Source organism: Desulfitibacter sp. BRH_c19 (assembly GCA_001515945.1).
Classification (GTDB): Bacteria; Bacillota; DSM-16504; order Desulfitibacterales; family Desulfitibacteraceae; genus Desulfitibacter.
In genome coordinates this window covers 1-57,671 of sequence record LOER01000016.1, presented here as the reverse complement: position 1 = coordinate 57,671, position 57,671 = coordinate 1, and the positions used below count along the sequence as shown (strand labels likewise).

Sequence of the window (57,671 nt, the reverse complement as noted above, 5' to 3'; positions counted from 1 at the left end):
AAAGGATCAAAAATCTTACTGCGATATTCTTCCTTGATTCCAGGCCCATTATCGCTTATTTCCAGGAACACTTTGTTTGCTGACCAGGTTTTACAAGTAATAGTCATTCGGTCTCTATCAGCTGTCTCTAAAGCTTGAAGTGAATTAATAAGGAGATTCATTATTATTTCTTCCAGACGCACCTGATCCCCTTGGATGGGAGGCAAATTTTCTTCAAGTGACTTTTTAATCTCAATACCATGTGTAGAGATTTGCCTACCTACAAGGCTTAATGCCCCCTCAACTGCCAGGTTTAAATCACAAGGAACTAGTTTACCAGGATACTCATCTTTAATAAATTGGCGCATATTTTTTATAATATACTCAATTCGCCTAGCCTGAATAGACACTTTTTCTAAATTATCCATTGTTTTAACTGGATCGGGAGTATTACCCTTTTTGTAAAAATAGAGCATACCATCTACAGTTACTTTTAAAGAGTTTAGGGGCTGATTTATTTCATGGAGCATGGATAATGGTTTAATAATTATATTCTTTAAGAATATGTAACCAATAAGGATAACAATAATAACAGCTAGTGCAGCAATTGCTACAGCCTGTAAAGCTGCTTGCATGGACAGGTCAATATATGGGTCTTCAGGCACGCCTGTGTACCAAATTCCAATAATTTCACCTTCAGCATTATGGATTGGATCATATCCAGTTTGGTTCCAACTTCCTACAACATTAGCTCTTCCGACAAAGCGTTCATTTTTCTTAAGTACTATTTCTGCCACGTGATCTGAAACTTTTGTATTAATAGCTCTTTCGCCATCCTCGGTTCGAACATTTGTTGCAACTCTAGTATCAAGCTGAAATATAGTTACAGTATTACCACCTGTTAAATCCCCAATTTCATCTACAATTTCATAATTACCATTCATCATAACGGAACCTTTATAAAGATAGCCATCTCTTAAGCTCCAATCGCCAGGAATTTTTATATCTAAATAACTGTAACCTAGTTGGATATCAGAAATTAGTTTTTGCTGGGCACTACTAATTAAATTATTTTTTGTTGTGGTGTAACTAGCGATTGTTAAAAGGGTGGCCATAGATAATACCACTATAATTAAACCAATAATCATTTTTTGACTTATAGTCCATCTCATTACTATTCCTCCAGGCCTTTGTTATTCAATGAACTTAATATACTATATTCAAAACTAAATATATTCTTGGATTTATTGTAATTCTGTTTTGTAGTGCTTTTTTTCTGTGTTTTATAATATTTTAAAAATTGATTATATATCTTCCTCAAAAAATTGTAATTGATTATCTATAGCTAAATCAGGTGTCTTCTCAAAAGTTAGGCTTTTTATTGTTCCTAGCTGCCTTAACTTCTTTTTCGCATCTTTCATGTTTTTAGCTTGGACAGTTTTTCTTATGGTCCTTTCAGCTTTGTTTTTGTCAAAGTAATTAATAATAGCAGTATAAAGGTACAATATTTAAAACCTCCTTGCCATAATTTACATCATATCTATTATAACAAAAAATTATGATGTTCAACGAAGTAATAAATAGTTAATACTAGTATTTTCTTTATACATTGATAGATAAGGTAATACTATAGAAATACGACAACCCCTCATTTTGGGAGTTGTCGTATTTCTAAACCTTTATTATTAGTAGTTACCTAAATATTTTTTGATTTCCCAATCATGAACTTGATCTGTATAATCCGACCATTCTTTATACTTAGCTTCCAAAAAACGATCATAAATATGACAACCAAGTGATTTTTTTATAAGAGGGTCAGCCTCCATAGACCTTAAAGCAGCATATAAGTCTCTAGGTAGATGTTGTAAATCAAGCTGGGCTCTCTTTTTAGGAGATAAATTATATAAATCCTCTTCTATAGAAGCAGGAGGTTCGATTTTGTTTTTAATTCCATCAAGACCTGCTTTTAACATGACAGCAAACATTAGATATGGATTTGCTGTTGGATCCGGAGACCTTAATTCTACCCTAGTCGCTGATTTTCGGCTAGCTGGAACTCTGATTAATGTACTTCTGTTAGATTTTGACCAACCGATTTGGATAGGTGCTTCATACCCAGGTTTTAACCGCTTATAGCTGTTTACTATTGGGTTACCAATAGCTGTCATACCGTTAGCATGCCTTAAGATGCCACCTATATAATAATGAGCCATTTTACTTAATCCGCTTTCTGTAGTACTATCATAAAAAATATTTTCTCCATTTTTAAATAAGGACTGGTTGCAATGCATCGCTGATCCATTCTCATTAAAAAAAGGTTTAGGCATAAACGTAGCGTATAAATTGTGCTGTTTAGCAATATTTTTTACTACATCTTTAAATGTAACCCATTTATCAGCAGTTTTTAATGCTTCATCATATTTAAAGTCGATTTCATGTTGACCAGGTGCAACTTCGTGATGAGAAGCTTCAATTCTAAAACCCATTTTTTTCATAGTTAGAACTATATCTCGTCTCGCATCTTCACCCCTATCTACAGGAGCTAGATCAAAATAACCTGCATGATCATGAATGTGAAAAACAGGAGAACCATTTTCATCAGTATGAAATAAGAAAAACTCTCCTTCAGGTCCTACATTCAATTCTAGTCCTAATTCTTTGACTTCATTTAATGCTCTTTTTAAAGTATTTCTTGGGCATCCTTCAAAAGGTTCACCGTCAGGGGTATGAACATCGCATATCATGCGAGCTACACCCATTTCCTTGGGTCTCCAGGGCATTACTTGGAATGTATCTGGATCTGGTATTAGACATTGATCTGATTCATTGACTCTGGCAAAACCATCTATAGATGATCCGTCAAACATTAAATTACCTTCAAAAGCATTTTCTAATTCATCAGGTGTTATATTGACACTCTTTAATATTCCAAAAATATCAACAAATTGTAATCTAATAAATTCTATTCCATTTTCCTCAATCTTCTTAATTACTTGTTGCTTTTCTACCTCCGTGGAATTAATAGTAATCCTCCTCATGAATTTGCGTTATAATAAAAGAAAAGCTACCTATTTGAAAACAACAGGCAAGCTATTTACCTTAATATACTATCATTCTTTGTTTACTAGGTCTAATCTACTGAGCGATATAGAGGTGTACTAATTAGGCCTAACAGATACTTCAGAAAGTATACCTCCCCCACATACAAACTATTGCTAGTTCATTAGCATATACTCTTAAATACTCTCTACAAGACTATATGAATACAACGGGGTTAAAAAGATGCCTAGTTAATGGTTAGCTAAAGAGGTCGTTAAGGAAATATTTGTTATTGCATTTCTAGGTATATTCCTGTATAGTTGCATTGTTTGGGTATTTTTATAATTGAAGGAGGTTGCGCTATGAAAAAATTTGATGTTATAGTTGTTGGAGCAGGACCTGCCGGTATTTTTACGTGTTATGAATTGGTAGAAAAAAAGCCAGATTTAAAAGTACTTTTAATAGACAAAGGTCATGATATATATAAACGTAGTTGTCCTATCCTCCAAAAAAAAATTACCAAATGCCCACCACCTAATAAGAATAAGGTTTTTACAGGATGTCTACCTGCTTGTTCAATTACTAATGGTTTTGGTGGTGCAGGTGCATATTCAGATGGGAAATTTAATATTACAACAGAGTTTGGTGGCTGGATGACAGAATATATGTTATCTTCAGAAGTGTTGGATCTGATAAAATATGTGGATAATATAAATATTAAACATGGGGCTACCGCAATAGCATCAGACCCAACAACACAAGCTGTAAAGAATATTGAGAAAAGAGGTTTAGCTACAGGATTAAAGCTATTAAGAGCTGAAGTTAAGCATCTTGGTACAGAGCAAAATTTGCAGATTCTAAAAAGCATTTATGAGTATCTTAAAACTAAAGTAGATATGATGTTTCAAAATGAAATTACGGATCTAATAATCAATAATAACGATGGTCTGTTGTCAGTTGAAGGGGTTCGTACTTCATCCAATGAAGAATTATTTGCGGATAAGGTGGTTGTTGTTCCTGGAAGAGATGGCTCACAGTGGTTAACTAAAGTTTTACAATCACATGATCTTGAAATGAGTAGTAATCAGGTTGATGTTGGTGTAAGAGTAGAAACTTTAGATACTATTATGGAAGAAATAAACGAAAATCTTTATGAAGGTAAATTTATATTCAGAACTTCTGTTGGAACAACTGTAAGGAGTTTTTGTAGCAATCCTTCAGGTCATGTAGTTATTGAAAACCATAGTGGGATTATGCTTGCAAATGGTCACGCATATAAGGCCAAGAATCTTGGAAGCAATAACACTAATTTTGCTTTACTGGTATCACACAAATTTTCATATCCATTTAATAAACCAACAGAGTACGCCAAAGCAATTTCCAAACTTGCTAATGATTTGTCTGGTGGTAGTGTTCTATTACAGAGTTTTGGAGATGTTATTAAGGGCAGACGCTCTACTGAAAAACGAATTAAAGAAGGTTTTGTAGAGCCTACTCTAAAAGAAGCTGCAGCAGGCAATTTAAGCTTGGTTCTTCCTTATAATACGATGAAAAGTATTATTGAGATGATACAGGCTTTAGATAATGTTACACCAGGAATTGCATCTGAACATACATTGCTTTATGGAGTTGAAGCAAAGTTTTACTCTTCACGACCTAAATTAACTAATAGCTTTGAGACAGAAATTGCAGGATTATATGCTGGAGGAGACGGTGCAGGTTTAACAAGGGGTCTAGCTCAAGCAGGTGCTTGTGGAATAGCAATAGCAAGAGATATTGTAAAAAACAGATAGCTTAAATGCGAAAAACCTCTTTATTTAAAAGAGGTTTTTCGTTATTTTTGAAATACTTCTGGATTTAGGCAGTTAGGAGGTTTTTTGTTTTCCATTACTGCCAGTATATTTTTGACAGCAACTAATCCCATATTGGTTCGAGCTTCAAAGGTTGCACTTGCTACATGAGGAAGAATTACTACATTATTTAAATCAGCAAGACCTGGTGCAAGCGCAGGCTCATTTTCAAAAACATCAAGACCCGCTCCCCAGATTTCGTTATTAATCAATGCTTCAACAAGAGCTTTTTCGTCAACAACAGGACCCCGAGAAGTATTAATTAAAATAGCAGTATTCTTCATGATTTTTAATTCTCTTGAACCAATAAGATGTTGAGTGCTTGAGGTTAAAGGTACGTGTAATGAAACATAATCAGAATTGGCAAGTAACTGATCAAGGTTAACAAAAGTCGCGGCAGTTTCTTTTTCAAATTCTAGATTAGGTTTATTATCATAGTATAGTATTTTCATTTCAAACCCCTTTGACATTTTTGCAAATACTTGACCTATTCTTCCAGCCCCTATGATGCCTAATGTCTTACCCTTGACGCTATGGCCTAATAAAAGCTGTGGTCCCCATCCTTTAAACTTCCCACCCCTTAAGTAATTATCTGCTTCTACTACTCTTCTTGCAGTACAAAGTAGTATGGCCCACGCTAGCTCTGCAGTTGCATCTGTTAAGACTTCGGGTGTATTAGTAATATAAATTCCTCTTGCAGTTGCAGATTTAATATTAATGTTATTAAATCCTACTGCATAGTTAGCGATAATCTTTACACCTTTAGCTGCATCCATTACTTCACTATCTATTATGTCAGTTAATAAGGAAATAATAGCATCCGTTCCTCTAACGTTTTGTAAAAGCTCTTGCCTTGTCAATACCCTGTCTTCTGGATTAACTTCTACATTACAATTTTCTTTCAATAAATCCATGGCAGGTTTTGGAAGCAATCTTGTCACATACACGTTCCATTTGGACATATTTATCCCCCTTTTATATACTGTGTAGTAAATAATCTGACCAAGTTTTTATCACATCTTTTATTGATCTGGACAGGTGTATTCTTTTTGCCGTAGCTATCTCAGGAGAAAATGATGCCTCAATCTACTTTCCTTTTAAATTGGAGAAGAATAAACATCATAACTGTAGCTAACCCAATTCCAAACACCAGTATCCCGTATTCCGAAAATAGCCAAATTAGGAACCAATCCATTATTTGCACCTCTTTACGGCGTTTTTAATAGTCTGTACATAGTGCAGATAATGATACTATTGATTTTAGAAAACACCTGGAAAATTCCCAGGTGTTTATCTTATACTATCAGAATGTATAAGTTCAAACAAGGTAGATAGTATTTACAAAGACTAAGGCTTCCGCCTGCGTCTATGGACTTGGCGGAAGCCAAGTTTTGTTTTAGCCGCACTTGCTAAAGCCACAATCGCATTTTAGACATCCTTCAGCAAATGTTAACTTTTCTTTACAATCAGGGCAAATAGCTAAAGATATTAACTCGTCCTCTGACATGGTTTCATATTTGGTTGGCAATTCTTCAGAAGTAGCACTTAACTCGGAGACTGTATTATTAAAGATACTTTTAACATTCTTATTATCCTTTACAAATTGTAGTTCTTGTGTCAGTATTCTACCAATAATATCTGGGCATGATTTACCAACTAGTGCGTCGTTATTAGCTCTTCTCCTAAGGAATGTAGGACAGCTTACTGATGTGAGTTGATCTATTATTGCATCAGGTGATATATTTGCCCTTAAAGCAAGGGATATTAATCGACTTACACCTTCGGTAAAGCCACTACAACCACCCGATGAACCAGTAGTAATAAATGTTTCTATCAGGCCTTCCTGGTCATAATTAACGGTAATATACATTCTACCACAACCAGTACTAACCTGTTCTGTAATACCGACTGTCCTTTTGGGTCTTGGTCGCGGATATAGCTTGTCTATGTTCATAGATGGTTCTAATTTTCCTTTGCTACCCTTAATTAATACTTCTTCTTCTCTACTACCTGTTCTGTATACAGTAACGCCTTTACACTCTAGTGTATAGGCCAGCATATAAGCCCTCATTACATCTTCTTTAGTCGCATAATTTGGGAAATTAACTGTTTTAGATACAGCATTATCACAGTACTTTTGAAAGGCTGCCTGCATTTTTAAATGCCATTCAGGTTCAATTTCTAGAGCAGTAATAAATACATTACGAATGGTTTCTGGGAGCTCAGTAATCTCTTCTACACTACCAGCAATAGCAGTCTTTTCTATAATTACCTTAGCCTCGTCAGGTGAGTAATTACTAGTAACATATTCTTCGAAAATGGGATTAACTTCAACTAAGTTAGCGCCATCCAAGACATTCTTAGTATATGCTATTGAAAAGGAAGGTTCTATTCCCGAGGAAGTTCCTGATATCATACTAATGGTTCCTGTAGGAGCAATAGTAGTACAGGTAGCATTTCTCACTGGTTTACCAATAAAGATACTTTGATTTATATTGGGGAAATTTCCCCTTTCTTCAGCTAACGAAGCAGATGTTTCGTGGGCTTTACTATTTATAAAAGCCATAACCTTTTCAGCCAATGCAATGGCTTCTGTAGAGTTATATGGTATTCGAAGCTTAAAAAGTAAATTAGACCATCCCATGACTCCTAGCCCAACTTTTCTATTACCTTGGACCATGTCTTGAATTTTTTCCAAGGGGAACTTATTTGCTTCAATTACATTATCTAAAAATCGCATTGACCAGATAACAGTATCTTCTAGCTTGTCCCAGTTAATACTATCATTCTCATACATATTTTCTAAATTAATAGATCCTAAATTGCACGCCTCATAACCAAGTAAGGGCTGTTCTCCACAAGGATTAGTAGCTTCTATACTACCAAGCTGTGGTGTAGGATTATCTGCATTTAGTCTATCCAAAAATACAATTCCTGGTTCACCATTGGACCAAGCTTTTTCAACTATTAAATCAAAAACTTTCTTAGCCTTATATCTGTCATAGACGGTTCCTTTAAATTTAAGGTCATAATAGTCATCACTATCGAGGGCATCCATAAATTCCTTGGTAATACCAACGGAAATATTAAAATTAGTCAAGTCATTATTATTTTGTTTACATGTAATAAACTCCATGATATCAGGGTGATCAACACTTAATATACCCATATTGGCTCCCCTGCGAGTTCCACCCTGTTTTATTGCTTCTGTAGCGGAATTAAAAACCTTCATAAATGATATAGGCCCTGATGCGACTCCACCAGTTGTATTTACAGGACTATTTTTGGGTCTGATTCTTGAAAAAGAAAAGCCAGTACCTCCACCACTTTTGTGAATCAAAGCTGCATCTTTAACAGCTGTGAAAATTCCTTCCATGCTATCCTCTATAGGTAATACAAAGCAAGCAGATAACTGCCCTAAATCTCTTCCTGCATTCATTAAGGTTGGACTGTTAGGCATAAAGTCAAGTTCTGTCATAAGAGAATAAAATTTATCTTCAATGGCTTTAATCTTACTTTTTGAAAGTTTAGGATTAAAATTAATCTCAATACCTGCGACAAAGTTAGCTACCCTTCGGAACATGTCTTCAGGTTTTTCTACTGGTATACCATCCTTTTTGATTAAATATCTTTTTTCCAAAATTTTAACTGCATTCTCTGTTAAGTTCATGGATATTCCCCCTAATCCTGGTTTTCATTTTCATTTATGTTTGAAAGTCTGTTTAAAACATCTTCAAGTTCCTCTAATGCATTGCCGTAGCCATTCCAATCTCCAGCTTTCTGTCTTTCGATAGCTTCATTGAATAATTGATTTGCCCTACTTATTAATTGACTGGCTGTTTCCCCGACAATTATTTGTTCATCAGTATTTTCATCTTCAACATCTCCAACATCTCCAACATCTCCAACATCTTCAACATCTATGGGAATGCGTTCTCCAAATATGGCTTGAAGAGATAGTTCTAATGTTTCCTCCATTACAATCTGGTCTCCATAAGCTACTATAACTCTTCTTAACTCCGGGATCTTGCTTTGTTCAGCTTGAAGAAATATGGGTTCTACATAAAGTATGGAGTTTTCGATGGGGATTACCAAAAGATTACCTCTCAAAACCTGTGATCCTCTTTGATCCCACAGGGTTAACTGTTCGGATATCTCAGAATCCTGATCAATTCTACCTTCAATCTGCATAGGGCCAAAAAGATGTTCTTCCTTAGTAAACTGATATAACATAAGCGTACCATAATTGTCACCATCACTCCGAGCTGCAAGCCATGACACCATATTTGCTCTATTTAATGGAGTAAATGGGAGCATTAAAACATATTCAGGATCAGTTTCATCTGGAAGCTGCATTATTGTATAATAAGGCTCCATCGGTTGACTTTCACCTTGGAATATTTCCTGGGGAATGGTCCATGCGTCTTCTCTGTTATAGAATACTTGAGGGTTTTGCATATGATATAGTGATAAAAGATTGGACTGCACACCAAAATAATATGCAGGGTATCGAATATGTTGCTTTAAGTCTTGTGACATATCCTCCATGGATTTAAATAAATCAGGGAATATATCACTATATGCGTTTATTATAGGGTCGGTTTCATCGCTAATATAAAAATGGGTAGTTCCGTTGTATGCATCAGTAACAACTTTTACTGAATTTCTAATATAATTGAAGTCATTTCCATATCTTTCTGAATATGGATACATATTGCTGGTAGTATAGGCATCTCTAATCCAGTAAAGCTTTCCCGAACTAATTACTATATATGGATCTGGATCGAAGAATAAAAATGGAGCTATTTTCTGAACCATAGTATTAATATCACGGTTATATAAAATCTTACTGTTATCTGATAGTTCACTTGTAAGAATTAATCTAAAATCCCCATGATAAATAGCAAAAAATAGTCTTTTAAAAAATGAATCAATTGGCACACCGCCAGTACCAGCATAATTAGTTTCCACATTTTCATCACCAGATGGATAATGGAACTCCGTTGTATTAGAATCTACAATAACATTATTTGTTGTTAACTCACCAAAATAGATTGCCGGTTCACTTAATTCTAAGTCAGTTGATATTGGTTGGGGTGGGAAGTCTTTAATAAGAAAATATGGCAGCCCCTCAGTAGTAGTTTCATTAACAGCTGACATTACAACTCCATAGCCATGGGTATAACGGAATCTCTGGTTAATCCAGGTTTGAGCTTGAGGTTGGAGTTGTCTTTGATCTAATTCTCTTGCAGATAGCATAACCTGACGATAATCACCATCAATCCAATAACGATCAATATCTACATCTTGAAAATCATAGTATAACCTAAGTGTTTGTAGTTGTTCAAAAGTTTGTCTTAATGGTCTAGGATCCCATAGCCTGATATTATCGATAGTACTTCTATTATTTTCAATGGATTCCCCCGTTAATTCCTGATCAACTGGAAACGCTCTTGCCTCAATATCAGTTAAATTATAAGCTTTTCTTGTAAAGGAGATACTGTTTTCAATATAAGGGGCTTCTCTAACAAATTCATTGGGTTCTACCCTAAACCTTTGCACAGCTACAGGAAATACCGATCCCAGTACAATGGAACCTATTACTAATAATACTACAGATCCCAGTATTATTTTATATATTTTTAAGAATATACTAATGACTATTAAAACAGCCAAAACCACAGCTAAAATAGCTAGAATATTAAATGCTGGTATTTGAGCAACTATATCTGTATAGCCTGCTCCTGATACAACACCTCTTTGAGAATTAAGCAGCTCAAAAGCACTAAGTTTATAACTCCAAGCCTTTAATAGAAAAAATAGAGCAACAATAACTGACAAATGTATCTGAGGGAGTTTGAAATTTTTAGACTTAAGATTAAATTGATTTCGTGGTGTAAATAAAAAGTAAGCCAAACCCACTAAAATACCACTTCCTACTACAGCTGAAACTAGTATAGCATATAGTAGTCTATAGAATGGAAGTGTGAAAACATAGAAACTGATATCTTTATTAAATACCGGATCTAATATCCCAAATTCATTTAAATTAAGGAAAGCTTGTACTGTTAACCACTGATTAGCAGTTATTGCACTAAACAAAAATGCAAAAAATATACTGATTAGTATGTAAATCAATAATAATTTTTTAGGATTAAAGAATTTTTTCAAAAAATACTCTCTAATAGGTATTACATCCTGGTCATTATACTCGACAAAAACCTTTTCAAATTTTATGACTCTCAATGTTATGAGCAAGTTTATTATGAAAAATAAAAATAAAAAGATAAACGAGACGAATCTTAAACCTATGTTTGAGATAACAATGGTATATAAAACCGAAACATATTCCATTGCCGTAAACCATAAAATATCTGCGTATAGATTCATTGAAAAGTTAAAAAAATATCCTACTGCGAAAACTATAGCAAGTATAATTAGCAATCCCTGACGTAAAATAAATTGCATTATTTAACCTCCATTTAATAGTTGAATAGGATGCCATCGACTTATGCATAACTATAAATATTCGACTTCGAGTAGTTGTTTTCCTTTTAAGACAATTAATTTAATACTCAAGACATCCTGCTTCTGAAAATTATACCAGATATCTTTATTATAAGCCAATATATGGTTTTTGATGATTAGTATCATATAAATAATTAAAACCGGTATTTAACCGGTTTTAAGCTAAGTATTTATTTTATTTATTAATATTTGCTACCAATCCTGGACCTTCGTCAGTATCAGAGGTGAGTTTATACTCAATATCTTTAATTCCATATGTTTTAATATGAATATACCTTTTACAATGTCTACATTTGATTACTATAGTATCATCTTCGATTTGACAGATGATCTTTTTGCACTGACAACGAAAAAACTCCATAAAATGTTCTCCTCCCCTTTAACTACTTCGTGGCCCCAAAGAATAGGTTTTTATATAGATTTGATTATCTTATGGTTATTATAAAATAAATACATCTGAATTTCAATGTTTAATAATTAATATAATTGTATTTTTAAAAGCCGAAGTTATTCAAAGCCGTATTTAACAAACCTATTTATTAACTCTTCAAAGGAGATCCCAGCGCTATGTGCTGCGTCTGGAAAAAGGCTTGTTTCAGTCATACCAGGTATAGTGTTTATTTCTAAAACATAAGGTTTTGCATCATCTTCAACGATAAAATCTACCCTTGCAAATCCCCTACAACCTAAATATGTATAGGTTTTTTCTGCTAAGTCTATTACTTTTTTACTAACATTTTCCTTTAGACGTGCTGGTATAATATGGTCGCTAAGGCCTTTAGTATACTTAGCTTGAAAATCATAGACACCAGTATGGGATACAATTTCTATAATCGGTAAAACTTCAATCTCTTCATTTCCCATAATTGCTACTGTGACTTCTCTGCCCTCAACAAACTGTTCAATAAGTATTTCTTTTTCAAATAAAAATGCATCTAATATCATATCGTGGAGATCTTTTTCCTGTTTAGCAAAGTAAATACCTATGGTTGAACCCTGACTTGGGGCTTTTATTACTATAGGAAAATTGAACTCACTAAGGAGCATTGATTGTATTTGCAAAGAATTACTTAAATATTCATTTTCTCGAACAGCTATAAATTTCGGAGTAGGAATTCCTGCATCATTCAAAAGTCTTTTAGTATAAATTTTGTTCATTGTAAGGGAGCTGGTAAGCACACCACATCCAGTATAAGGATAACCTAAAATTTCTAACAAGCCTTGCATTGTACCATCTTCTCCAAAAGGACCATGTAAAGCAATAAATACAAGGTCAGGATGAAATTCCTTTAGTTTCTCAATAAAACTATTGCCAGTATCAATACTTTTAACGTTGTAACCCAACCTGATTAAGGCATTGGCTACTGCAGTACCGGTTTTTAATGATATTTCTCTTTCGGCTGATTTACCGCCTAATAAAACAGCAATTTTTTTCAATATACAAACCTCCCTGGTTCCATATCTTATTGGCTCAATATATTCATAGCGATTAAAAGTGTACCAGTTTTATTATATTATAATTTTTCGTTTTTTAGCCTTAGATTGGGCAAATACCAGCTAGGATAATGAAATCTTTTAAAATGGAGTCTTAGACTATTGTCCAAGACTCCATATATTTTACTCCTCTGCCGTCTTTCGAGCTGCTATTACTTTTTCAGCTAAGTGATCAGGTACCGGATCGTAATTATTAAACTCCATGGTAAATGTACCCCTGCCTTGGCTAATAGATTTAAGATCAATTGCATATCTATACATTTCTGATAATGGCGCTAGAGCCTTAATTACCTGGCTTTTGCCCTTAGCTTCCATTCCAAGTATTCTTCCCCTTTTACTGTTCATATCACCCATGATGTCACCCATAAACTGTTCTGGAACAGTAACTTCAACCTTCATAATAGGTTCGAGTAGAATGGGATCTGCTTTTTCCATGGCTTTTTTAAAGGCAAGGCTTCCTGCAATTTTAAATGCCATTTCATTTGAATCAACAGGATGGTAAGATCCATCTGTTAAGGTCACCTTAATGTTTGAAACTGGATATTTTGCCAGAACCCCTTGTTGCATAGCTTCTTGTACACCTTTTTCGACGGCTGGTATATAGTTCCTAGGAACTGAACCACCAAAAATTGTCTGTTCAAAAAGAAAATCATCGTCTCTATGCGGTGCCATGTCAATATATACATGACCAAATTGACCAGCTCCACCTGATTGCTTCTTATGTTTGCCTTCTATTTTGGTTACTGCAGAGCGAATGGTTTCTCTATAAGGAACTGAAGGTGTATCTTTTTCCACACCAACTCCATATTTATTCTGAAGTCTTTCTATAACTATATCTAAGTGTTGGTCACCCATTCCACTTAAAATTGTTTCTTTTGTTTCAATATTTTTTTCTAGAGTTAGAGTTTTGTCTTCTTCTAAAATTCTTGAAATTGCATTACCTAACTTGTCTTCATCACCTTTACTTTTAGGACTAATTGCATAGGATAGAGTAGGGTTAGGAAACTCTATTCCATCTAGTGGTTCATTAATTCCTTTAACCGAAAGAGTATCAGATGTTTCAGTTTTGGCAAGCTTAGTTAAAGCACCAATATCTCCAGGCATCATTTTTTCAACCTGTTCCTGCTGCTTACCTCTCATAACAAACACGCTATTAACTTTTTCATCGGTTTCTTTATTTATATTGTGATATGAGTTGCCTGGAATAAATACTCCACTATAAATTCTAAAATAACTAACTTTTCCTACGTAAGGATCGGCAATTGTCTTAAAGACTATAGCTTTAAAGGGTTCTTTTGCTAATTCTTCTTCTGATTTATTTAAAGCTTCTTCTGCGGATGGCATACATTCCACAGTATAGTCTAAAAGATTTGTAATTCCCATATTATTTAATGTTGAACCACATGCTACCGGAATAAATTGTGCATTTTTGACACCAGAGTTAAGGGCAGCTGCGAATTCTTCTGGTGTTAGGTCTTCACCTTCTAAATATTTCATCAAAAGTTCGTCATCACTTTCCGCGACAACTTCAACTAACTCTTCTCTATAGGTTTCAGCTTGTTCTTTTAGATCTTCAGGAATATCAATTTCAATAGGTTTTCCATCATCATATTTATATGCTTTCATTGTAACCAAATCTACGATTCCGGAAAAACTTTCCGCACTTCCAATAGGTAGTTGTAGTGGAACTATTCTGTTTTCAAAAGAATCTTTTAATTCATCAAGAACTCTATAAAAATCTGCATTCTCTCTATCCATTTTATTGATAAAGCAAATCCGTGGCATGTTTCGCTCATTTGCGAACTCCCAGACTGCTTCGGTTCTAACCTCTACCCCTGCTACAGCACATACGGTAACAATCATACTATCTATTACTCTTAAAGCACTATTTACATCACCAACAAAATCGATGAATCCTGGTGTATCAATTAAATTAACTTTGGTATTCTTCCACTCACAAGGTGCTAATGCTAAAGTAATAGTAACTTTCCTTTCGATTTCTTCAGGTAAGTAATCGGTAGTAGTATTACCTTCGTCTACCTTTCCTAGTCTTTTAACAGCTCCGGAATTATATAGCATTGCTTCTGCTAGAGAAGTCTTTCCGGCACCACCGTGAGCCATTATCCCTATATTGCGAATTTTGTTTGCAGAATATACTTTCATATGCCTCCTCCTTAAACTTGTACTTTGACTAATAAAATCGAAAAATGGACATTAGTATTAATATTTTCGATTTATTAGTAAAATCCTTTATATTTTTTAAAAAATGTTACAATTATTTTTTTATGAGTCATTCTCAATAAGTTTTTCCTAAAATTAAACAATTATGCTAAATAAAACATACTGTTTTTACTTCTAAAATAATATATATATAGATATTACTACTTCTTGGAGGATAAAATTTGAAAAAAAGATATACTTCTTTGGCATTTGGAGCTCTAATCCTTACAGCTTCTGGTTTTATTAATAGAATGCTAGGTTTTGTTTATCGTGTCTGGACCATACGTCTAATTGGTTCTGAGGGAATAGGATTATTTCAAATGGTCCTTCCCCCTTTTACATTTCTACTTTTGCTTACCACGGCAGGAATACCCTTAACACTATCAAAGCTAATATCTCAACATATAGCTTTGAAACAACATAGTGAAGCAAAAAAAATATTTACGGTTGCATTGAGAGTTTTACTTATCTCCTCTATGACTATTTCCATCATTAGTTGGTTAGGGGCGCCATATTTTATTAAAATGTTTTTTTCAGATACAAGAGTATATTGGGCTTACATGGCACTTATACCTGCATTAATTGTTGTTGCTTTCAGTTCGGCATATAGAGGTTATTTTTTAGGACTAAAAATGATGTTTCCATCTGCCCTATCTACTGTTATAGAGCAAATAATACGATTTATTTTTGGTGTTGGCACAATAATGGCATTATTACCCTATGGCCTAGAATACGCAATAGTTGGGCTTGCAGTAGGAACAGTAATGGGAGAAATTGCAGGTCTAATAATTCTGATAATTTATTATAAAAAAACTGAGCAGATTTCTATCGGAAATAAATACGAGGGTAGTACTTGGGAAATAATAAAAAATATTTACAACTTGTCTATTCCATTAACCTTAAATAGAGCAGTAATTGGTTTACTATTTACTGCTCAAGCTATAATTATACCCAACAGACTACAGGTTGCTGGTTTTTCAGTAAGAGAAGCAACTGATTTGTTTGGACAGTTTACAGGGATAGCTATGACTCTATTGGGTTTACCAACAATAATAACTGTATCCTTAGCTATAACAATGGTTCCAGCAATATCAGAAGCTATGGCTGCAAACAACCTGAAGCTTGTAAAAAAAAGAGCAATGACAGCATTAAAAATAACAGTATTAGCTGGCAGTCCGTGGGTGATAGTTTTTTATACTATTCCAGGAAAATTATGTGAAACAATTTTCAATACACCTAATGCGGGTATACCATTAAAATATTTGGCTATGGGAGCGCTTTTTATTTATTTACAACAGACTTCAACGGGCATTATTCAAGGTATGGGCAAAATGTATATACTACTATTGCATTCTGTCATTGGTGCAACTATTAATCTTACTGGAATTTACCTGCTAACTGGAACCCTAGGTATAAAAGGAACTGCAATTGCATTTAACCTAAGTGCCATGGTAGTTGCAAGCTTAAATATGATATATTTACTTAATTATGTTAAGCTTAATGTTAATTATAAAAAGTTGGTTCTATTAACTATTGCTGTTATAATAATGCTTTTTACTATGATTACCTCTAGTCATTATCTTGCGATATGGGGCAATAACCTTGGTTTTACAATGTTGAATTTGCTTGTGGGAATTGGAGTGTATACAGCTTGTTTATTTGTCTTAGGGCTTGTATCCTTCGCCGATATAAAACAATATAGAAAAATTTAATAAGTTATTAAAAATTCCAAGTTAATAACTCATTAATTATCCTATAATTTGTTAGGTCGAGATGAATTGGAGTAATAGAAACTCTATTTTGAACAATTGCGCTAATATCGGTACAAATTTTATCATTTTTTGTACACTCAATATCAATTACCTGACCACCTACCCAATAGTACTCGTAACCTCTAGGATCAATTCGCTTTTCAATTGAATCTGTATATTTTCTAATACCGAGTTTTGTTATTTCAAATTCAATATTATTGTCTGTTTCAATATCAGGTACATTTATATTAAGTATTGTTTCTTCTGGAAGTCTTTCTTTTAAAAGTTTTTGAATGATTTTAGAAGTAATTTGTGCAGCCATACTATAATTACTTTTTTTATTCAATGCTAAAGAAACTGCTATTGAGGGAATGCCTGCGATAATTCCTTCAAAGGCTGCAGACACAGTACCCGAATATAATACATCTGTTCCTAAATTGGCGCCAGAATTAATTCCGGAAACAATTATGTCAGGTGGCAATTCCATAAGTTCTTGTATTGCAAGTTTTACACAGTCAGCAGGAGTGCCAGAAACCGCAAAGGCAGTACAATTCTCATAGTCCATTTTATGCACTCTTAAAGGTTTGTGGATGGTAATTCCGTGTCCTGATGCACTTCTTTCTCTATCGGGTGCTACAACTGTTATACTTCCAAGAGTACTGAGCTCCTTTCGAAGTTCATTTATTCCTAAGGCTTCTATCCCATCATCATTGGTTATAAGAATTTGCATCGTTTCCTCCTGATTCATGGTTGTATATTAATACTGTTCCGTCAGCAGAGCAGTTGTGAATAGATTTACAGTGAGGACATCTTAACACTACACTTTGATTATATACCACAAGTATTTGCCACTCTTCATTGTTTAAGTCCCTATGACATATAAAACAACATTCCAAAAATTTCACTCTAACCTCCCCCAAAAAAGCCAAGACTGTTTTGCTTGCTTTATCATATGAAAGAGAGGTTGTATTAGTGTAACTTTATAGTTTATAAATATATAGAGTCATCTTTGGTTCATCTTTAATTTTTTTTAAACCAAACAATACTCCTTGCTCTTTTAGAGTCCTATTTAGAAAGTCAACTATTTTATAAAAATCGTCACTTTCTTGAATAGTTAGAGATGCAATCATTGTTAATTTATCATTAGATTCCACTTTTTGATGCCTCCACTAAAATTGGATACGTTAATGTCGGCCTCCCCTAATTAATGAGAAGCCTTCAGCTCTAGTAGCTTCATTTGTCTTAAAAATTCCTCTTACAGCACTAGTAAGTGTCATAGAACCGGCCTTTTTTATTCCTCGCATTGTCATACACATATGCTCTGCCTCAATCACAACCATCACACCACGAGGGGTTAGCTTGTCCATAAGTGTATCAGCTACCTGACTAGTTAATCTTTCTTGCAATTGAGGTCTTTTTGCAAAGGTTTCTACTACTCTAGCTAACTTGCTTAAACCAGTTACTTTACCGTTTTTTGATATATAAGCAACATGAGCGTAACCATAAAAAGGTAAGAGGTGATGTTCACACATAGAATATATTGGAATATCCTTTACGAGAATCATTTCCTCATGGTCTTCATTAAATAGTACATTTAGGTGTTTGTCAGCATCCTGTTTAAGGCCACAAAAAATTTCTTCATACATTCTTGCAACTCTGTCAGGAGTGTCTAGAAGGCCTTCTCGTTGCGGATCTTCTCCGATTGCTTCAAGTATTAGTCTGACACCTTTAGCTATTTTTTCTCTGTCCATTATTTTAACCTCCTAAGTCGTATGTCTTTATTATGCTTGCATGTTGTATTATACCAGAAATGCTTTTAATAATTCAAACATACTACAAAAAAAATTGGCTTATGCCAAGACTGTAATATTTGGCATAAGCCTCAGTACTATTTGCATTCTGAACAATAACCAAAAAACTTTAATTCATGATTGATTACGTCAAAGTTCTTTTTCTCGGAAATTGCTCTTTCCAACACATCAAGTAAATCATCATTAAATTCAATTACTTTGCTACATCTTAAGCAGATTAAGTGGTGATGATGGTGCTCATTGTGACTAGAGAATTCATAACGAGCCTTGCCATCATCAAAATTCATTTTCTGTAGCACTTCCATATCTGCTAGTAAATCGAGGGTTCTGTATACTGTGGCGAGACCGATTTCTGGATAATGATGTTTTACCATTTGATAAATGTCTTCAGCACTAAGATGATCCTGTTCATTTTCCAAAAATACTTTTAGAATAATTTTCCGTTGCGGAGTGAGTTTATAGTCCTTTCCTTGTAGTTTTTTACAAATTACTTCTAAAGACTGTTTCACTTTAGTTACTCCTTTATACGTATTTACTTATCAAAGAACGTAAGTTCTTTAATCAGTAGACTTAGTAATCTTTTTAAGTTACTAGTGTTTCCCATTTACCGCATCTACTACCCCACCTAGCAATAACGTCATTGTTGTTTGTAATGTTTATTACTTCGCAGAGGTTTGAGCATCCAGTACATTCAAAGCTAGAGGTTTCATATTTTAAATCGGAAACCTGGAACCCTTTAAACTTGGAACCTCTATTGTGTGATTTAATATGGTGAAAGGCAAGCAGTCCTGCACCAATGGCACCCATAACATCAAAATGAGTAGGAATAATAACTTCCTTTTTAAGTTGATCTTCAAAGGCTTTATGAATCCCTTTATTAGCAGCTACACCTCCTTGAAACACAATGGTCGGATATATCTCTTTTCCTTTTCCAACATTGTTTAAATAATTTCTTACAAGGGCGTCGCATAATCCTTTAATAATATCTTCCTTTTTATGGCCCATCTGTTGCTTATGTATCATATCGGATTCAGCAAAAACCGTACATCTACCAGCTATTCTAACCGGTACAGTAGCGTTTAATGCCATCGCTCCAAAATTCTCTATAGGTATTCCTAGGCGTGATGCTTGTTGGTCCAAGAAAGATCCAGTACCTGCGGCACATACCGTATTCATTGCAAAGTCTACTACTATTCCATCTCTTAAAATAATGATCTTAGAATCCTGACCACCAACTTCTATTACTGTTTGTGCATCTGGAACCTCCATAGATGCCGCTACTGCATGGGCAGTAATCTCGTTTTTTATTATATCGGCCCCAGTAATAACACCTGCTAAAATCCTGCCACTACCCGTAGTTCCTACACCTATTATTTCAACATTGTTAGGTAGCTTTTCTTCAATAAGCTTAAGGCCCTTGGTAATGGCGTTTATAGGGTTGCCTTGAGTTCGTAAATAAAGAGAATCTGCAACTTGAAGATCTTCATCTAAAACTACAATATTTGTACTTACAGATCCTACATCAATTCCCAATAAGCACTTCACGTGGGTTTCCTCCTTTGGCAGACCTTTGATGTAGCATTAAATCAATAAATGCTTCAAGCCTGGTTTGAACTCCTGCTCTTGCAGTTTGCTCATCTATCGTTAAAGAAAGGACTGGAATTCTGAAATCCTTAGAAACCTGAGGCATTATACTTTTTGCAACAATTTCTGGAATACAAGTAAAAGGAGCTAATTGTATAACTCCATCATACCCTTTTTTTGAATATAGTACAGTTTCTCCTATGGAATTTATACCGTGGCCACCAATCTTTTGATTTAGATACGGAGGTGCACATGCTATTACATCTAATTCTCCTTGATCAGTTACTACATTGTCTTTTGTCCACTGGGTTAAGTAAATGGAACGGTGTGTTTCAACTCCCATCTCCCCAAGTAAAACTTGGATATCAAAGTTCATAAAGGGCTCTATTACAACGTATATTTCTCCTATTATTCCTACTTTGAGGGGTGTTTTTGTTCTATCTTGTTCTACAGAATCCAATAGTTTCAGACTTTGGTGTTTTGCTTCATCTATTTCATTTATTGTCTGTGCTTCGGTTATCAACTTTAGTACTGCTTGAAATTGTTTTGTAGTTTGTCCTATTTTTACCTCGTATGGTCTGATTTTATGTGAATAAGCGTCAACTTCATCTAAAACTTTAAGTTTAGCCCAGCCGAATTTAAATTCTTGGTAAAACTGATACCAACCAATTTTATTTGGTTTGATAATGCGGTTTATTTTACTTATAAAATCCTTTAAATTTCTAAGAGGAGCATCTAGAGTAACCATTTCAAAATCATAACCAGCATTTTTTAATATTTTCTCATGTAGCATTCCATAAAGTCCCGCTCGACAAGGGCCATGGCCACCAGAAGAAATAATCATTTCAGCTCCTTTTTCTAGAACTTCTACATATGTACCCAGAAGAACCTTAAATGGTATGCATGCAAATTCAGGTGAATACTGAACCCCATAGCTTAAAGTTTGCTTGCTAGGAGTAGGAGGAATGATAACTTCGTGACCTAATCTTTCAACGAAATGCTTAAAAGCTATATGTGAAGTTCCCATGCGTGGAAATGAAACTTTCAACTATAACCCCTCCGTATTTTTAATATATCTATAAAAGCTTCTAACCTTGTAAGGATTCCGGCCTCTCCAGTATGTTCATCAATTGTAATGTTTATAAATGGGACTTTGTGGCTTTTAGATTCTAATTCCATTAATTTATCCAGCATTGCATCAGGACCGCAACCAAAAGCAGTTATATGAATAATGCCATCAACCTTCTTTTCCGTTAAGTAGTAATAAGTACACCTCATAACCAAATTACTGTAATACCAGAATAACTTTTTTGGAAGTAGATTTTTATATTTTTTTTGTGTTTTATCTGATACCATTTCACAAGTCCAGATGTTAACACCCATCTTTTCAAGGTTTTCTAACAGGTTTACAGTAATATATGAATCATAGACTTGATATGGATAGCCTAAAACAGCGAGATTAATACTTTTGATTGGCTCACTAAACTTAGGGGTTTTTATTCCATCTATAATATCTATTGCTTCTCTGGGAAAAACACCAGCAAGTAATAACTTTTGATATTTCAAATGATTTTTCATAGCTACTATTATTGCCTTGAAAACCTGATTTTTTGTTGCCCCTAACTGTAACCCTACAGATTTTAAGACTTTATAAATTTGCCAAAATCCCCTTTTTAACTCAATTTGGGGAGACATAATTTCTGGAAGATCATCTATGGAGTATTTTACCATTTCTGGTAGACCTAAAAACTTGGGACAAAAGGTTTCGTTTTTAACAATACTTACCATTCTTGGGATAAAGATAACATCAACCTTTTCTTTTAGGGAACTAACGTGTCCATGGAGTATCTTAATAGGGATACATGCATCTGTAACTGTATCTTTAACACCACTCTCCAAAATATTTTTTGATGTTTTTGGAGAAGTAATCACCTCGTGCCCAAGGCTCATAAAAAAGCTTTTCCATAATGGAAAATGAGAATAATAAGTTAGTGTTGCTGGGTATCCAATTTTCATAGACTAGCTCCTCCAAAAGATATTTTAATAAGTTTATATAATATAAATTACATATTGAATTCGACATCAAATAATAAAAAACCTCTCAATCAATTAGTGAATTTAAGATTTAAAAAGCATAATTATTGATTTAAAGCATACAATCTAACAAAATATGTTTTAGGGAGGTTTTAAAATGCCATCTCTTAAAAATATACCAAAAATCAATACCTTTAAATTTCATCCTATTTTAAATGGTTTGCTCAGCAGTATCATACTTGCAATAGCATTTTCAGTAATTCTTGGTATAATCTTTTTCTTCACTCCAATGCAGGAAACCATGCTTTCTGCTTTGTCTGCTGTGATAATAGTAGTTAGTGTTTTTTGGGGCGGGCGTGTTACAGCTAGAAGTGTTGGAGCAAAGGGTCTTCTATTTGGAGCCAGTGTTGGTTTAGCATTTTTTGTTCTGACAGGCATAATTGCAATCTTTGATGGAACAGCCATAACTCTTGGAGCAATTTCTAAGCAGTTAGGATTATGTCTAGTGGCAGGAGCTCTTGGAGGTATTTTTGGAGTGTCAGAAAAATAAATCTAATAAAAGGGAGGGCAGCTTATACAAACTGCCCTCCCTTTTATTTACACTATCAGAGATAACTTATACTTGGCGCCACACATGTACTGGCTCAAGCCAACTTTTTATCCGATGGCTAACTACCATTAAGACTCCCACCTCTTGCTTTGCACTGGTATTTCTACGCATTGCAAAAATCACAATGCTAGACCTAATGGCGTAGGTGGGAGATAAGTGGTACTAAGCCCCTGGATAACGGTTTCTAAATATTTAGATGGAGTCAAAACTCCACCTGAATAAAGAATCCTGTTTATCATTGTTTTAAAATTTTTCTAAGAAAACCTTTTAGAAAATTTGGAACTGGAATAAAATATACTTTCATGTCCTTCCCCTCCTTGATTGAAGTTCTCTATTATCTTATTCAAGTTACTGGGAAAGGTGAAAAAATCTCTTATTAAATATCTGGTAAAACGAACTTTTATATGATATAAGAACAAGCCCTGAACATATTATTACTACTGTTAACTCAATTAATGTAAAACTAGTGTTGAGAAAGACCACAGGAGTTGCTAGAATACCTGTTAAAAAGCTAGCTATACTTTGGTAACGACTTAGAATTAATAAAGATAGATATATTAGTATTACAAGCCTAAAGATTTCAATATTGATAATTAACGATATTCCCATAAAAAAACTCATACCTCTTCCAAGGAAGAAATCCTTCAGGGGGTTGACCTTCCATAGGACAATAAGAATAATTGCTACAAGTGGACTAGCCTGGATATTAAGAATCTTTAAAACATAGTATAACATAGGCCCTTTTAAGAAATCTAATAAGGGCAAAATATAAGAAATATGGCCCCATATATCATAGCACTTCTTTAAATCATAGTGTTTCATGTATAAATCTTCGTAGGAAAAAAAGTAAAATGCAAATAACTTTTTTAATGGCAAAATACCTATTACTAAAGCGACTACAATAGATATAACGATATCCATAAAAAAACTCCCTGTAGACAAGCTTTAATACATGTCTATGCAGGGAGGAAATATATAATTACTAATTAACATTTTCTAAATACGTGCCAGCCCACTTTTTTTAGCTGCTTCAGATACAGCATTGGCTACGGCCCTTGCAACCCTTTCATCAAAGGCTTCAGGTATGACATATTCAGGTTTTAATTCTGCATCTGTTATTAAACCAGCAATTGCATAAGCAGCTGCTAATTTCATATCCTCATTTATATCACTAGCTCTAACATCTAAAGCACCTCTAAATATTCCTGGAAATGCTAAGACATTGTTGACCTGATTAGGAAAATCAGACCTTCCAGTACATATAACTTTTGCACCAACTTCTTTAGCTAAATCAGGCATTATTTCAGGTACTGGATTTGACATTGCCATTATAATTGAATCTTTGGCCATTTTTGCAATCATATCTTTTGATACCAAACCAGGCCCTGAAACTCCTATAAAGACATCTGAGTTAACTAGTGCTCCTTCTAAATCACCCTGATACTTTTCTAAATTGGTTACATTGGCAATTTCTTCTTTTGCAGGGTTTAAACTATCTCTACCCTTGTATATTGAACCCTTACGATCGCACATAATAACATTCTTTAAACCTAGTCCAAGTAAGAGTTTCACAATAGCTATTCCAGCCGATCCCGCACCCAATACAACTATCTTAATATCAGCAATTTCCTTTTTAACGACCTTTAAGGAATTTAGTAGAGCAGCCATAACTACTACTGCAGTTCCATGCTGATCATCATGAAACACAGGAATGTCAAGCTCTGCCTTTAACCTTTCTTCAATGATAAAACAAGCTGGAGCCGCTATATCCTCCAAATTTATACCACCAAAGCTTGGTGCAATAAGTTTTACAGTTTCGATAATTTTTTCTGGATCTTTGGTGTCCAAGCAAATGGGGATTGCATCAACACCTGCAAATTCTTTAAAAAGAACAGATTTTCCTTCCATTACTGGCATTGCAGCTAATGGCCCTATGTCACCTAAGCCAAGCACAGCAGTCCCATCAGTAATAACAGCAACCATATTTCCTCTGGAAGTATATTTGTATGACTCCTCAGGGTTTTCAGCTATCCTTTTACATGGTTCAGCTACCCCTGGAGTATATGCTAAACTTAAATCTTTTTGGTTATTCACAGGAACTTTAGATACTATACTTAATTTTCCTTTTGCTTCCTCATGGAGCTTAAGAGCTTCTTCTTGAATTGTCATAATTAATTACCACCTTTCAAAAATAATTTTCTTCCTTCTATATATAAGTCTCTTCCATGGCAGTCATTGACAACAACAACTGGAAAATCCTTTACAACTAATTCTCTAATAGCTTCAGTACCTAGCTCATCAAAGGCAATTACTTTTGCACTAACTATTGATTTAGAAATAACCGCCGCTGCTCCTCCAACACCAGCAAAATAGACACCCTTATACTTAATGATAGCATCTTTTACCTTCTGAGATCGTAGGCCTTTACCGATCATTCCTTTTAACCCTAACTCTAATAAAGTGGGTGCATAAGCATCCATTCTAATGCTAGTTGTTGGTCCAGCAGACCCTATAACTTTTCCGGGTTTTGGAGGAGTAGGTCCAACATAATATATTATCTGTCCACGAATATCAAATGGAAGTTTTTCGCCTTTTTCTATCATATCAATTAATCTTTTATGAGCTGCATCTCTAGCAGTATAAATAGTTCCAGAAATCAATACCTTGTCACCTGATTTTAGTTTAAGAACTTGTTCTGTATCCATGGGTGTAGTAATTCTAATATCTCCCATGCTTTAACCTCCTCTATAAATCAACTTTCCCATGACGTGCTGCATGACAATTTAAATTAACAGCAACTGGTAAGCTTGCAATATGGCATGGCATCACTTCCATGTGCACTCCTATAGCTGTAGTTGTACCACCAAAACCTGATGGGCCAATTCCTGTTTCATTTAACTCAGATAACAATTCTTTTTCTATTTTTGCAACAGCTTCATCTTTACTAGGTTCACCAAATTTTCTCATCAGAGCTTTTTTTGCTAATATTGCACACGTTTCAAAGTTTCCTCCTACACCAATTCCGACTACAAGTGGTGGGCAAGGATTTGGACCTGCTTGATCTACAGTATCTACTACAAACTTCTTTATGCCATCTATTCCTGCAGATGGAGTAAGCATAGCAAGCCGACTCATATTTTCACTCCCGCCGCCCTTTGCTGCAATTGAAATTGAAAGTTTATCACCAGGTACAACCTGGCTGTGAATTATGGGGGGACAGTTGTCACCTGTGTTAGCTCTTGTAAAAGGATTACACATTGATTTGCGTAGATAACCTTCTAAATATCCTTTACGAATACCTTCTTCAACTGCTCTATTTAGTGGTCCTCCTGTAATGTTCACGTCTTGACCAAGCTCTATAAATACAACGGCAGTTCCAGTATCTTGACACATAGGAACCTGTTCCTCTTTGGCTATCCTTGCATTTTCTATTAATAACTCCAAAATCTCTTTTCCAACCTGAGATTTTTCTCCTTCTATTGAATTGGTAAAGCTGTTCACAACATCTTCTTCTAATTCATAGTTAATTCTAATACATAGTGCAGAAATTGCATTCACTATTTTGTTAAATTCAATTTCTCTCATTAGCATCCCCTCCAAAATTATTCCCTCTCACAAAGCTCAATCAGTACACCATTTGTATCTTTAGGATGTAAAAAAGCTATTTTTGCACCTCCCGCTCCATATCTTGGTTTTTCATCTATTACACGAACTCCCTTACCCTTAACTTCTGCAAGAGCTTCTGCCAAATTGTTTACTCTTAGTGCAAGGTGTTGAATTCCTTGGCCTTTTTTTTCTATAAATTTTGCAACTGGTCCATCTGGATCTGTGCTTTCAAGCAATTCAATCTTACTACTTCCAGTCGGGATAAAGGCAACCTTAACCTTTTGCTCCTCAACTACTTCAGTACCAGAAACTTCTAATCCAAAAACTTCTTCATAAAGCTTCTTCGCTTCATTTAAATTACTTACAGCTACTCCTACATGATCAATTTTGCTGATCATATAATCACTCCTCATACTATCTAGTTTCAACATAATCTGATATTCCTTAGCATAAATTAGTAAGTAAGATGTAATCTGAGCTAACATGATAGTCAGCTATTATAGAACGTTATTTTTTATAAATTCTATAACCTTTGAAGTATGAGTTCCTGGTGTAAATACTTCTTTAACTCCTAGCTTTTTTAGGTCAGGAATATCCTCTGCTGGAATTACCCCACCCCCTAATACAATGATTTCAGAAGCTTCATTTTCTCTAAGTTTTTCAACTATGGGTGGCATTAAGTACATATGGGCCCCAGAAAGACAGCTTATACCGATTACCTGAACATCCTCCTGCAAAGCTGTTTGTACTATTTGATCAGGGGTTTGTCTAAGGCCTGTATATATTACCTCCATCCCTGCGTCTCTTAATGCTTGAGCAATTATTTTGGCTCCTCTGTCATGGCCATCTAATCCAGCCTTAGCAATTAGAACTCGAATGTGTTTATCCATAATCTAATGTAACCTCCTGTACTAAAAATTGATCTTTTGTTCATATTCACCGTAAACCTCTCTAAGGATCCCACACATTTCTCCTAGAGTAGCATAATTTTTTACTGCATCTACAATAAAAGGCATCAAATTAGTTGAACCCTGAGCAGCTATCTTCAAGCTATCTAGTGAGGCGGCTACTTTATCCGAATTCCTGTTTTCTTTAACCTTATGTAGCTTTTGCAACTGTCTTTGTGCAACTTCTGGATCTAACTTTTGTAAATCTGTTGGAGGTTGTTCTTCAATGACATATTTGTTAACTCCAATAACCACTTTCTTGTTGTTTTCAATAAGTTTTTGATAATTATAAGCATTCTCTTGTATTTCTTTCTGGATAAATCCTTCTTCAATTGCTTTTGGTGATCCACCTAATAAATCAATTTGCTTAATATATTCATAAGCCTTCTCTTCAATCTCGTTTGAAAGCTTTTCAATGTAATAAGATCCTGCAAGGGGATCTACAGTATCTGTAACACCTATTTCCTCAGCAATTACATGCTGAGTTCTTAGGGCAATACGCACAGAGTGTTCATTTGGCAGGGCTAAAGCTTCATCCTTAGAGTTGGTATGTAAGGACTGAGTCCCCCCAAGAACAGCACTTAGGGCTTGATAAGCAACTCTCATTATATTTACATCAGGTTGTTGAGCTGTTAATGTACTCCCGCCGGTTTGAGTATGGAATCTTAACATCAAAGATTTTGGATCCTTAGCACCAAATCTTTCTTTCATAATTTTAGCCCAGAGCCGTCTAGCCGCTCTGAATTTGCAGACTTCTTCAAAAAAATTCGTGTGGGCATTAAAAAAGAAAGATAGACGTGGAGCAAATTCATCTACATTTAAACCTGTATTAACAGCAGCTTCCACATAAGCAATGCCATTGGCAAGGGTAAATGCTACTTCCTGAACCGCATTTGAACCCGCTTCCCGAATATGATAACCGCTAATGCTGATTGTATTCCAATTGGGAACGTTTTCTGAACAGTAGGCAAAGATATCTGTAATCAACTTCATAGACTCTTTAGGAGGAAAAATATATGTCCCCCTTGCAACATATTCTTTTAAGATATCATTTTGAATTGTACCAGATATTTTTTCTGCCGAAACTCCTTGTTTTTCAGCGACTGCTACATACATCGCAAGCAAAATAGCAGCAGGAGCATTAATTGTCATGGAACAACTTACTTTATCTAAGGGAATACCATCAAATAGGATTTCCATATCAGCCAAAGAGTCTATTGCAACACCAACTCTACCTATTTCACCCATTGCGAGGTAATGATCAGAGTCATAGCCTATTTGAGTAGGCAAGTCAAAAGCTACACTAAGCCCCGTCTGCCCCTGCTCTAATAAGAATTTGAATCTACTGTTGGTTTCTTCAGCAGTTCCAAAGCCAGCATACTGGCGCATGGTCCAATTTCTCCCCCTATACATTGTTGGTTGAACACCTCGGGTATATGGATATTCTCCAGGCATACCCAATTGGTCTAAATAGTCAAATTCCTCCAAATCAAGAGGTGTGTAAGTCCTCTGAACAGGAATGTTAGAATCTGTAAGAAAATTACTTTTTCTTTCTGGTCTTTTTAAAACAAACTTATCAGTTTTTTCTGTCCAGGTTTTAAACTTCTCTGACAAGGCTTGTTTTTTATCTTCTCTCATCATTACTGTCCTCCTAGTTGAAGATTCTTTCTTATTAAGATAGGTACTTGGGAAGGCTCAGAAGCAACAAAAACACCTACATTCTCTAATGCTTTAACCTTAGCTTCAAAAGTACCCATTCCTTTCTCTATAATTGCTCCAGCATGCCCCATCCTTTTACCTGGAGGGGCACTTTTACCTGCTAGATAAGCTACAACAGGCTTAGTAACATTACCCTTTATATATTCAGCGGCATCTTCTTCGGCACTACCACCAATTTCCCCTATTAGTACAATGATCTTAGTTTCAGAATCCTTCTGGAATTCTTCTAGAATTTCAGGAAAATTTAATCCTATTATTCTATCTCCACCTAAGCCAACAACTGTGGAAGTGCCTAATCCACTATTGTAAAGATTTCCGACGATTTCGTAACTTAATGTACCACTTCTGCTAACAACGCCTACTGGTCCTGGCTGAAAATATTGACTTGGCATAATTCCAACTTTAGATAAACCTGAGCTGATAATCCCGTATGTATTAGGCCCTAAAACAATGGTTCCCCTATCTTTTGCTGCATCCATTATGTATGTAGCATCTTTTAATGGAATGTGTTCGGTGATTAACACAATCATGGATACATGATTGTTTATAGCCTCAAGTGCAGCATCTTTAGCAAAGGAAGCGGGGATAAATAAAATACTGGCATCAATTTTACCTAGATGATTTTTGACCATAGATACACTATCATATACGGGAACATCATGTACTGTGTTACCGCCTTTACCAGGAGATACACCAGCAATAATATTTGTTCCATAATCTAACATCTGTTTACAATGAAATGAGCCTTGATTACCTGTAATACCTTGTATAAGAACTTTAGACTCCTTGTTTAAAAGAATAGCCATTTTAGTACCCCCTCACCTTTTGTACAATTGTTTTGGCAGCCTGCTCCATATCAGAAAAAGCTTCGATTCCAGCAGATTGAAGTAAATCCAGAGCAATTTTTTGGTTAGTACCAACTAGCCTGATTACCACTGGAACGTTAATTTCGAGCTGATCTTTGACCTTAAGAAAAGCTCTAGCAACATCGTCTGTCCTAGTGATGCCTCCAAAGATGTTTATGAAAATTCCCTTTGGATTAGTGGAAATCAATAATTCTAAGGCTTTTCTTGTCTGTTCCTCATTTGCCCCACCGCCAGCATCTAAGAAATTATTAGGGCTTCCTCCATAATGATTTATCAAATCTAATGTTGCCATGGTTATTCCTGCGCCATTAGCCATAATAGCAATATCACCATCTAGTTCTACATAGGAAAGTCCAATTGCATGACATTTTCGTTCCACTTCAGTTTTTTCATCATTATGAGGCAAATCAGTTTGCCTAAAGAGTGCATCATCATCAATAACAACCTTTGAATCGGCAGCAATAAATCTTTCCTTTGAAAGAACTAATGGGTTAACTTCAACAAGTTCTGCATCACAATCTAAAAAAATGTCCATTAATTTAACAAGTAATGATGAAAATATATTAATTTGTTTACCTTTAATACCAGTATTAACAGCTATTTCTCTTCCTTGATATTGCTCTAATCTTGTATTTGGTTTAATATAAGTTTTAATGATTAATGCTTCAGGAACATCCTCTATATCCATACCTCCCTGAGCAGAGACTAACATAACCGGACATTTCATTTTGTAGTCATAAGTTACCGCAACATAATATTCTTTTTCAATAGATATTTTTTCTTCAATTAGTAAATGCTCAACGTTAAAGCCCAGAAAATTCGTAGAAAGCAAATCTTTTGCTTTAATTAGTGTTTCATCTGGGCTTGATGCGAATTGGATTCCACCGGCTTTCCCTCTTTTGCCAGATAAAATCTGTACCTTTAAAACAGTTTCTTTAAGCTCTTTAGCTATTTCAAATGCTTCGGCTTGACTTCTGGCAACTTTACCCCTGGGTACTTCAATACCATAGTTTCTAAAGATATTCTTGCCTTGATACTCTTGAAGTTTCATGGTAACGCCTCCCCTATCATTTATTTAACAATTATTTTTGAAAAAAGAGTTCCTAAAGAACTCCTTTAATACATCACGCATCCCAAGATTCTAAATAACTAATTTGTTCTTTAGTCAAAGAATCAATTTTAATACCTAAAGTACTAAGACCCAGGTTAGCAACCTTCTTATCTATCTCATAAGGTACAGGATACACATCTCCTTTTAAATTATCTTTATTATTCATAACATACTGAAGACATAAGGACTGTATTGCAAATGTTAAATCCATAATTTCAGCTGGGTGGCCATCACCCGCAGCTAGATTAACAAGCCTACCTTCAGCTAATAGATAAATGCTTTTACCATCTTGCATACAATATTGCTCTACATTTGGCCTAACCGTCTTTTTTTCATTAGAAATTTCTGCTAGATCAATTTTAGAAATTTCTATATCAAAATGTCCTGCGTTAGCTAAAATAGCTCCATCTTTCATTTTCAGGAAGTGTTCTTTTCGTATAACATTACAGTTTCCAGTAACTGTGATGAAAAAGTCACCAATACCTGCTGCTTCCTGCATTGTCATAACCTTGAAACCATCCATATGTGCCTCTATTGCTTTTATTGGATCAATTTCTGTAACTATTACCTTAGCTCCTAACCCCTTTGCTCTCATAGCTACACCTTTGCCACACCATCCATATCCAATAACAACTACATTTTTACCAGCAACAACTAAATTAGTGGTGCGGTTTAGTCCATCCCACACAGATTGACCAGTACCATATCTATTATCAAATAAATATTTACAGTAAGCATCATTAACTGCCATCATCGGAAATTTCAATTGCTTCTCCTTACTCATAGCCTTTAATCGTAATATCCCAGTAGTAGTTTCCTCACATCCCCCAATAATTTCCTTAATTTGTTCCGGACGTTCTTTATGTATACGCGCTACTAAATCGCCACCATCATCAATTATTAAGTCTGGCCTAAAATCTAGAGCAGCATTTAAATGTTCAGAGTATTCTTCATCAGATGCACCGTGCCATGCATAGGCTTTTATGCCATCCTGTACAAGAGCTGCTACTACATCATCTTGAGTTGAAAGAGGATTACTGGCTACTACGGCTACTTCTGCACCTCCAGCTTTTATAACTTGTGCTAAATAGCCTGTTTTTGCTTCGAGATGCAAACAAACTACTACCTTATGGCCTTTAAAGTACTGGTTTTGAAAAAAGTCACTTTCCAACTGATTCATAATAGGCATATGGTTCTTCACCCATTGTAATTTTTTTTGACCATGAGGAGCCAAACCTATATCTCTAATCATGGATTCTTTCATTAATAACAACACTCCTATCTATATTTTATTAAAACATTTTTGCCATTTCATAAACTGTAAGACTTGCAACAAATGCAAAATCCTCTGTATGTAGATATTCTTTTGCAGTTTCATCAAAGAGAACTGTTGCATTCGGAGGAAACTCATCATCACCTTCCCATAAAACATAAGTGATTGGAATACGTGGTAACACATTTATGGTTACACTATAGTCCCCCATGTTACTTACTACACCACCAATGGACTCAGTAATTTCTAAAAGTTTTCGTGGATTAGTACCAAATATTTTTAAGAAGGGTAAAATAGTTCTCTTCTTAAAAGGATTAAAATAAATATCTCCACCTGGCAATTCTTTGTAAGATATACTATTTCCAGTCAAAGGGGTTCCAGTAGCTCTAACTAAATAATGAAGCATCAATATTTTCCATATGATAGGAACTTCCTCAGAGTTGTTACAAAAGTCTATCTCTCCACTAGGATAACTAACGCAAAAATCTTTCCTCATAAAGGGAACCATAAAAGTCTTTTTTTCCGTGTTAAAACTACATTTACTTTTCCAGGACATTTCAGATGGATCCTTCACTTGAAAGTTTTCAATAGCAATTCTTAAAGTTGTTTCTAAATTATGATTTTGATTGGTTATTTTACTCACGACTATCTCCCTGTCATAAATATACCTTTTTGATTATATTACATCATAAAAAAGCTTAGGGCAATATATTGAACCTATAATGTATTAGTATACCTATATGCTTTGTAGAGCAATCAGGTAATTGTAAGCATTTCGAGCATTTGACTAAGTATAGCTACTAATATATACTTAATATAGGTATGTGCCCGTAGCTCAGTCGGATAGAGTGACGGAATCCGAGTCCGGAGGTCGCAGGTTCGAATCCTGTCGGGCACGCCATAAACAGGATTCTTGAACTCAGGTGGAGTTTTGACTACATCTGAGTTTTAGAATCCGTTATCCAGGGACGTAGCGCCACTTATCTCCTACTTGTAGAAGATAGGAGTCTTGGAGTGAAACTTGTCAACTTGTTGACATAGCTGAACCCATGCAAGGCTAGTGGCGATAGTCATCGGATAAATTATATTGTATTAAAAAACCTACCATGCTTTGATGGTAGGTTTTACTGTAACCAATTATGTTTATGCAGTTAGATCGCTGAGTTTAGCAACTTTATTAAGTACTGTTACCATATCATGATTTTTTACAACACATGAATTTGCTTCATCAGTATCTATATGAAATTCCAAAATGAAACTCGGTTTAACTCTAACTAATACATTATGGAAAGTTAACTCCCTAATACCTTCCACATGAACACTAACCCTATCACCATCTTTTACATCAAATACATCTGCATCTTTGGGTGACATATGAATGTGATGGTCAGCAATGATAACTCCCTTATTTAACTCAACTTCCCCATGTGGTCCCACAAGTATGCATCCTGGACTTCCATCAACCTGACCAGATTCTCTAACAGGAGCATTAATACCTAATTTGAAACCATCAGTTCTTGATATTTCAACCTGGCTTGTTGATCTAATAGGGCCAAGTATACGTACTTTTTCAATACTTCCCTTAGGACCTTTTACTGTTACTGTCTCACCCGCTGCAAACTCACCTGTTTGAACAAGGTCTTTAATATTAGTTAATTCATAGCCTTCACCAAATAATTTCTCTAAATCCACTTTATTTAAGTGAATATGTCTGTTAGAAATGCCAACGGGCACCTGTAGTTGATTCATCAAGATCCCCTCCCCCAGAGATTTTAACGGTTTAACCATGCAAAACTTCCATTCACCGTATGAAAGCTTCATTTCACCGTAATTATACTCTGGTTAATCTATGTTTTCAACCTTTTTGTGGCATCCGAAAACTATAAATTAGTGAAAGGTTTGATACTTGTTGAAGTTTTTCTTTAATTTCCTTCCGATTGCTCGTTATTTCACAATTTAATATGACGCATGCATAGGTTTGCTCTATATGGCTATCATCCTACAATAAAGTGCCATTATTGGTAAAGGTAAAACTTTGCCAGCTACCATCAATTTCTAACTTTAATTCCTCGATTTCATTAATAAACCCTCTAGATACCCAAATGTTTTCTAAATCTAATGTATTCTTTATTCTCACTATTCTAGGATTAGTTTCGTTATTGCCGATAATACTTTCTAGTGCTGTATATATAGCTTCTTTATCAGTATTCATAATAATTGGAATCATAGCTCGTTGTAAGAAACCAGTAGTCAAACAATTTAAATAGGTAGAATAAAAATCAATTTTATCTACTAGTTTTCTTGTAACAAAATCTGCGAGTCCTACTCCATTAGCATTGCCTTGAGATGCTTCGGCTAAATCTAAAACGAGGATTCTTTTTATATAGGGATTGTTGTTGAAGTTGCCGTTGTGGGTTCTCAGTCTGCCAATTATATTTGTATCCATTCCAGTACCTGAATAGCATTTACCCATTTCATCACATATTAGTAAGTCAATAGTTTCAAAAGGCAATTTAGGCATAATATTTCGTGCTATTTCAAGTAAGGATTTTTCTCTTTCAAGAATGCTCTCGGGAGAAATTACTTCTATTCTATATGTTTCTTTATAAGCATTTTCTATTATAGCAACTCCCATGATAATCGGAAGTGATCTAATAATGTGCAGACCCACCTTTTGAATCATTTGAGACATGTTTCCTTTGCAGTTTTGATGGACATACTTTGCACCAACAGGACCTCCTAGTCCTATGGTTAACATTTTCAATAAGCCACTCTCTATTTCACCCCTAAAGGAAGTATGAGGCTTAATTCTATTTAACACAATTATTTTATCCATTTTTAAAAAGTGATTTAAACAATTTACAGGCACACCATTATCTAAATAACCTAGGATAGTAGTGTCTACTCCTCCTACAACAGGAACATTAAAATTATCTTTATTTATTCCTAGACTATCTAGAACCTTTAATTGACCTGAAATAGAGCCTCCACCATGGCTTCCCATAGCAGCTAGAATATAAGGTTCACCACCAACTTTTTTAATTTCGTCTATTAAGGTTTCAAGAACTGTACTAATTGATTTTATATGCCTACTTCCTGCACTAATACCTACTTTTTCTTTGGGTTTTATCTTTGACAAGAAGTTTTTCTTAAACAATTCCTTTTTTAAAGATGAATGCAAATCTAATAAACATTCTTTGGGAAAGTTCATCCTAACTTTAATCATTTCTGGTGCTTTCATTTTTTCCTCCCATTATGAACAAAGCTTTTTTTATAGCATATGGAAAAAATGAAAAAATGGGATTAAAAATAAGCAAAAACCCCTATCGGGGTTCTAGGTTGACATATTATTTAAACTTTGAATATATCTTATATCTTTTGGTACTAGTAGTCTAAATATATTACATAAGGCAATAATTCTTGAGCATGTTCTATCGCCTAACATATTTTCCAATTCATTGAGAGATAGATTAGATGTTATTACTGTAGGCAATTCATGATTTAGACGATAATTTAAGAGGGAATAAATCTTATTAAGAGTCCACTGAGTATAATTATGAGCTCCTAGATCATCTAGAATCAAGACAGGAATATGCCAGACCACATCCATTAGTTCTTTTTCTGTCATTCCATCTTCTCCCTTATCGAATGTGAATCTTAGTGAATCAAGAAAATCGGGAACTACCACAAAAAGAACATCCTGATTACTTAAAGCTAATTCCCTAGCTATAGATGATGCTAAAAATGTTTTTCCACTTCCTACAGGACCACAAAAAAACAAGCCTTTTTTAACAGTATTTAATTTTACATCATTGACAAAGCATTTGGCAGCAGACAAAGCCTTTGTAGCTCTTTCTTTATAGGTACTCTCACCTTCTGAAGGTACTGTATTAGGATAGTACTTAAAATTAAAATTTGAGAACTTTGCATCTTGAAAGTTTGTACCTAAATTAGCCCTTTTAATTTTTAAATCTAGCATTCTTTGAGCCCAACAGCCACACCTATATGCTGTTCCTTTATGAAGAACAATACCCCTATCATTACATTTTTCACATTGATACATTTAGAAAAAGCACCTCTTAGGTAACATAGATTTCCGAATATTTATCCTGCAGTTTTTGGTTTTGCTTCGGATTACTATTCTTATTATTTTTTCTTCGTTCTTTATACTTTTTTTCATAATTGTTGATTTCTTCTATGGTTTTTAGGTTCTGCGTTTCCCATGTTTTTAAAATCGAATCAATGTATTTGAAACTTAATACTCCTTGTAAAACAGATCTTTCTAAAGCTTCAAGTATTATTTCACTTGAAAAACCATCAGTAGAACACCATTGAACTATTTTGCTGCTCTCAATAGGAGATAAATATCTACCAAACTCTTTCTCAAAAGTACCATATACCTTTTTTAAACTATCAGATTGGGAAGGAATGCCTAATTTTTTTGTTTTAGATTTTTGCCATGCAGTTAACAACCTATCCCATAAGGGTTCAAGAACATAAGAGCTTTTACCATGATTACTTTCAACAGGTGAATGCACTACTGCAACTAAACCTTTCTCTATAAGACGCGCTAGGATTGACCTGATTTGATCACTACCTAATGTCATAACTGTCTTAAGTTCATCAATTGTAGGGTAAGTTTGTCCTAAACAATCTCTAAACCTTATTAATTGCATAACTACAGCTAATTCAATTTCATCCATATCTACTTCTGCATAATACATTAGTAGTAATTGTGAAATAACTATAGGCTTTTCATTTAATAAATCTTTTAAACAAGGGTTAGATGGATTTTCAATCATTGTTTCACCTCAAAAACTTCTCTTGAACACATTATAACAGGGTTTAAATAAAAAAGTAAAAATTTAAAACATCTAAAATAATAGCTTGTCCATTACTATAGTTAATATAGGTCGGGTATTTGCTGTTTCTTGTGTATCTCTTTAAGTTTGTGTAAAAAATTTCTCAACTTTTGATATTGCTTTAGGCAAAGCAAAAACAATAACTCTGTCACAGGGTTTAATACTATCTCTACCAGTAGGAACAATAACATCTTCTCCTCGAACTACTGCGCCAATTATTGCATCCTTAGGGAATTTTAAGTCCTTTAATTGTTTACCAATTACTCTTGAATCGGTTTGTGCTATAAGTTCAATCATCTCAGCCTTTGCACCACCTATTAAAGATACGGAGACAATATCACCCTTACGTATAAAGCGAAGGATTGCACCAGCAGTCAAGAGCCTTGGGCTAATAGCAATGTCTATTCCAACCTTTTCTACAAGTGGAACATATTCTGTTCTTCTAATTTGTGCGATGGTCCTTTTAGCACCTAAATGTTTAGCAATTATAGAAACAAGCAAATTAACTTTATCATCATTTGTAACTGCTACGAAAAAGTCTGTTTGTCCAACCTCTTCTTCTTCTAACAAAGTTATATCAGAGCCATCTCCTTGTAAAACAAGGGTATTCGTTAGTTTTTGAGATATTTGCTTGCATATTTCAATATTTTTTTCAATAAGTTTAACTGTGTAGCCTTTTTTTTCTAATAATTGTGCAAGATAAAAACCTATTCTTCCTCCACCTAAAATAGTAACATTTTCAGTTTTAATCCTCTCTTTTCCTAAAACCTTTTCAATAGCGACCATATTGGTGGTTTCAGCAAGAACAAATACAAGGTCATCTGGTTTTAATTGATCGTCACCACGAGGAATTATCATTTCTTCATTACGTAATATAGCAACGATTAGGTTTGGCTTTGGGAATTTAATATCTTTAAGCTGTTTATTGGCTACTGGGGAATCTTTCGTAAGTTGTAATTCAACCATTTGAACTCTACCGTCAGCATAATAATCAACATTTATTGCTTCTGGTACTTCAGCAAGTTTTCCAACCATTTCTGCAGTAACCTGTTCAGGGTTGATAACTAGGTCTATGCCAAGGGAATCAGCTGATACTTGATTGTTATCAGCGTATTCAGGGTTCCTAACTCTTGCAACTGTTTTCTTTACGCCGAGCTTTTTTCCTAACAAGCAAGAAATCATATTCAATTCATCATATTCAGTAACCGCTACAAGCAGTTGTGCATCACATATTCCAGCTTCTTGTAAAGTAGAAATACTGCCTCCACTACCTAGAATTGTTTGAACATCTAAGTGTTCCTCAACAATTTGCTTTCTCTCACTATTATTTTCTATTACAACAACGTCATGATTAGCATAACTTAGAATCTGAGCTATACTAAATCCCACCTTGCCAGCACCAATAATAATTGTTTTCATAACTACACTCCTATTGTCTAAAAGGAATAAATTGCATTTCCAACTGTTTGTATTATAATAGATATAAATGCTAACCGCAATACTAGGAAGAGAAGTAGGTGATAACTTAATGGAGGTTTTGGCTTTAGTGGGACCAAGCGGAAGTGGAAAGAGTCACAGAGCATTGTTAGTGGCCCACGAATATAATATAGATATAATAATAGATGACGGATTAGCAATTAAAGGCTCACAAATATTAGCGGGTATATCTGCGAAAAGACAGCCAACAAAGGTAGGAGCCATAAAGACTGCTTTGTTTAGATCTGAGGAACACTCAGCGGAAGTAAAAAAAGTAATCATGGATGAAAAAGCTAAGAAAGTCTTGCTTTTAGGCACATCTCTTGAAATGGTTAATAGAATTGCGAATAGATTAGGCATATCAGTACCTAAGCAAATAATATATATAACAGACATTGCTTCAGAAAAGGAAATTGAACAAGCTTATAGTCGTAGGAAAAGATTTGGAACCCATGTTGTCCCTGCTCCCACGCTTGCTGTCAAGCCCAAGTTTTCTGGTTTAATGATTCAACCTTTTAAAATTTTATTTCATAAACCGATAAGGGGAAGTAATCCTCTAAAACCCATACACTTAGAGCAAACAGTAGTACGCCCAACTTTTAACTATTTAGGAAAATTCTTTATTTCTAATCCAGTTCTAAAAGATATTGTAAAATATTCTCTTGAGAAATTCACTTTTCCTGTAAAACTAACTAAAATTGACACTCAAACATTTGCTGAAGGAATTATTATAAACATTGACGTAATAGTAGAACATGGAATTAATAATATTCCATCTATGATCAAGGATATACAAAAGATCATTTTAAGCAATATTGAATATATGACAGCAATTAATGTTTTAAGTATAAATGTTTTAGTAAAATCCCTTTATCTAGAAGGAAAAAAATAAGCGAACAACGGTTTCGCTTATTTTTTATGCCTAAAGTTTTTCATAATTATATTCTGTTTTTAACAAATGTCTCTATACGTTTCATAGCTTCCACAAGATTTGCTATAGAAGAGGCATAAGAACATCGAATGTGACCTTCACCGCCCAAACCAAATGCAGTTCCAGGAACAACGGCTACCTTCTCCTCGTTTAATAATTCTTCAGCAAACTCCTCGGATGATAAACCTGTTTTGGTTATATTTGGAAATATATAAAATGCTCCTTCTGGTTCAAAACAAGGCAGTCCAATATCATTAAATGAATTGTAAACCAAACGCCTTCTTTTATCATATTCGTGATACATTCCTATAATCTGATCTTTTCCATTTTTTAAAGATTCAAGTGCAGCTTTTTGTCCCATTATCGGAGCACAGAGCATTGTGTATTGATGTATTTTAACCATTGAAGCTATGAGTGGTTCAGGTCCAAATGCATAGCCGATTCTCCAACCTGTCATAGCCTGTGCTTTAGAGAAACCATTTAATACAATTGTTCTCTCCCTCATCTCGGGGAGAGTGGCAATGGATACATGATCTTGGCTATATGTGAGCTTACTGTAGATTTCATCGCTTATCACAAGCAAGTCATTATCTATTATTATATCTGCAATAGCTTCCAAATCTGATTTATCCATTATTCCACCAGTAGGATTATTTGGATAGCAGAATATAATTGCCTTTGTTTTGGGTGTGATTGCTTTACTAATTTGATGTGGTTGTAGCTTAAATGAATATTCCTCATCAGTTTGAACAGCTACTGGAATACCACCTGCCAAGGTGACGCAGGGTTTATAAGATACATAAGATGGTTCAATAACTAAAACTTCATCTCCTGGATCGATTATAGAGCGTATTGCCAAATCTACACCTTCACTAGCTCCAACGGTAACAAGTATTTCGTTTTCTGGGCAGTATTCTAGTGAATATTCGTTTAAAATGAACTTAGTAAGCTCATCCCTTAATTCTAGTAGCCCCTTATTAGAAGTATACATTGTATACCCTTGAGATAAAGAATGCACACACGCTTCTCTTACATGCCAAGGAGTAACAAAGTCAGGCTCACCCACCCCCAAAGAAATAACTCCAGGGGTACTAGCTACTAAATCAAAAAACTTTCTTATTCCTGATGGAGGAATTTCCATTACTCTTTGACACAAAAATCGACTGCTATCAATCATGGAATTATCACCTGCCGTCTATCCTTTTCGTTATTTTCTAATATTACATGTGAAACCTTATATTTCTTCAAAACAAAATGAGTTGTAGTACTCTGAATTCCCTCGATTACTGCAAGTTTTTTACCAACAAATTCAGCTACATCCTTAAGGCTTTTACCAACAATTTGTACTGAAAAGTCATAGCTACCTGACATTAAAAAAAGAGATTGTACCTCTGGATACTTATAAATCTTTGAAGCAAGTTCATCAAAACCAACATCTCTTTGAGGTGTAACCTTAACATCAATAAGGGCAGTTACTACATCGTTTTTCCCAGTCTTATCCCAGTTGATTAAAGCTCCATATTGAAGTATAATACCCTCTTTTTCCATAGCTGTGACTTCAGTTTTTACATCATCTTCATTCAAATCTAACATTGCAGCAATCTGTTTAGGTTCTAACTTACCATTTGTTTCCAAGATATTCAATAGTCTTTGACGCATTAATGTTTAACCTCCTTTAAATATAAAAAGACTATCTTTCGTCAAGGGACGAGAGATAGCCCGCGGTACCACCCTAATAAGCAAATAAGTATCTATTTACCCACTTTTTTCTTTAACGAGAAATTTCGTTAAGAACCTACTTCTATTTCAGTTCTCATGCTCACAGGTGGCATTCAGCAGTTTCTTTTACCGGTTTACACTATACCCAGCTCTCTGCGAAAAGAATTCTAACTTACTTCTTCCTGATCATTGCATTTAAGGATATTAATTTTCACTTATTATAACAGAAAATATAATTTTCCTCTAGTACTTTTTAGAATTTTATTAAGCTTTTCAAGGAAGAAATAGTGTATTTTGTGGGTATTTTTATTATTTTAATGCCTTGTTTTTCAGAAATAAACTCTTTAATACCTTTAAAACCTTGATAAATCTGTGGATTTGTATGCATTTCAATTGCTATCTTTCTCTCTGGAATATAGTATTGAAATTTTGTTCCCTTATAGTTTATATTCTTATAGACTACAAGATCTGGATATATTTTTTTAATATCTAAGATAAACCTATCTTTAGCTAAATCATCATCCTCTGTCCTAATGTCAGCATTAGATTTTAAGTCTATTATTCCACTAGTTGCCTCTTTCAATAACGATTCTATTCCATTATCAATCTTACTAATATAGATATCTTTTTCCTTGTTTATATCATCTTTATTTGCTTTAGTGGGGATTTCAGCTTCATCAACTGAGTTATCATCATCTAGGCCACTTCGATAGTTATGGACACCTTTTTCAATTAGAGCAGATAGCACTTCATTAAAATCTTTAAAGCCTTCTAGAATATGGTCGCCAGGTAATTTTTGAAAAACTAATTGACTAAGCATGGACTCTAAGTGTTGTTCATCTTCAATTAAATCATGTATTAATTCAGACAACTGAAGAATCAAATCTTCTGCTTCTTCTAAAACTAATGGCTTTTCTTCAGGGTCCTTGAGACTAGCTTCTATTACACTTTGTATTAATAGATCTGTCAAATTAACTATTTTTAATTCGAGCTCTTTGTTTCTTCTCACATTCAATTTCATCACCCTTTTTTAAAAATATCCTTATAAACAGATATTCTAAAAGGGACAAGAATATACCATATATATAAGAAAACACCGGGTTACCCGGTGTTTTCTTATATATTACTTTTCAGGTTTTTTAATTCCTAAGCGATCTGAGGAGTGATCTTTTCCTAGATAGAAGTTTATCCAAGATGATGTTTGGTGTAAGTCCCAATTACAAGGATCTACATGGTAATCATCTAGTTGAGAATGCTCTCCATAGTTCTTTAATCTAGAATAAGCTTTTACATAAATACATTTTTTCTTATTAGGATGGACTTCACACCAACCGTTAAAACTACCACCACAGGCTCCGTTGCGCTGATTCTTTGGACACTGAGACATTGGGCAAACGTATGCCAAATCTGACAAAGCACAATCTCCACAATCTTTGCAGTCATACATTATAACTTTTGCTAGATGTTCAAGGCCGTGATAAAGTTTCTCCATTGAGGAACCTTCTACAGACTTTGAAACTCCACGCATCATACCAAAGAATTTTTTATTAGGTTCAAACATTAGGCTGTGAACAACTCTAGAAAGCCTATAGACGCCTCCAACTGGTGCATCAAGAGGACGGTCCTTAGTGCTAGTAGGATTTTCAGTATTTAATCCAGTATTAGGGTCTTTTTCGTAATAGTAGAAACCATCAGGCATTGGGAAATCAAATTCAGAAATATAGTCTTGCCAATTAGCACTCAACTCTTCCCCTTTTTCCATGATATATTCTACGTGTTCAAACTTGAGGTTATGGCCTCCTAGATGAATGCCATCAAAGCCCATACCCTTCATAAAGGCATACATTTTTGCTGCACGTAATAATCTAGCTCCAACACCTTTGTCTGGAGCTTTTCTTTCTTCATCAAGTTGCGCTAATAGTTTATCAGTAACTACACATCCTGGAAGCTGGTTTTGATTCATAATCCTTGCTGCTCCATAAGGTAAAACATATAAGTTACCAATAATTGGTACATTCAGGTTGTTAAGTTTCATAAACTGAATTACTTCATGAAACTTTCTAGCATCATAACCAAGATTCGTAACAACAAAATTACCGCCTGCAGCTATCTTCTTTTTTAACTTAAAATATTGTGCCATTTGTTCAGCTTCAGTAGCTTTAAATGGTGATACAGCTACTCCACTAAAAAAGTCACTTTTAGCATGCTGAAGCATTCCTTTAAATCCCTGAACCTCAAGTCCTTTATTCATATCTGAAATTAGCTTGACTGTATGAATAGGATCTAAATCAAACACAGGCTTAGGTCTTCCCTTAAAACCGGAAACAGGATAATCCCCTGTCATTACCAAAAGGTTACGAACTCCTGCTCTATCTAAAGAGTATAATTGACTTTCCATTTGATTCCGGTTCTTATCCTTACAAGTAAAGTGTACTAGTGGTTCAATACCTAACTCTAGCATTTCCATTCCGAGAGTATCTGCTAAAATTGCAGGATTACCACCAGGCATATCAGTAATTGTAATTGCATGAATTTTACCACTTTTGGCCGCTATTTCAGCAGCCTCCATGGCTACTTCTTGTGCTTTTTCTCTTGCCCCTCTACCTGGAACTACTTCCCAAGTTATTGACACGGTATTTTTGTCTAATAATGATTCTTTAAAGCGATTCTCCATATTTTACACCCCCACAGGTTTTAAAGTTAGTAAATATAACTATTATTAGAAAATTTATAATAATTCAAAATAGTACTTAGTATATATTAACTGAAATACAGGTTATAGACAACCATCTTTTCAGGAGGAATTCATATAATTTCTGGTATGTTCTTGTAGTCTTTTATAGATTGTTTATTAATAAAATAAAAATTATTTATTAATACAAAAAAATTAGCAGCACTCTGAAGAAGTAAAGTGTTCTAATGTCAGATTAAAAACGAGTGCATATTCTAGAGGTATTATATCTAAAAAGTTTTCAAAAGTAAAAAATAGGCTAGGCCTAATGGTCTAGCCTATTAATTGCTTATATTAGGCTTACTATGACTGATTTCTGTTTCTGTATTGTTTTACATAAGAGTCACAGTAGATGTTTTGATTTAATAAGATTTCACCTGTAGCTGCAACTTCCATCAACGCATCGTCATTAGCATCAGCAATGGCCATATCTAAACCTGAAGCCATTGCCATTGCCAAGTATACGCGGTTGATTAAATGTCTATCAGCACAATTCTGAGAAACATTAGATAACCCTAAAACAGTCCTTGGAGCTGGGTTAGCGAGCATTTTTATTTGCTGTAAAGTATATAGCACCTCTGGAGCATGATCTTGGGCTACGTTTGCTGGAAGGATTAGTGGATCAATAATTAAGTTTTCCATTGGCAAACCGAATTCATCAGCAGCAGCTACCAATTCCATTGCAATTGCTAATCTTGAATCTGAGTCTTTGGGAATACCTTTTTTATCCATTGTTAAACCAATAATTGATGCATTGTATTTAACGGCTAATGGGAAAGAGATTTCAAGTTTCTCTCTTTGCGCTGAAGTTGAGTTAATAATAGCAGGTTTTTTACAGAGCTTCAAACCCTCTTCAATTGCTTTGAAATCCGTTGAGTCTAAGCATAATGGAAGACTAGAAGCTTCCTGAGTTACTTCTACTAACCATTTCATTGCACCTATTCTGTCAGCAGAACCAGGTCCCACGTTAATATCTAAATAATGAGCTCCACCTTCTTCCTGCCTTTTAGCCCATTCTTGAACTGTTTTAGGATCCTTTTCCTGGATTGCCTTTTTTATGTCTGTAAACATGCCATTAATTCTTTCGCCTATAATTAACATAATTGACCTCCTATCTAACTATAATATTAATTTTTGCTGCAGCACCTTAGATACTGCAGCAAAAACCTAAGATTACTTATAACTTATTTACCTTCATTAACTGATCTATACTCTTCTTGACTAACTGAACTGATTTAGGGTGTCTGAGTAATAAAATGTGAACACCTGATTGTAATAAAGAAGTTGCGGTTACAGTTTCCCATAAGACACCTCTATCTTCTACATCTCCCCACTCAGGGTAATCTTCAGTAGGAGCGATAGCTTCTTTTGTCTTCCATGATTCGAAACCTGCAGTTGCAATAATAGGCATTCCAAGCATTTTATCTCCTTGCAAAGCACCTAATCTAGCTCTCTCGAGGATAGAGTATGCATACTCTATCCCATATCCCAAAGCACCTATCGTTGGGTCAATAATAATCCTAGAAGTAGGTAGGTTCATTTCAGAGATTAAGATGTTTAACTGCTTGCAAATATTTATATCTAGAGGTGAGCGAGCGATAATAGTATGTTTGTGAACCATACATGCAGCTGTTAAAGTTTTATAATTCTCTTGTTCAGCAAAACCAAGTAGAAGGTTCTCACCTGCAGCAGCCTCCGCTACAGCTGGTAATACTTCATTGTCTTTTTCTTCAACCCCACAACCTGCAACGATTAATGGTACACTAACAGCTGCTAGAACCTTTTTAACAATTTCAGCACATTTTTCTGGAGAATGGTCAGCCTCATCAGGATGAGCTCCATCTAACTTAAGATATATCAAGTCAGCTCCATATTCCTCTACACACTTTTGTGCCCACGCAGCAGGGTCACCCCATACATCACTTAATTCTTTTGTTAGACTAGCACTCCATTTAGGAACCATGTCTTGAACTTCCATAGCTACTACTGGTTTGTTTGGAAACTCACCTTCAAAGTGATGGAAAGGTAATGCAGAATCTCCACCAACAGTAATTGTATGGGAACGTGTACCACCCTGTTCTTTGGTAGCTCCGAGTGTCACTTCGATAACCTTAGAAGTGTTTCTATCTTTTAAAATTGCTACTGCCATAAACTTCTCTCCTTTCCAAAGGTTAATTATTTAAAACTGTTTTATTGAGAATGTCTTTAACGGACTCAACTGCTTTACTATCATCAGGCAAGTCGAACAAAGCTCGAGCATGCAGATCATATTCCACAACTTGTTCATCCATTGGGATGTAACCAATAAAATTCAATCCCGTCTTTTGGATTTCTGGCATTATGGTATCTAATTGCTCTTCATTAGAGATTTTGGTTATAACAAGATAGACATTATCTATTTCGTTTTTGAGTGCTTCTATCAACTCTCTAACTCTTGCTGCTGACCTAATTCCCCTAACTGAACCATCACTAATAACAAATAAATGGTTAACCTTTTTTACAGTACCCCTACTTATATGCTCCAATCCTGCTTCATTATCTACAACCACATAATCGTAGTTTGGAGCAAGTTTGTCCATGTTGCCCTTTAGAATATCATTAGGATAACAATAACAACCAGGACCTTGTGGGCCTCCCATAACTAGCAGATCAATGTTTTTTGTTTCAATGATAGCTTGTGATAGCATATATTCAATAAACATGTGCTTAGACATACCCTCAGGTACTGCCTTTGGGTCCTTGGTAGCCTCTAAAATCTCAGAAATCGCTTTTTCCACCTCCAAGCCTAAAGCCTCATTTAAGTTTGAATTAGGATCTGCATCCAGGGCTAAAATACTAGGATTTTTTCCTTGCAAAAGGCTTTTTATAACCAATGCGGCAAATGTCGTTTTTCCGGTTCCACCCTTTCCTGCTACAGCGATTGTTACAGTCACTACTGGTCACCTACCTTATTATCTTTATTAACGTAATTCAACTGAAGGAAATAATCTTAAGTCAGTATGAGGTAAAAATAGAGCTTGCATAAACTCATCCATAAATAAATTACCTACTGAAAGCTCTAAGTATGTCATCATTTTCCCAATATTTTCAGCCTGCTTCCAGGACTCTTGGGATATCAATGCCAACTCGGCACCTTTTAAAGATGTATTCCCTACAAATTCATATTTTTCAAGGGGTAAATCCGGTAGCAATCCAAGTCTAACAGCATCAGGAATGTTAAGATAATTACCAAAACCACCAGCAATCAAAATCTTATCAATCAACTCAATTTCCAACTGAAGTGTTTTTAATAGACTTTGAATACCAGCAAAAACAGCTCCTTTGGACCTGATAATGTTTTTGATATCATTTTCAGATATATACACATCTTTCCCAATACCAGATTCCCCTTTCCATACAAGTACAAAAAGCTTATCATCATGTGTAATCTGTACTCTTTGGGATTCTGTATCTTGAAAAGTACCTGTCCTGTCAATTATACCAACCTGATGCATTTTAGCAATACAGTCTATCAAGCCTGAACCACATATGCCAATTGCTTTACCAGATTCTATTGTATTTACCTTAACTTCAAATGTTTCGTTGTCTATCTCGACCCTTTCAATGGCACCCTTCATAGCTCTTGTGCCATGAGTTATGCCACCACCTTCAAAAGCAGGTCCGGCAGAACAAGCACAGCTTATAAGCCAATCCTGGTTGCCTAAGACAATTTCTCCATTAGTACCAATATCAATGAAAAGAGTAAGTTCCTCTTTGTTTGATATTTTAGTTACCAGAGCTCCAGACACGATATCTCCACCTACATAGCTTGCTACAGCGGGAAAGCTATATACTAGACCTTCTGGATTCATCTGTAACCCCAGATCCTTACCCTTCACTATTGGAGCGAAGGTAGCAGTAGGAACATAAGGTTCAAGTCTAATATACTTTGGATGTAAACCAAGTAAGAGATGGGTCATAGTTGTGTTGCCAGAAGTAACCATAATACATATTTCATCAGAAGTTAGATGATGTTTTTCTAACAACTTAGATGTTAATTCATTTATTGTTTTAATTACCAGAGATTGAAGTTCCTGTAACCCATTTTCTTCAGATGAGCTGTGTATCATTCTAGAAACAACGTCATCACCTAGCTTAGCTTGACGATTATATGTTCCCATTTTATCAATAGATCTTCCATTCTCCAGATCAACCAAACTGACTACAACAGTAGTAGTGCCAATATCAATTGCTAGCCCATAGCAAGACTTGTCGTCATGACCAGGATCTATTCTGATTATTTCGTAGTCTTTACCGTTCAAGGCTAATGTTAATGTAACCTGCCAGTTACCCTTTCTTAAGTTCTCTGCCATTTGTGATAGAACTGGCAAACTAATCTTTGGGTTCTTTATTCCAAATTGCTTAGCTAATTCAGTCTCTAATCGGGATAAGTCACTAATAATCTCGGTTAAATTTGGAGCATCCATCGAAAGCTTAATTTTTTTACTTAATGGATTTAAATTATATCCATTTAACAGGGAAATGTTTGTTTCAGCTAAAATTCCTACTTTATCGTCCATCAAGACTTGATGAGCTTCAAGTCTTGACTCTGTTGGAATTTGAACAATGATATTATCCTCTACAAAGGTTTTGCAAGCTAAAACATATCCTGCATCTCTATGCTTTTTTGGTAATGTACAGTTGAATTTATTGTCGTATTGATAATTTCCTTCAATTACTCTTATCTTACAACGCCCACAGGTGCCTTCACTACCACATGAACTCTTTATTCCTATACCTGCATAATTTGCAGCTTGGATTAAAGTTTTGCCTGCTTCTAATTCAATTGTGATTTGATCTGGAAGAAAGGTCACCGAGTATTTCATTTAATCACTCCTACGCAAATTGACTTTTTGCAAATGATGGTATACCAGAAGCTTCCCTCGGACCAACAATTACTTTCCAACCCGATGAATCTTCGAGCTTACCACTTACAACAGCAACTAGGCCAGGAATTACAACGTTCCTATGGCTTACTTTATCTTCAATACCAACCTTTTTAAGAACTGCAGCTATTTGCTCTGGCTCATATTTACCAGCTGAATATGCAGTTAATACTGATGTTCCATCTGTATTGATTGGTATGATATATGAAGGAATCTTACTAGATTCAACTTCACCTTGAACAGTATAGAATGATAATGAGAAGTTAGTTGTAACATAAACAGGTGAATTCTCATTTACATCTCCAACAGCATATATTTTTTCTTCAACTTGGATTGGAACTTGTGGATCTGTATATAGGTTTTGTCTCCAGGACATTAGTGGTGCCATGTGAGCTGGGTCAGTTGTATCCATCACAACTATACTTGCATATCTCCCTGTTAGAGCCACGGCCTCAACAACTTCTTCTAATGGGTCAGTTGCTTGAGTGAACGCCATTATGGGATATCCAAATGGTCTGAATTTCTTCTTAATAGCCTGACGGCGAATCTGTACTAAATTTGCAATGGTTTGTGATAAATCTTTGCTTCCAGGATCTAGAACAAGTTGCTTATGTCCTAAGTTAACAACCTTCTGAACTAGCTCGGCTAAAGCATCTAAGCCTTCTGCATATACAGCTAGAGGAACATCTTTGTCTTTAGCTAGCTTAGTCATTTCTTCATAGTTGTCTTCTGTAGCTGCATAAACAAGAGGCTTTTTGTCAGCTACTATTTCCAATGCTTTTGCAACAGCAGGAACATCAGTAGATATTAGTACTAGAGGCATATCTGTGATACTATTTGCAATCTCTACAGCTTTTACAAAAGCATCAGCACTACCTGATTGATTGTCGATAGCAACAAACTGGGATTTATACTGCATCCCAACTCTTTCAATAACTAGGTTGTTTACTTTTTTAACTTTCTCGCTAATTTCTTCCTCTGATAAACTATCACTAACTTTAATAGCATATGCAGCTTCATGATAAAACTTTTTATCGTGACGGAATAATTCTGTTTCGTCACCCATTTCAACAACATAATCCCCAGTACCAGCTTTAACTAAAGCAATTGGAGGAGCTGCCGCTGATTCTAAAGCTTCCTTTGCTGCATCAGTAACATATGGACATGAATCCAATGCTGCTTTCCCACTTGCAAGATTCATCGCAAATGCTAAGCAAGTTGGAGGTCCACATTCTCCGCAGTTCTTTTTTGGCAGTTGTTTGTAAATTTCCAAACCTGTTAAGCCCATAACTGATCCCCTTTCTTAATTGAATAAGACATTTTTATTTTTATTGGGTGCCGCAAAAAACGGCACCCAAAATTGATATTAAAATAATGGATCCATAGTTAATGCTGGATGGCCTTTCTCTTCAAGGAATGGTAGTATCTCATCTGAAGTAGTTCCGATTGTTTCATCGGCTATCTTGTCAATGAAATCTTCACCAAGACCATCTTCTACACTTCTCTTAATTAAATCATCTCTTAAGAATTCTTTTAATGCTTTAGGCATCCAAACAATTCGCTGTAATCCACCATCAGCAGTTATGAATTTTCTACTAACAATATAGCTCTTACCTATACCCATGAAACCTGGTGTTTGAACACCACCACCAACCATACCAGCTAAAGTTGAGAATGTCATACCACATGGGGTATCTCCAGTATGCTCGCGCATTGTAATCATAATTCCATTAGCTTCAGGAAGTATTGCCATGATAGCTTCGAAACAACCACATGAAGTCATTGGTTTTTCCATCAAAGTATACATGCAGACACTATCGATTGTTCTGTTAGAAGTTGTAAACATAAAGTCATTACAACTCTTCCATTCACCCTTCATATCATTAATAGCAGTTCCCTTGGGAATTGGTTGATTAGGACCAGTACTGTCAATTTCATAGGCTGCCCTACCATCCAACCAGCTAACAGCACCACATAATCCTACCCTTTCAGGAGTAACAATACAGACATGGTTAGGAGCAAAGGACTGACATAAAGTACATGAATAGAATTCTTCGACCTTATCGTCAGTTAAACCTCTCATTCTGTCGTCTCTTTCTTTATATTTAGCTTTAGCAATTTGTACTTTTTCTTCAACGATTGCTGGGTCGGTAATTATTGTAACTTGAACTCTATCAACAATAGCTGGAAAATCAGCCTTGAACTTAGTAATTAAGATATCACCATAGTGCTTAAATTTGACATCTTTAGCTTTAGCATCTTTACTTATTCTTAACCAGTTTATATCCCTCTGAGCGGTATGCCACAAACCTTCACCATAGTTAATGAAGTCGTGGATTCTTCTTTCAAGAACACCTTCAAAATCCGTCTGCATTTTACGTCCATAGATATCTACCATAATACCCAAAGGAATTCGTGCACCTTCTTCAATATCGCTAAGTTCAGGTCCAATAACTTCAATCTTGCCATCTTCAATTTCATCTTCAGATACTGATTGAACTAATTCAAAGGATGTTGTTTTACCTCCACCCATTTCAACATACATATCATTTTTACGGATAGTCTCACCTTCAAAGGCTGGACCAAAATTAACTGGCAGGTCAATTTTAGTTTTTACAACCTTTATACCTCTTGCTTCCATTGCTGTCTGAACAATTTTGTTATAGTCAGGTTGTGAAATAAACCAATCTTTGATTTGTTTATCCTCAGGCAACTCTTGATCCGTAATTACTGGAAAACCAGTATAAATTGCGCCCATGGCGGCTGCAGTTTTTACCATATCATGCTCGCCTAAATATAATATAAATGCCTTAATACGGCGGTGTTGATAATCTCTTTGTTCTTCTAATAAGCCAGGTTTAATTCCACCAAACATCATACCAGCTCTTAATGCATAATTAGCTGCATGTACCACCTGTGTGAAATTACCGACTGGGAATGCAATATAGTCGATTCCGAGTTTAACATTTTCTTCCATTAATTGCTCAATGAATTCATCACATAGAAAAAGCATCATTCCTTTTCCCATTAAATCATCAACAATCATTTTTGCCGATTGACTATCCTTTGCTCTACCAATGATAACTGCCTCACCAGGTATAGTCCAGTCAACCATCTTAATTCCATATTTCCTAACAACAGGATCTCCAATAAATCCAGTCCAAGGCTCAACAAAGAGTGGTTCTTCTCTAGTATGTCCGATGTAGTTAACAGCTTCAATAATTTCTGCTGCTACCCATGTTGCTCGACCTGCATTTCGTGAATTTTCAAAAGTTAGATTTTCATTTAAAAGACTTCTAGCGCTATTTAAAACTGGAACCAATTCTCCAAGTTGGGTGATTTCTTCTCCAGTCCAACATCTAATTACTGGCAAAGAATATGCTGTATCTGGATAGCTTATTTGATAATCCTCACCATATCTTCTAATTGCTTGATTGAGTCTAATTTCTGCATAGCTGGTTGCAGTAATTGCACCATGATAGACCTCTCTAAACAATACCTTTGGCTCTTTCCCTTCTTCAATTACATTATCATATATTGAATCAAAATTTAATTTATTAGACATTATATATTCCTCCTTTCCACATGATTAATAGTTTTGACAGAGTGGAGTTTGAAACTCTTCTGCTTTTTGCATGTGTATCTTTAATTTCCAATTTCTATATTCCAAAGCACTTAAAAGTTTCTGTGCTCCTATTTCAGGATCCATTTCAAACATAAAATAACCGCCATAAACATCCCCAGCAACTTGAGTTAGTATGCTATATAAAAGGTCACTTCCTTCAACAGGAGGCATAGAACCGACATGAGTTGGCCATCCGCCAGCAACAAGCCAGGAACCAATTGCAGTTGCCTTACCACTCATTGCCTCAGGAGCTGAAGCTACAAAAGGAACCTTTGGAGTGTCTACACCCAAATCTTCTGCCATTTTCATCATTAATTGGTATGCTCTCGAATTATCTACACAAGAACCTACATGGAAGGTTGGAGGTAGCTTTGTTGATAGTTCCGATTTTTCTTCAATTGCATGGATAAACTTTTTAAGTCCTTCACCACAGAACTCATCAACTCTATCAGGGTCCATCAAACCAAATTTTGATGTTGCATAAGTTGCACAGCCAGTTGTCAAAACTAAAACATCATTTTTCAACATCTCTTTTATGATGGTGATATGGTTCTCATCTTGATATGATTTGGTGTTATTACAACCAGCCATTAGTATTACGCCTTTTAGCTGACCATTAATAATAGCATTGTTTAAATACTTAATGGGATTTTCTGAATTTACTGTTGCAAATAAATCCATTAATGCTTCCAAACTAAAGCCTGACACTATTTTTGTTTTATGATTAGGGATTTTTACTGGTTGATTTGATTCTTTTCTAGCTTTAAAAGCTTCAATAGCAATTCTGATACATTCTTTTGCGTTCTTTGTAGCACTTTCAACCTGATAATCAATATGCATAGAACCTGGTATTTTAACAATATCTGATGTAGTAATGATCTTTGTACTATAACATTCAGCTATCTTTTGAATGGTTGGCATGATGCACTGAACATCGACCACCATAGCATCACATACACCTGTTACTATTGCTAGTTCTTGGGAAGTATAGGAGGTTAAGATTGGTATACCTTGTCGCATTAATATTTCATTACCAGTACAGCACATACCAACTATATTAAGTCCTTTTGCGCCAGCTTTAATAGCTTCATGTTCCATTTCCCTAGCAGTTGTGACGAGAATATCACTTAAAAGTGGATTGTGACCATGTACTACAAAGTTTACTTTATCTTTATCTAGAACACCCATATTAGCTTCAGTTACAACTGGTTTTGGAGTTCCAAATAATGCGTCAGAGATTTCTGTTGCCATTATTTCACCTGCAGCATCTGAAAGTGCAACCCTTATTGCACTAAAAACTATATTAACAGGATCATTATCCATGCCAACATGGGCTTGTGTACAAAGATCAGAAATAGTTGCATGAATTCCATGCGGAACAACATTACATTGCCTAAACTTTTCAACACGTTCTGGAATGGAGCTCTTGGTTAACCAAGTAGATTCTCCCATGTTTTTAAGCCTGCTTAAATCTTCTATTGATATCTTGGCGATTTCATGCGCAATTTCCTTATCATTTTTTCCTTCAACATCTACATCAAGTCTTACAGCTACTGCTCGAAGCTTTTCTGGGTCCTTTATTGAATAATCTGAGGCTTTACCTTCTGCGTACTCTAATAAAGCCATTGCAATATGGTTAGCATGCTCTGAGTGGGAAGCTGCTCCTGTAATAATCATCAGACCAACGTTTCTTGCAGCTATAGTCCATGCAGAAGCTCCACAAATACCTCTACTTCCAGGTCCTTCAAGAGCTTTTATGCGACATGGACCTTTCATACAAAATTTGCAACAAAGACCTTCATAACCAAATTTACATTGGGGTTGTTGGGCTATAAACCTGTCAAACGTTGTTTCTATATTATTTTCTTTTGCAACTTCCAATAATTCTAATGCAGCAGGATCAATTGTACGTTCGCGTACTTTCCTATTTTTAACTCTGTCTGCATCAGAAGGCCTACATGTGTGATCTACATCCCTAAATCTTGGCATATTTATACCTCCCTGATATAAAATTTATAATAAAATTGATAATCAGCTGTTTCTGGCCAGGATCTCGCTTCCAATTGCTTCAAGATCAAGGCTGGCTGCACTACTCTTGTCTAAAGGGTGAAATTCCATTGCTAAGTCTAGTACTTCTTCATTAAATTCCACAAAACCTAAGATTTCATGTGCTGGTAATGCTGATTTCAAAAATACCTTTTCTTTTTCAGTTCTGATTTTATTACCAATAAAATTAATGTGCTGAACACCTAATTCCTGTGCTAGTTTCTTTACAATTAGAGCGGTATTAACACTAACCTTACTGGCTTCTGTAACAATTAACATTATATCTACTCCACCAGAGGTTCCTCTAGTTAAATGCTCTATACCTGCACCCATATCAAGCAACACAATTTCTTTATGTTTAATAAGTAAGGAATTGACCAAAGCATTTAGGATAGTGTTCTCTCTGCAGTAACAGGATGAACCACCCTGTTTAACTGCACCCATCTTCAAAAAGAAAAGATTACCTTTTTGGATGATGTAATCCTCTAAAATATCGTCTACTTGAGGATCTAATGGAAAAAATGCTCCATCACCACCGCATTTTTTTGATATAACCTCTCGCATCTCTACAATTGGTTTAAGTCCTTCTACAGAATTATCGTCAATTCCTAATATTGTTCCTAAACTAACATCAGGATCAGCATCTACAGCAAATACTTTATACCCCTTATTTAAAAAGAATTTAGTTAAACCAGCGGAAATAGTTGTTTTTCCAACTCCACCTTTACCAGAAACTGCGATTTTCATTATTACTACACCCCATCTTTCTACCTGGACTTTACATGAATTTTTATGTTGATGATATCTAAAAACACTTCTAGTAAACTAGTATATATTTAGTGTAAATTATAGAAAAATGCATATGGAAATACTTACTATTCTTTTGTATTCTATACACATGCCTCCCTATTTGTTTTTTTTATAACAAGGATTAACATTGCTAATCCTTTACACCTAGCTAATTCTTCAAGAAAATAAGTTTTCCCTTATAAGAATATAAAGAAGCCAAAAAAACCATAGAAGCAATAGGATTTTACCTGCTTTCTAAAAAAACAGTTATTCTTATAAGTTGAAATAAAAAAATCAGATGATTTCATTATCTTTTTAATATTCTACATAACTCACAAAAATCCTTGTACCACACTAAAAATACTTTGTACCACTAATTTGCTTCCATTTACATGAAAACCTGACAGTTTATCTTATAAATTTTAGAGATGCCTACATTGTGCAATTTATCACATTCTCTATGTGCATTATATCACAAAGACATCTCCTTTCAAAGATAAAAATAATTAAAAATAGATGAAAATTTATTCTGAAAATTCATATATAAAGCAACATAAAAGACCTACGTTTTATTAATAGAACCTAGGTCTTTTCCTGAAAAGTATCTATTTATCTACTTTGGTCTAAATGCTAGGCCTAATCCACCTGGTCCAACGTGTGATCCTATGACCGGGCCACAGCTATAAGTGTTAAATTCAAGCTCTGGCCACTTTTCTTTTAAAAGCTCTTCTAGTTTAATGAGGCCTTCTCTATTATAGACTTGAATAAGGGTTACCTTAAGATTGTTTATACCCCCATATTTATCAGCCATTGCTTCTAATTCTGAAATTATTCTTAATAATGCTTTTTTACGTGTCCTTACTTTATCAAACAATCCAACTTGCCCATCTATATAAAGAATTGGTTTAATGTTTAGTATGGTTCCTAAGATTGATCCAGCTTTACCAATTCTACCACCCTTCTGTAGATATTTAAGATTATCAACAATAAATAATAGCTTATTATTCTCTTTTATATAACTGAGCTTATTTATTATTTCAACTTTTGAATATCCTAACTTTACCATTTCTACTGCAGTTAGTACCATGTCTTCTAAGACTGTTGCAGTAGTTGCTGAATCAAAAACATGAATTTTGTTTGATTCTATCTCTGAAGCAGCTGTATTGGCAGAATGTATGGTACCACTAATCATCTCAGATATATGTATTGAAATAATTTCATCATATTCTTTTAGTATCTCAGTATACGCTGTATGGAAATCACCTACGGAAGGTTGGGATGTGGTTGGAAAGCCTTTTGATTTCTTAAGCTGAATAAAAAAATCTTCATGAGATTTCAAATTTTCTTTGAAGTGGTCATTATCTAAAGTTACACTTAATGGAACTACAGTTACGTTGAGGTTTTTCAAGTCTTCATTCTTAATGTATGCAGTAGAATCAGTTACAATTTTTATTTTTGGCATATTTATCCTCCTCCCATTTCAACTAATTATATCATATTAGTTGCTATAACTCTTCATGAAAGTGGATAAATGGAGGTAAAATTATTTGGCTGGGGTGGCAGGATTTGAACCTACGAATGGCGATTCCAAAGACCGCTGCCTTACCACTTGGCTACACCCCATTATTAGGATATATATAATGTTGTGTAATTAGTTATTATTCTATACAAGTTTTTAAATAAATAAAAAAACAGCGAAACTTCGCTGTTAAATAAACTTATCTATGGAGCCGACGATGGGAATTGAACCCGCAACCTGCTGATTACAAGTCAGCTGCTCTACCGTTGAGCTACGTCGGCAAATAATGGCGGAGTTGACGGGAGTCGAACCCGCGATCCTCGGCGTGACAGGCCGATATGTTAGACCACTACACCACAACTCCAATAAAACTATATGGTGGGCAATGACGGGCTTGAACCGCCGACATCCTGCTTGTAAGGCAGGCGCTCTCCCAACTGAGCTAATCGCCCTCATTAACATAAATGGTGACCCGTAGGGGACTTGAACCCCTGTTACCGCCGTGAAAGGGCGGTGTCTTAACCGCTTGACCAACGGGCCTTATTAAAATGGTCGGGGCGAAAGGATTTGAACCTTCGACCCCATGGTCCCAAACCATGTGCGCTACCAAACTGCGCTACGCCCCG

At 35.1% G+C, this 57,671-nt stretch carries 49 protein-coding genes and 7 tRNA genes (1 of these 56 running past the window's edge); 5 read left to right on the top strand and 51 right to left on the bottom strand.

Annotated features, from left to right (window positions below):
- The 3 genes from APF76_03995 to APF76_03985 form a co-directional block, all read right to left on the bottom strand.
- Nucleotides 1-1,151: the 5' portion of a hypothetical protein gene (locus tag APF76_03995; protein ID KUO52209.1), read on the bottom strand. It extends 172 nt beyond the left edge of the window; only the first 1,151 of its 1,323 coding nucleotides appear in the window; its start codon is at nt 1,149-1,151; its stop codon lies off the left edge, out of view.
- A 132-nt stretch (nt 1,152-1,283) separates the two neighbouring features.
- Nucleotides 1,284-1,484, bottom strand: a complete 201-nt coding sequence (locus APF76_03990) for a hypothetical protein (GenBank protein KUO52208.1) — start codon at nt 1,482-1,484, stop codon at nt 1,284-1,286.
- Between the two features lie 180 nt (nt 1,485-1,664).
- A complete protein-coding gene (locus APF76_03985) occupies nt 1,665-3,017 on the bottom strand; it encodes a glutamine synthetase (protein ID KUO52207.1) in 1,353 nt (450 codons plus the stop codon).
- Between the two features lie 363 nt (nt 3,018-3,380).
- On the opposite strand from APF76_03985, the gene APF76_03980 reads away from it, so the two are divergent.
- Complete coding sequence (locus tag APF76_03980; protein ID KUO52206.1) at nt 3,381-4,811, top strand: FAD-dependent oxidoreductase; 1,431 nt, start codon at nt 3,381-3,383, stop codon at nt 4,809-4,811.
- 41 nt (nt 4,812-4,852) lie between these two features.
- Here the strand turns inward: APF76_03980 and APF76_03975 are convergent, their stop codons facing one another.
- The 6 genes from APF76_03975 to fusA all read right to left on the bottom strand — a co-directional run bounded on the left by APF76_03975 (nt 4,853) and on the right by fusA (nt 15,053).
- Nucleotides 4,853-5,830: a D-glycerate dehydrogenase gene (locus tag APF76_03975; GenBank protein KUO52205.1), complete on the bottom strand. Its 978-nt coding sequence runs from the start codon at nt 5,828-5,830 to the stop codon at nt 4,853-4,855.
- A 434-nt stretch (nt 5,831-6,264) separates the two neighbouring features.
- Complete coding sequence (locus tag APF76_03970) at nt 6,265-8,538, bottom strand: ribonucleotide-diphosphate reductase subunit alpha (GenBank protein ID KUO52204.1); 2,274 nt, start codon at nt 8,536-8,538, stop codon at nt 6,265-6,267.
- An 11-nt stretch (nt 8,539-8,549) separates the two neighbouring features.
- A complete protein-coding gene (locus APF76_03965) occupies nt 8,550-11,336 on the bottom strand; it encodes a hypothetical protein (GenBank protein KUO52203.1) in 2,787 nt (928 codons plus the stop codon).
- A 235-nt stretch (nt 11,337-11,571) separates the two neighbouring features.
- Nucleotides 11,572-11,757, bottom strand: coding sequence for a hypothetical protein (locus APF76_03960; protein ID KUO52202.1), 186 nt, complete (start codon nt 11,755-11,757; stop codon nt 11,572-11,574).
- A gap of 146 nt (nt 11,758-11,903) precedes the next feature.
- Nucleotides 11,904-12,836: a D-alanine--D-alanine ligase gene (locus tag APF76_03955; protein ID KUO52201.1), complete on the bottom strand. Its 933-nt coding sequence runs from the start codon at nt 12,834-12,836 to the stop codon at nt 11,904-11,906.
- Nucleotides 12,837-13,013: 177 nt separating this feature from the next.
- The gene (gene fusA / locus APF76_03950; protein KUO52200.1) at nt 13,014-15,053 is read right to left on the bottom strand and encodes an elongation factor G; all 2,040 of its coding nucleotides are present in this window, start codon (nt 15,051-15,053) and stop codon (nt 13,014-13,016) included.
- Between the two features lie 239 nt (nt 15,054-15,292).
- Between fusA and APF76_03945 the strand changes: the two genes are divergently transcribed.
- The gene (locus APF76_03945) at nt 15,293-16,822 is read left to right on the top strand and encodes a hypothetical protein (GenBank protein ID KUO52199.1); all 1,530 of its coding nucleotides are present in this window, start codon (nt 15,293-15,295) and stop codon (nt 16,820-16,822) included.
- A gap of 7 nt (nt 16,823-16,829) precedes the next feature.
- Here APF76_03945 and APF76_03940 read toward each other — a convergent pair whose 3' ends face one another.
- From APF76_03940 to APF76_03910, 7 genes are all read right to left on the bottom strand, one after another.
- Complete coding sequence (locus tag APF76_03940; protein ID KUO52198.1) at nt 16,830-17,591, bottom strand: 5'/3'-nucleotidase SurE; 762 nt, start codon at nt 17,589-17,591, stop codon at nt 16,830-16,832.
- Nucleotides 17,569-17,766, bottom strand: coding sequence for a hypothetical protein (locus tag APF76_03935; protein ID KUO52197.1), 198 nt, complete (start codon nt 17,764-17,766; stop codon nt 17,569-17,571). The genes APF76_03940 and APF76_03935 overlap by 23 nt, the downstream gene beginning before the upstream one ends.
- A 279-nt stretch (nt 17,767-18,045) precedes the next feature.
- On the bottom strand, nt 18,046-18,612 hold the full coding sequence (locus tag APF76_03930; protein ID KUO52196.1) for a GTP cyclohydrolase I: 567 nt from the start codon (nt 18,610-18,612) through the stop codon (nt 18,046-18,048).
- Nucleotides 18,613-18,749: 137 nt separating this feature from the next.
- Nucleotides 18,750-19,181 (bottom strand): Fur family transcriptional regulator, encoded by a 432-nt coding sequence (locus APF76_03925; GenBank protein KUO52195.1) that lies wholly within the window; start codon nt 19,179-19,181, stop codon nt 18,750-18,752.
- 73 nt (nt 19,182-19,254) lie between these two features.
- Entirely contained in the window at nt 19,255-20,217 is a 963-nt protein-coding gene (locus APF76_03920) for a 2-hydroxyglutaryl-CoA dehydratase (protein KUO52194.1), read from the bottom strand.
- Nucleotides 20,195-21,304 carry a CoA protein activase gene (locus APF76_03915; protein KUO52193.1) on the bottom strand — a complete coding sequence of 370 codons (1,110 nt, stop codon included), beginning with the start codon at nt 21,302-21,304 and terminating at the stop codon, nt 20,195-20,197. The genes APF76_03920 and APF76_03915 overlap by 23 nt, the downstream gene beginning before the upstream one ends.
- The gene (locus APF76_03910; GenBank protein KUO52192.1) at nt 21,301-22,272 is read right to left on the bottom strand and encodes a hypothetical protein; all 972 of its coding nucleotides are present in this window, start codon (nt 22,270-22,272) and stop codon (nt 21,301-21,303) included. The genes APF76_03915 and APF76_03910 overlap by 4 nt, the downstream gene beginning before the upstream one ends.
- Before the next feature lie 175 nt (nt 22,273-22,447).
- Between APF76_03910 and APF76_03905 the strand changes: the two genes are divergently transcribed.
- Nucleotides 22,448-22,840 (top strand): hypothetical protein, encoded by a 393-nt coding sequence (locus APF76_03905; GenBank protein ID KUO52191.1) that lies wholly within the window; start codon nt 22,448-22,450, stop codon nt 22,838-22,840.
- A 408-nt stretch (nt 22,841-23,248) separates the two neighbouring features.
- Here APF76_03905 and APF76_03900 read toward each other — a convergent pair whose 3' ends face one another.
- The 11 genes from APF76_03900 to APF76_03850 all read right to left on the bottom strand — a co-directional run bounded on the left by APF76_03900 (nt 23,249) and on the right by APF76_03850 (nt 33,065).
- Nucleotides 23,249-23,821, bottom strand: a complete 573-nt coding sequence (locus APF76_03900; GenBank protein ID KUO52190.1) for a hypothetical protein — start codon at nt 23,819-23,821, stop codon at nt 23,249-23,251.
- 75 nt (nt 23,822-23,896) lie between these two features.
- Nucleotides 23,897-25,069, bottom strand: coding sequence for a malate dehydrogenase (locus APF76_03895; protein ID KUO52189.1), 1,173 nt, complete (start codon nt 25,067-25,069; stop codon nt 23,897-23,899).
- Between the two features lie 2 nt (nt 25,070-25,071).
- Entirely contained in the window at nt 25,072-25,632 is a 561-nt protein-coding gene (locus tag APF76_03890; GenBank protein ID KUO52188.1) for a fumarate hydratase, read from the bottom strand.
- A gap of 13 nt (nt 25,633-25,645) precedes the next feature.
- Entirely contained in the window at nt 25,646-26,485 is an 840-nt protein-coding gene (locus APF76_03885; GenBank protein KUO52187.1) for a fumarate hydratase, read from the bottom strand.
- A gap of 17 nt (nt 26,486-26,502) precedes the next feature.
- A complete protein-coding gene (locus tag APF76_03880) occupies nt 26,503-26,904 on the bottom strand; it encodes a methylmalonyl-CoA epimerase (protein ID KUO52186.1) in 402 nt (133 codons plus the stop codon).
- 99 nt (nt 26,905-27,003) lie between these two features.
- Nucleotides 27,004-27,396: a methylmalonyl-CoA mutase gene (locus APF76_03875; GenBank protein KUO52185.1), complete on the bottom strand. Its 393-nt coding sequence runs from the start codon at nt 27,394-27,396 to the stop codon at nt 27,004-27,006.
- A gap of 21 nt (nt 27,397-27,417) precedes the next feature.
- Complete coding sequence (locus APF76_03870) at nt 27,418-29,094, bottom strand: methylmalonyl-CoA mutase (GenBank protein ID KUO52184.1); 1,677 nt, start codon at nt 29,092-29,094, stop codon at nt 27,418-27,420.
- Nucleotides 29,094-29,978, bottom strand: a complete 885-nt coding sequence (locus APF76_03865) for a succinyl-CoA ligase [ADP-forming] subunit alpha (protein KUO52183.1) — start codon at nt 29,976-29,978, stop codon at nt 29,094-29,096. Before APF76_03865 ends, APF76_03870 begins: the two co-directional genes overlap by 1 nt.
- Nucleotide 29,979: 1 nt before the next feature.
- On the bottom strand, nt 29,980-31,089 hold the full coding sequence (locus tag APF76_03860) for a succinyl-CoA synthetase subunit beta (protein ID KUO52182.1): 1,110 nt from the start codon (nt 31,087-31,089) through the stop codon (nt 29,980-29,982).
- Nucleotides 31,090-31,162: 73 nt separating this feature from the next.
- A complete protein-coding gene (locus APF76_03855) occupies nt 31,163-32,413 on the bottom strand; it encodes an adenosylhomocysteinase (GenBank protein KUO52181.1) in 1,251 nt (416 codons plus the stop codon).
- Nucleotides 32,414-32,441: 28 nt separating this feature from the next.
- Entirely contained in the window at nt 32,442-33,065 is a 624-nt protein-coding gene (locus tag APF76_03850) for a hypothetical protein (protein KUO52180.1), read from the bottom strand.
- A 181-nt stretch (nt 33,066-33,246) separates the two neighbouring features.
- Here APF76_03850 and APF76_03845 point away from each other — a divergent pair.
- Nucleotides 33,247-33,323, top strand: a tRNA-Arg gene (locus APF76_03845).
- A 242-nt stretch (nt 33,324-33,565) separates the two neighbouring features.
- Here APF76_03845 and APF76_03840 read toward each other — a convergent pair.
- The 5 genes from APF76_03840 to APF76_03820 form a co-directional block, all read right to left on the bottom strand.
- Nucleotides 33,566-34,171, bottom strand: coding sequence for a hypothetical protein (locus APF76_03840; protein ID KUO52179.1), 606 nt, complete (start codon nt 34,169-34,171; stop codon nt 33,566-33,568).
- A gap of 250 nt (nt 34,172-34,421) precedes the next feature.
- Entirely contained in the window at nt 34,422-35,663 is a 1,242-nt protein-coding gene (locus APF76_03835) for a hypothetical protein (GenBank protein KUO52178.1), read from the bottom strand.
- 93 nt (nt 35,664-35,756) lie between these two features.
- The gene (locus tag APF76_03830; protein ID KUO52177.1) at nt 35,757-36,485 is read right to left on the bottom strand and encodes a hypothetical protein; all 729 of its coding nucleotides are present in this window, start codon (nt 36,483-36,485) and stop codon (nt 35,757-35,759) included.
- A gap of 16 nt (nt 36,486-36,501) precedes the next feature.
- A complete protein-coding gene (locus APF76_03825; GenBank protein ID KUO52176.1) occupies nt 36,502-37,224 on the bottom strand; it encodes a hypothetical protein in 723 nt (240 codons plus the stop codon).
- A gap of 141 nt (nt 37,225-37,365) precedes the next feature.
- On the bottom strand, nt 37,366-38,703 hold the full coding sequence (locus tag APF76_03820) for a potassium transporter TrkA (protein ID KUO52175.1): 1,338 nt from the start codon (nt 38,701-38,703) through the stop codon (nt 37,366-37,368).
- 109 nt (nt 38,704-38,812) lie between these two features.
- Here APF76_03820 and APF76_03815 point away from each other — a divergent pair, with 109 nt between their 5' ends.
- Nucleotides 38,813-39,652: a hypothetical protein gene (locus APF76_03815; GenBank protein KUO52174.1), complete on the top strand. Its 840-nt coding sequence runs from the start codon at nt 38,813-38,815 to the stop codon at nt 39,650-39,652.
- Nucleotides 39,653-39,698: 46 nt separating this feature from the next.
- Here the strand turns inward: APF76_03815 and APF76_03810 are convergent, their stop codons facing one another.
- From APF76_03810 to APF76_03720, 19 genes are all read right to left on the bottom strand, one after another.
- A complete protein-coding gene (locus APF76_03810; protein KUO52173.1) occupies nt 39,699-40,868 on the bottom strand; it encodes an aromatic amino acid aminotransferase in 1,170 nt (389 codons plus the stop codon).
- Nucleotides 40,865-41,350, bottom strand: a complete 486-nt coding sequence (locus APF76_03805) for an AsnC family transcriptional regulator (GenBank protein ID KUO52172.1) — start codon at nt 41,348-41,350, stop codon at nt 40,865-40,867. The genes APF76_03810 and APF76_03805 overlap by 4 nt, the downstream gene beginning before the upstream one ends.
- A 313-nt stretch (nt 41,351-41,663) precedes the next feature.
- Nucleotides 41,664-42,425, bottom strand: coding sequence for a hypothetical protein (locus tag APF76_03800; GenBank protein KUO52171.1), 762 nt, complete (start codon nt 42,423-42,425; stop codon nt 41,664-41,666).
- 108 nt (nt 42,426-42,533) lie between these two features.
- Nucleotides 42,534-44,084, bottom strand: coding sequence for a methylenetetrahydrofolate reductase (locus tag APF76_03795; GenBank protein ID KUO52170.1), 1,551 nt, complete (start codon nt 44,082-44,084; stop codon nt 42,534-42,536).
- 360 nt (nt 44,085-44,444) lie between these two features.
- Nucleotides 44,445-45,242 carry a methyltetrahydrofolate--corrinoid methyltransferase gene (locus APF76_03790; GenBank protein KUO52169.1) on the bottom strand — a complete coding sequence of 266 codons (798 nt, stop codon included), beginning with the start codon at nt 45,240-45,242 and terminating at the stop codon, nt 44,445-44,447.
- A 76-nt stretch (nt 45,243-45,318) separates the two neighbouring features.
- Nucleotides 45,319-46,290: an acetyl-CoA decarbonylase/synthase complex subunit delta gene (locus APF76_03785; GenBank protein ID KUO52168.1), complete on the bottom strand. Its 972-nt coding sequence runs from the start codon at nt 46,288-46,290 to the stop codon at nt 45,319-45,321.
- A gap of 22 nt (nt 46,291-46,312) precedes the next feature.
- Nucleotides 46,313-47,074, bottom strand: a complete 762-nt coding sequence (locus APF76_03780; protein ID KUO52167.1) for a carbon monoxide dehydrogenase — start codon at nt 47,072-47,074, stop codon at nt 46,313-46,315.
- A 27-nt stretch (nt 47,075-47,101) separates the two neighbouring features.
- Entirely contained in the window at nt 47,102-49,006 is a 1,905-nt protein-coding gene (locus tag APF76_03775; GenBank protein ID KUO52166.1) for a ferredoxin, read from the bottom strand.
- Between the two features lie 10 nt (nt 49,007-49,016).
- Complete coding sequence (locus APF76_03770; protein ID KUO52165.1) at nt 49,017-50,354, bottom strand: acetyl-CoA decarbonylase/synthase complex subunit gamma; 1,338 nt, start codon at nt 50,352-50,354, stop codon at nt 49,017-49,019.
- Between the two features lie 78 nt (nt 50,355-50,432).
- Nucleotides 50,433-52,631, bottom strand: a complete 2,199-nt coding sequence (locus tag APF76_03765; protein ID KUO52164.1) for a bifunctional acetyl-CoA decarbonylase/synthase complex subunit alpha/beta — start codon at nt 52,629-52,631, stop codon at nt 50,433-50,435.
- A gap of 24 nt (nt 52,632-52,655) precedes the next feature.
- A complete protein-coding gene (locus tag APF76_03760) occupies nt 52,656-54,680 on the bottom strand; it encodes a carbon monoxide dehydrogenase (protein KUO52163.1) in 2,025 nt (674 codons plus the stop codon).
- Between the two features lie 42 nt (nt 54,681-54,722).
- Nucleotides 54,723-55,484 carry a carbon monoxide dehydrogenase gene (locus APF76_03755; protein ID KUO52162.1) on the bottom strand — a complete coding sequence of 254 codons (762 nt, stop codon included), beginning with the start codon at nt 55,482-55,484 and terminating at the stop codon, nt 54,723-54,725.
- A 655-nt stretch (nt 55,485-56,139) separates the two neighbouring features.
- Nucleotides 56,140-56,988 carry a hypothetical protein gene (locus tag APF76_03750; protein ID KUO52161.1) on the bottom strand — a complete coding sequence of 283 codons (849 nt, stop codon included), beginning with the start codon at nt 56,986-56,988 and terminating at the stop codon, nt 56,140-56,142.
- 86 nt (nt 56,989-57,074) lie between these two features.
- Nucleotides 57,075-57,149 (bottom strand) — tRNA-Gln (locus APF76_03745).
- Between the two features lie 102 nt (nt 57,150-57,251).
- Nucleotides 57,252-57,326: transfer RNA gene (locus tag APF76_03740), tRNA-Thr, on the bottom strand.
- Nucleotides 57,327-57,332: 6 nt separating this feature from the next.
- Nucleotides 57,333-57,409 (bottom strand) — tRNA-Asp (locus APF76_03735).
- A gap of 12 nt (nt 57,410-57,421) precedes the next feature.
- Nucleotides 57,422-57,497: transfer RNA gene (locus APF76_03730), tRNA-Val, on the bottom strand.
- A gap of 13 nt (nt 57,498-57,510) precedes the next feature.
- Nucleotides 57,511-57,585, bottom strand: a tRNA-Glu gene (locus APF76_03725).
- A 9-nt stretch (nt 57,586-57,594) separates the two neighbouring features.
- Nucleotides 57,595-57,671 (bottom strand) — tRNA-Pro (locus APF76_03720).

What these genes read in the sequence shown, in the direction of transcription:
- APF76_03910 (KUO52192.1), bottom strand. Translation starts at nt 22,272, where the DNA reads ATGAAAATTGGATACCCAGCAACACTAACTTATTATTCTCATTTTCCA.
- APF76_03830 (KUO52177.1), bottom strand. Translation starts at nt 36,485, where the DNA reads ATGTATCAATGTGAAAAATGTAATGATAGGGGTATTGTTCTTCATAAA.
- APF76_03840 (KUO52179.1), bottom strand. Translation starts at nt 34,171, where the DNA reads ATGAATCAACTACAGGTGCCCGTTGGCATTTCTAACAGACATATTCAC.
- APF76_03820 (KUO52175.1), bottom strand. Translation starts at nt 38,703, where the DNA reads ATGAAAACAATTATTATTGGTGCTGGCAAGGTGGGATTTAGTATAGCT.
- APF76_03785 (KUO52168.1), bottom strand. Translation starts at nt 46,290, where the DNA reads ATGGCAGTAGCAATTTTAAAAGATAGAAACACTTCTAAGGTTATCGAA.
- APF76_03905 (KUO52191.1), top strand. Translation starts at nt 22,448, where the DNA reads ATGCCATCTCTTAAAAATATACCAAAAATCAATACCTTTAAATTTCAT.
- APF76_03980 (KUO52206.1), top strand. Translation starts at nt 3,381, where the DNA reads ATGAAAAAATTTGATGTTATAGTTGTTGGAGCAGGACCTGCCGGTATT.
- APF76_03890 (KUO52188.1), bottom strand. Translation starts at nt 25,632, where the DNA reads ATGGGAGATATTAGAATTACTACACCCATGGATACAGAACAAGTTCTT.
- APF76_03960 (KUO52202.1), bottom strand. Translation starts at nt 11,757, where the DNA reads ATGGAGTTTTTTCGTTGTCAGTGCAAAAAGATCATCTGTCAAATCGAA.
- APF76_03880 (KUO52186.1), bottom strand. Translation starts at nt 26,904, where the DNA reads ATGATCAGCAAAATTGATCATGTAGGAGTAGCTGTAAGTAATTTAAAT.
- APF76_03875 (KUO52185.1), bottom strand. Translation starts at nt 27,396, where the DNA reads ATGGATAAACACATTCGAGTTCTAATTGCTAAGGCTGGATTAGATGGC.
- APF76_03895 (KUO52189.1), bottom strand. Translation starts at nt 25,069, where the DNA reads ATGACAATTCAAGAAGAAGCTCTTAAGCTCCATGAGGAAGCAAAAGGA.
- APF76_03755 (KUO52162.1), bottom strand. Translation starts at nt 55,484, where the DNA reads ATGAAAATCGCAGTTTCTGGTAAAGGTGGAGTTGGAAAAACAACTATT.
- APF76_03975 (KUO52205.1), bottom strand. Translation starts at nt 5,830, where the DNA reads ATGTCCAAATGGAACGTGTATGTGACAAGATTGCTTCCAAAACCTGCC.
- APF76_03815 (KUO52174.1), top strand. Translation starts at nt 38,813, where the DNA reads ATGGAGGTTTTGGCTTTAGTGGGACCAAGCGGAAGTGGAAAGAGTCAC.
- APF76_03790 (KUO52169.1), bottom strand. Translation starts at nt 45,242, where the DNA reads ATGTTAATTATAGGCGAAAGAATTAATGGCATGTTTACAGACATAAAA.
- APF76_03770 (KUO52165.1), bottom strand. Translation starts at nt 50,354, where the DNA reads ATGGGCTTAACAGGTTTGGAAATTTACAAACAACTGCCAAAAAAGAAC.
- APF76_03870 (KUO52184.1), bottom strand. Translation starts at nt 29,094, where the DNA reads ATGATGAGAGAAGATAAAAAACAAGCCTTGTCAGAGAAGTTTAAAACC.
- APF76_03900 (KUO52190.1), bottom strand. Translation starts at nt 23,821, where the DNA reads ATGGATATCGTTATATCTATTGTAGTCGCTTTAGTAATAGGTATTTTG.
- APF76_03810 (KUO52173.1), bottom strand. Translation starts at nt 40,868, where the DNA reads ATGATTGATAGCAGTCGATTTTTGTGTCAAAGAGTAATGGAAATTCCT.
- APF76_03930 (KUO52196.1), bottom strand. Translation starts at nt 18,612, where the DNA reads ATGGACAGAGAAAAAATAGCTAAAGGTGTCAGACTAATACTTGAAGCA.
- APF76_03775 (KUO52166.1), bottom strand. Translation starts at nt 49,006, where the DNA reads ATGAAATACTCGGTGACCTTTCTTCCAGATCAAATCACAATTGAATTA.
- APF76_03795 (KUO52170.1), bottom strand. Translation starts at nt 44,084, where the DNA reads ATGGAGAATCGCTTTAAAGAATCATTATTAGACAAAAATACCGTGTCA.
- APF76_03760 (KUO52163.1), bottom strand. Translation starts at nt 54,680, where the DNA reads ATGCCAAGATTTAGGGATGTAGATCACACATGTAGGCCTTCTGATGCA.
- APF76_03985 (KUO52207.1), bottom strand. Translation starts at nt 3,017, where the DNA reads ATGAGGAGGATTACTATTAATTCCACGGAGGTAGAAAAGCAACAAGTA.
- APF76_03885 (KUO52187.1), bottom strand. Translation starts at nt 26,485, where the DNA reads ATGAGAGAAATTGAATTTAACAAAATAGTGAATGCAATTTCTGCACTA.
- APF76_03855 (KUO52181.1), bottom strand. Translation starts at nt 32,413, where the DNA reads ATGAAAGAATCCATGATTAGAGATATAGGTTTGGCTCCTCATGGTCAA.
- APF76_03970 (KUO52204.1), bottom strand. Translation starts at nt 8,538, where the DNA reads ATGAACTTAACAGAGAATGCAGTTAAAATTTTGGAAAAAAGATATTTA.
- APF76_03865 (KUO52183.1), bottom strand. Translation starts at nt 29,978, where the DNA reads ATGGCTATTCTTTTAAACAAGGAGTCTAAAGTTCTTATACAAGGTATT.
- APF76_03835 (KUO52178.1), bottom strand. Translation starts at nt 35,663, where the DNA reads ATGAAAGCACCAGAAATGATTAAAGTTAGGATGAACTTTCCCAAAGAA.
- APF76_03750 (KUO52161.1), bottom strand. Translation starts at nt 56,988, where the DNA reads ATGCCAAAAATAAAAATTGTAACTGATTCTACTGCATACATTAAGAAT.
- APF76_03765 (KUO52164.1), bottom strand. Translation starts at nt 52,631, where the DNA reads ATGTCTAATAAATTAAATTTTGATTCAATATATGATAATGTAATTGAA.
- APF76_03940 (KUO52198.1), bottom strand. Translation starts at nt 17,591, where the DNA reads ATGCAAATTCTTATAACCAATGATGATGGGATAGAAGCCTTAGGAATA.
- APF76_03860 (KUO52182.1), bottom strand. Translation starts at nt 31,089, where the DNA reads ATGAAACTTCAAGAGTATCAAGGCAAGAATATCTTTAGAAACTATGGT.
- APF76_03965 (KUO52203.1), bottom strand. Translation starts at nt 11,336, where the DNA reads ATGCAATTTATTTTACGTCAGGGATTGCTAATTATACTTGCTATAGTT.
- APF76_03805 (KUO52172.1), bottom strand. Translation starts at nt 41,350, where the DNA reads ATGCGTCAAAGACTATTGAATATCTTGGAAACAAATGGTAAGTTAGAA.
- APF76_03825 (KUO52176.1), bottom strand. Translation starts at nt 37,224, where the DNA reads ATGATTGAAAATCCATCTAACCCTTGTTTAAAAGATTTATTAAATGAA.
- fusA (KUO52200.1), bottom strand. Translation starts at nt 15,053, where the DNA reads ATGAAAGTATATTCTGCAAACAAAATTCGCAATATAGGGATAATGGCT.